The 44199-nt window shown below is 69.8% G+C and carries 36 protein-coding genes, 1 tRNA gene and 1 pseudogene; 14 read left to right on the top strand and 24 right to left on the bottom strand.

Annotated elements, in window-relative coordinates:
• Nucleotides 1-532 (top strand): annotated as a pseudogene (locus tag VJS38_RS04200) (hypothetical protein); the annotation flags it as partial.
• Nucleotides 533-625: 93 nt separating this feature from the next.
• The gene (gene phhA, locus VJS38_RS04195; RefSeq protein ID WP_324086897.1) at nt 626-1492 is read left to right on the top strand and encodes a phenylalanine 4-monooxygenase; all 867 of its coding nucleotides are present in this window, start codon (nt 626-628) and stop codon (nt 1490-1492) included.
• Here phhA and VJS38_RS04190 read toward each other — a convergent pair.
• Both VJS38_RS04190 and VJS38_RS04185 read right to left on the bottom strand, forming a co-directional pair.
• Nucleotides 1486-5691: a translocation/assembly module TamB domain-containing protein gene (locus tag VJS38_RS04190; protein ID WP_324086896.1), complete on the bottom strand. Its 4206-nt coding sequence runs from the start codon at nt 5689-5691 to the stop codon at nt 1486-1488. The two genes, phhA and VJS38_RS04190, sit on opposite strands and share 7 nt — an antisense overlap.
• Nucleotides 5688-7475 carry an autotransporter assembly complex family protein gene (locus VJS38_RS04185; RefSeq protein ID WP_324086895.1) on the bottom strand — a complete coding sequence of 596 codons (1788 nt, stop codon included), beginning with the start codon at nt 7473-7475 and terminating at the stop codon, nt 5688-5690. Before VJS38_RS04185 ends, VJS38_RS04190 begins: the two co-directional genes overlap by 4 nt.
• A 283-nt stretch (nt 7476-7758) precedes the next feature.
• Here VJS38_RS04185 and VJS38_RS04180 point away from each other — a divergent pair, with 283 nt between their 5' ends.
• Nucleotides 7759-8121 carry a hypothetical protein gene (locus tag VJS38_RS04180; protein ID WP_324086894.1) on the top strand — a complete coding sequence of 121 codons (363 nt, stop codon included), beginning with the start codon at nt 7759-7761 and terminating at the stop codon, nt 8119-8121.
• On the opposite strand, the gene VJS38_RS04175 is transcribed toward VJS38_RS04180, so the two are convergent.
• On the bottom strand, nt 8118-10487 hold the full coding sequence (locus VJS38_RS04175; protein WP_324086893.1) for a TonB-dependent receptor: 2370 nt from the start codon (nt 10485-10487) through the stop codon (nt 8118-8120). The two genes, VJS38_RS04180 and VJS38_RS04175, sit on opposite strands and share 4 nt — an antisense overlap.
• Before the next feature lie 321 nt (nt 10488-10808).
• Between VJS38_RS04175 and VJS38_RS04170 the strand changes: the two genes are divergently transcribed.
• The 4 genes from VJS38_RS04170 (at nt 10809) to glf (ending at nt 13924) form a co-directional block, all read left to right on the top strand.
• Nucleotides 10809-11519 carry an AAA family ATPase gene (locus VJS38_RS04170; RefSeq protein WP_324086892.1) on the top strand — a complete coding sequence of 237 codons (711 nt, stop codon included), beginning with the start codon at nt 10809-10811 and terminating at the stop codon, nt 11517-11519.
• Between the two features lie 35 nt (nt 11520-11554).
• The gene (locus tag VJS38_RS04165; protein WP_324086891.1) at nt 11555-11782 is read left to right on the top strand and encodes a hypothetical protein; all 228 of its coding nucleotides are present in this window, start codon (nt 11555-11557) and stop codon (nt 11780-11782) included.
• Between the two features lie 99 nt (nt 11783-11881).
• Complete coding sequence (locus VJS38_RS04160; RefSeq protein ID WP_324086890.1) at nt 11882-12721, top strand: hypothetical protein; 840 nt, start codon at nt 11882-11884, stop codon at nt 12719-12721.
• A 54-nt stretch (nt 12722-12775) separates the two neighbouring features.
• Nucleotides 12776-13924, top strand: coding sequence for a UDP-galactopyranose mutase (gene glf / locus VJS38_RS04155; RefSeq protein ID WP_324086889.1), 1149 nt, complete (start codon nt 12776-12778; stop codon nt 13922-13924).
• Here glf and VJS38_RS04150 read toward each other — a convergent pair.
• From VJS38_RS04150 to VJS38_RS04130, 5 genes are all read right to left on the bottom strand, one after another.
• Nucleotides 13921-14886 carry a hypothetical protein gene (locus VJS38_RS04150; protein WP_324086888.1) on the bottom strand — a complete coding sequence of 322 codons (966 nt, stop codon included), beginning with the start codon at nt 14884-14886 and terminating at the stop codon, nt 13921-13923. The two genes, glf and VJS38_RS04150, sit on opposite strands and share 4 nt — an antisense overlap.
• A 244-nt stretch (nt 14887-15130) precedes the next feature.
• A complete protein-coding gene (locus VJS38_RS04145; RefSeq protein ID WP_324086887.1) occupies nt 15131-16096 on the bottom strand; it encodes an HWE histidine kinase domain-containing protein in 966 nt (321 codons plus the stop codon).
• Between the two features lie 110 nt (nt 16097-16206).
• On the bottom strand, nt 16207-17076 hold the full coding sequence (locus VJS38_RS04140; protein WP_324086886.1) for a sucrase ferredoxin: 870 nt from the start codon (nt 17074-17076) through the stop codon (nt 16207-16209).
• Nucleotides 17073-18338 carry a cupin domain-containing protein gene (locus VJS38_RS04135; protein ID WP_324086885.1) on the bottom strand — a complete coding sequence of 422 codons (1266 nt, stop codon included), beginning with the start codon at nt 18336-18338 and terminating at the stop codon, nt 17073-17075. The genes VJS38_RS04140 and VJS38_RS04135 overlap by 4 nt, the downstream gene beginning before the upstream one ends.
• A complete protein-coding gene (locus VJS38_RS04130; RefSeq protein ID WP_324086884.1) occupies nt 18274-18483 on the bottom strand; it encodes a hypothetical protein in 210 nt (69 codons plus the stop codon). The genes VJS38_RS04135 and VJS38_RS04130 overlap by 65 nt, the downstream gene beginning before the upstream one ends.
• A gap of 310 nt (nt 18484-18793) precedes the next feature.
• On the opposite strand from VJS38_RS04130, the gene VJS38_RS04125 reads away from it, so the two are divergent.
• Nucleotides 18794-19102, top strand: coding sequence for a hypothetical protein (locus VJS38_RS04125; protein ID WP_324086883.1), 309 nt, complete (start codon nt 18794-18796; stop codon nt 19100-19102).
• 101 nt (nt 19103-19203) lie between these two features.
• A complete protein-coding gene (locus VJS38_RS04120) occupies nt 19204-20064 on the top strand; it encodes a DUF4118 domain-containing protein (protein WP_324086882.1) in 861 nt (286 codons plus the stop codon).
• Here VJS38_RS04120 and VJS38_RS04115 read toward each other — a convergent pair.
• The 6 genes from VJS38_RS04115 to VJS38_RS20975 all read right to left on the bottom strand — a co-directional run bounded on the left by VJS38_RS04115 (nt 20051) and on the right by VJS38_RS20975 (nt 28010).
• Nucleotides 20051-20764: a response regulator transcription factor gene (locus tag VJS38_RS04115; RefSeq protein ID WP_324086881.1), complete on the bottom strand. Its 714-nt coding sequence runs from the start codon at nt 20762-20764 to the stop codon at nt 20051-20053. The genes VJS38_RS04120 and VJS38_RS04115 overlap by 14 nt on opposite strands.
• Nucleotides 20757-23453, bottom strand: a complete 2697-nt coding sequence (locus tag VJS38_RS04110) for a sensor histidine kinase KdpD (RefSeq protein WP_324086880.1) — start codon at nt 23451-23453, stop codon at nt 20757-20759. The genes VJS38_RS04115 and VJS38_RS04110 overlap by 8 nt, the downstream gene beginning before the upstream one ends.
• Entirely contained in the window at nt 23450-24043 is a 594-nt protein-coding gene (gene kdpC / locus VJS38_RS04105; protein WP_324086879.1) for a potassium-transporting ATPase subunit KdpC, read from the bottom strand. The genes VJS38_RS04110 and kdpC overlap by 4 nt, the downstream gene beginning before the upstream one ends.
• A gap of 20 nt (nt 24044-24063) precedes the next feature.
• Nucleotides 24064-26130 (bottom strand): potassium-transporting ATPase subunit KdpB, encoded by a 2067-nt coding sequence (kdpB, locus tag VJS38_RS04100; RefSeq protein WP_324086878.1) that lies wholly within the window; start codon nt 26128-26130, stop codon nt 24064-24066.
• A gap of 23 nt (nt 26131-26153) precedes the next feature.
• The gene (kdpA, locus tag VJS38_RS04095; protein ID WP_324086877.1) at nt 26154-27863 is read right to left on the bottom strand and encodes a potassium-transporting ATPase subunit KdpA; all 1710 of its coding nucleotides are present in this window, start codon (nt 27861-27863) and stop codon (nt 26154-26156) included.
• Nucleotides 27864-27929: 66 nt separating this feature from the next.
• Entirely contained in the window at nt 27930-28010 is an 81-nt protein-coding gene (locus tag VJS38_RS20975) for a potassium-transporting ATPase subunit F (RefSeq protein WP_414692408.1), read from the bottom strand.
• Between the two features lie 330 nt (nt 28011-28340).
• Here VJS38_RS20975 and VJS38_RS04090 point away from each other — a divergent pair, with 330 nt between their 5' ends.
• A complete protein-coding gene (locus VJS38_RS04090) occupies nt 28341-29627 on the top strand; it encodes a patatin-like phospholipase family protein (RefSeq protein ID WP_324086876.1) in 1287 nt (428 codons plus the stop codon).
• 37 nt (nt 29628-29664) lie between these two features.
• Here VJS38_RS04090 and VJS38_RS04085 read toward each other — a convergent pair whose 3' ends face one another.
• Complete coding sequence (locus VJS38_RS04085) at nt 29665-30423, bottom strand: hypothetical protein (RefSeq protein WP_324086875.1); 759 nt, start codon at nt 30421-30423, stop codon at nt 29665-29667.
• Between the two features lie 292 nt (nt 30424-30715).
• On the opposite strand from VJS38_RS04085, the gene VJS38_RS04080 reads away from it, so the two are divergent.
• Nucleotides 30716-31234 carry a DUF1993 domain-containing protein gene (locus tag VJS38_RS04080; RefSeq protein ID WP_324086874.1) on the top strand — a complete coding sequence of 173 codons (519 nt, stop codon included), beginning with the start codon at nt 30716-30718 and terminating at the stop codon, nt 31232-31234.
• A 27-nt stretch (nt 31235-31261) separates the two neighbouring features.
• Here the strand turns inward: VJS38_RS04080 and VJS38_RS04075 are convergent, their stop codons facing one another.
• Nucleotides 31262-31747, bottom strand: coding sequence for an Lrp/AsnC ligand binding domain-containing protein (locus VJS38_RS04075; protein WP_414692407.1), 486 nt, complete (start codon nt 31745-31747; stop codon nt 31262-31264).
• A gap of 93 nt (nt 31748-31840) precedes the next feature.
• On the opposite strand from VJS38_RS04075, the gene putA reads away from it, so the two are divergent.
• A complete protein-coding gene (gene putA, locus VJS38_RS04070; RefSeq protein WP_324086873.1) occupies nt 31841-34933 on the top strand; it encodes a bifunctional proline dehydrogenase/L-glutamate gamma-semialdehyde dehydrogenase PutA in 3093 nt (1030 codons plus the stop codon).
• A 24-nt stretch (nt 34934-34957) separates the two neighbouring features.
• Here putA and VJS38_RS04065 read toward each other — a convergent pair whose 3' ends face one another.
• The 3 genes from VJS38_RS04065 to VJS38_RS04055 all read right to left on the bottom strand — a co-directional run bounded on the left by VJS38_RS04065 (nt 34958) and on the right by VJS38_RS04055 (nt 36046).
• A complete protein-coding gene (locus tag VJS38_RS04065; protein ID WP_324086872.1) occupies nt 34958-35356 on the bottom strand; it encodes a DUF1801 domain-containing protein in 399 nt (132 codons plus the stop codon).
• Between the two features lie 78 nt (nt 35357-35434).
• A complete protein-coding gene (locus VJS38_RS04060; protein WP_324086871.1) occupies nt 35435-35635 on the bottom strand; it encodes a hypothetical protein in 201 nt (66 codons plus the stop codon).
• A gap of 120 nt (nt 35636-35755) precedes the next feature.
• Nucleotides 35756-36046, bottom strand: a complete 291-nt coding sequence (locus tag VJS38_RS04055; RefSeq protein WP_324086870.1) for a hypothetical protein — start codon at nt 36044-36046, stop codon at nt 35756-35758.
• A 275-nt stretch (nt 36047-36321) separates the two neighbouring features.
• Here VJS38_RS04055 and VJS38_RS04050 point away from each other — a divergent pair, with 275 nt between their 5' ends.
• Both VJS38_RS04050 and VJS38_RS04045 read left to right on the top strand, forming a co-directional pair.
• The gene (locus VJS38_RS04050) at nt 36322-37431 is read left to right on the top strand and encodes a glycosyltransferase family 39 protein (protein WP_324086869.1); all 1110 of its coding nucleotides are present in this window, start codon (nt 36322-36324) and stop codon (nt 37429-37431) included.
• On the top strand, nt 37428-38018 hold the full coding sequence (locus tag VJS38_RS04045) for a hypothetical protein (protein WP_324086868.1): 591 nt from the start codon (nt 37428-37430) through the stop codon (nt 38016-38018). The genes VJS38_RS04050 and VJS38_RS04045 overlap by 4 nt, the downstream gene beginning before the upstream one ends.
• On the opposite strand, the gene VJS38_RS04040 is transcribed toward VJS38_RS04045, so the two are convergent.
• The 5 genes from VJS38_RS04040 to queA all read right to left on the bottom strand — a co-directional run.
• Nucleotides 38015-39523, bottom strand: a complete 1509-nt coding sequence (locus VJS38_RS04040) for a glycosyltransferase family 2 protein (protein WP_324086867.1) — start codon at nt 39521-39523, stop codon at nt 38015-38017. The genes VJS38_RS04045 and VJS38_RS04040 overlap by 4 nt on opposite strands.
• Nucleotides 39520-41697, bottom strand: a complete 2178-nt coding sequence (locus VJS38_RS04035; protein WP_324086866.1) for a glycosyltransferase — start codon at nt 41695-41697, stop codon at nt 39520-39522. The genes VJS38_RS04040 and VJS38_RS04035 overlap by 4 nt, the downstream gene beginning before the upstream one ends.
• A gap of 403 nt (nt 41698-42100) precedes the next feature.
• Nucleotides 42101-42175 (bottom strand) — tRNA-Lys (locus VJS38_RS04030).
• A gap of 86 nt (nt 42176-42261) precedes the next feature.
• Entirely contained in the window at nt 42262-43377 is a 1116-nt protein-coding gene (gene tgt / locus VJS38_RS04025) for a tRNA guanosine(34) transglycosylase Tgt (RefSeq protein WP_324086865.1), read from the bottom strand.
• A partial coding sequence (queA, locus tag VJS38_RS04020; protein ID WP_324086864.1) for a tRNA preQ1(34) S-adenosylmethionine ribosyltransferase-isomerase QueA occupies nt 43377-44199 on the bottom strand: 823 nt, incomplete at its 5' end. The genes tgt and queA, both read right to left, overlap by 1 nt.

Below are 44199 nucleotides of genomic sequence, written 5' to 3'. Positions count from 1 at the left end.
CGCCGCGACGCCCGCCGCCGACATGACCGCGCCGTCCATCGCCGCCCCGGCTCCGGGGCTTGCGGAGCAGGCGACGCCGCCGGCGAACGAACCTGCCGCCGCCGTGGAGGCCGTACCTGCCGGTGAGCCGGCGGCTGAACCTGCGCCCGTCGCCGTCCGGCCCGCCCAGCCCGCGGCAGCGCCCCCCAAGCCGCTCGCCCGCGCGAGTGTCCCACCCAAGGCTGCGCCGGCCCCCCGGACGCTCGCCAAGGGGCGGTCGTCCGCCCAGGCCGCCGCCGACCGCGCAGCTACGGACAGGGTCTCCGCCCTCGCCTCCCTCGACCAGGAGGTCAACAAGGCCTACGCCGAGGCGCTCAACGCCGGGGCCCCGGTCGGCCCGCTGTCGGTGGCGCAGGAAAGCTGGATCATCCGGCGCGACCGCGTGCGGCGCGAGGATCCCGACATGGCCGAAGACCTCGCCCGCGCGCGTATCGCCGAGTTGCGCGGCATCGCCGCCAGCAACGCCGCTGCAGAGCCGCAGGGAACCCGCTAGGCCGCCCCCGCGGCGCAAGAAAACGCCTCGGCAGATGGCAAAGCGTGGAAAATCCGCACGGAAATTCCCCGCGAACGGGGCCATTCTGAGTGCATGAGCGCAGACGGCTTTACCGGCGGGCCGCCGCCGGGCGCGCGACCCGACTGGACGATCGACCAGAACTGGAACGCCTATTCGGGCGCTGAGCACGAGGTCTGGCTCACCCTCTACCGACGCCAGGTCGAGCTCCTGCCCGGCCGCGCCTGCGACCCGTTCCTGAAAGGGCTGGAAGCGCTCGACCTGCATCGCGGCGGCATCCCGGACTTCGCGCGCATCAACCAGGAGCTGGCGCGGCTGACCGGCTGGACGGTGGTGGCCGTGCCGGGCCTCGTGCCCGACGAGGTGTTCTTCCAGCACCTGGCGAACCGGCGCTTTCCCGCCGGGCGCTTCATCCGCAGGCCGGATGAGCTCGACTACCTGCAGGAGCCCGACGTCTTCCACGACGTCTTCGGCCACGTGCCGATGCTGACCGACCCGGTGTTCGCCGACTACATGCAGGCCTATGGCGAGGGAGGCCTGCGGGCCCAGGGGCTGGGCCGGCTCGCCAACCTCGCCCGGCTCTACTGGTACACGGTCGAGTTCGGCCTGCTGGAGACGCCGCAAGGCCTCAGGATCTACGGCGCGGGCATCGTCTCCAGCCACGCCGAGAGCCGCTTCGCGCTGGACGATCCCTCGCCCAACCGCCTGGCGTTCGACCTGGCGCGGGTGATGCGCACGCCCTACCGGATCGACGACTTCCAGCAGGTCTATTTCGTCATTCCGTCGCTGGAGGCATTGCTGGCCGCGAGTCTGCAGGACTTCGCCGCGCTCTACGCCCGGCTGGCCGGCGCGAAGGACATCCCGATCGCCGCGATCATTCCCGAGGACCGGGTGCTGACCCGCGGGACCCAGGCCTATGCGAAAGCTCGGGCCGATCAGTAGTCCCGCCGCCAGCGGATGGCCAGCTTGGCGCCGTTCTGCCCGCCGAAGCGCGACAGGATCGAGAGCTGGCGCTTCACCCGCCACTCCACCTGGGCCGAAGGTCCTTCGCGGCCGCCGCCGCTGACCTCCAGATAGATCTTCTCGGTGATGTACTTGCCGCCGGAGACGGTCACGCCGCCGCTCGCCGAATCGCCGCCGCCCAGCGACAGGCGGTCGAGGCCGGCGAAGGCGCGCAGGTTGCCGATTACGTCCAGGCCGCCGCCGCTGGCCAGCGCCGACACCGCGGCGGCGAGTTGGGCCGCCTCCAACGGCGACAGCTGCGAGGCGGAGGTGCCAAAGAGCACCTGGGAGAGCACCTCGTCGCTCGGCAGGCTGGGCGTCGAGGTGAAGGTCAGCTCCGGCTTGGCCGCCGTTCCCGTGATCTTGACGACGGCGGTGAGCGTCGGGTCGTCGCGTGTAGCGGCGAGGTTGAGGCGGATGTCGCGCGGTTTGGTGGAGAGATAGACCACGCTTTCGTCGTCGAACTCGAACCGCTTGCCGGCGAAATCGTAGTCGCCGCGGACCACCCGCGCCGTACCCGAGAGCGTCGGGGCCGCGGTCGTCCCGCCGACATGGGCGTCGAGCGACAGCTCCACGTTGAGACCCTTCCCCCGCAGGAAGACGCGGCCCGGCGCGCGCAGGCTGACGTCCAGCGCCCAGCCCCCGGTCCCGTCGGCGGCAGCCGCAGTGGTGGTGGCCCGCTCGGCGGCGACCAGCTCGGGCGGGCGGTTCTTCTCTACGACGTCCATGGTGACCACGCTGGTTCCGCCCGGCAGCCGCGGCGCAATCGTCGCCTTGTCGATGGTCAGGGCGCCGGAGAGCTTCACCTTGCCGTCCGCGCCGCGGTTGATCGTCGCCTGGCCGCTGGCCGAGGCCACGCCCTGTTCGTTGTCGATCAGCCTGAAGCCGTGCAGGTTCAGGCGGAAGCTGGAAACGCCCTGGCGCTCGAGGCTGATCTTCCCCGAGCCGGACACCGATCCGCCCTGGCCGTCCTCGCCGGTCGCCTGGGTCACGTCCACGCCGGTGCGGGCGAAGTTCGCCTGGATCGTCATGTTGCGCAGCGACAGGCCCGTGGCCCCGTCGTCAAAGCGCCCGCCGGCGACCGAGATCTGGCCCGACGCCTGCGGGTCGGCGAGCGTCCCGCCGATCGTGCCTTGCGTCTCCACCTGGCCGCCGAGGCTGCGCTCGCCGCCGATCAGCAGGTCCCACAGCGGCCGCACCTCGCCGCTCGCGAAGAACTTGCCGCTCATCGGCTGTTGCCGGGCGATCGCCACGCGGAACGGGGCGGCGGAGGTCTCGGTCGGCAGGACCACGCTGGCGTTGGCCTTCAGGCCCTGGCCATTGGTGGCGGTGGCGTCGATGGTCAGGCTGGAGCCCGCGAGGCGGCCGCGCACCACGCTGTCGACGCCGCTGGCGAGCGGCGCGCCTCGGCCGCGGGCCCCGCTGAGCCGCGCGTCCAGTCCGCCTTCGAGATGGCCGCCTTGGCCCTGCACCGCCAGCGTCGCGTCGACCTTTCCCGCCAGATCCTCGTCGACCAGGTTGAGGCCCACGCCGGTCATCTGGGCGTGGATGTCCGCCATCGCCTTGGTGAGGCGTCCGTCGACGCTGATCCGGCCGCCGTCGCTGGAGGCGAGGCGCAGGCGGGCGCTGCGCTCGGCGTCGCTGAAGCGGAAGGTCGCGGTCTCGGTGGTGCTCAGGTCGCGCCCCCCCAGCCGGCCCGCGCCGTCGAAAGTCGCCGCGTAGCCGGGCTGCAGCTGGGAGAAGACGCCACGGCCGTTCGCCAAGAATGGTCCGGCGCTCGCCACCCCCTTTGCGGCCAGGGTGTAAGGCAGGCGCGCAAGCGGCCCGTCGGCGACGAGCTTGGCCGAGGTCAAGGTGGTGGTCGAACCGGGCGTGCGCGCGTCCTGCGCCGTCAGGTTGAGCTGCACCCGCGAGCCGCCCGCGCTGTCGCTGATCCGCACCACCGCGGCTACATGACCGGCCTCGAGGAAGGCGCCCTTGCTGACCGCAAGGGTCAGGTTGGCCGCGGAGGGGCCGGTCCGGCGCAGGCCCACCGAGCCGTCGGCCTTGATCCCGCCGGCGTCGACCGACAGGTCGGAGAGGTCCACCCCGCCTTCCGGGAAGCGGAAGTCGGCCCGCGCCCGCGCCGGGCCGTAGGCGCTGGCCGCCGTGGCCGAGATCATCCCGCTCGAACCGTCCGCCTGGCGCAGGAAGCTCAAGGTGACGTGCGCGGCCTTCAGCGGCAGGTTCGGCACGTCGATTTCCGCAAAGTCGGCGATCAGATCGGCGCGCGGCGCGGCCAGCGTGCCGCTAAGCGCCCCATTACCCCTGGCCGCACCCGCGATCTCGACCGGCCCCGCGCGGAACGGACCCTGGGCGCTCCAGTCCAGCTTGAAAGCGAGCTTGCCGTCCTCGTTCATCACCCCGGCGCTGGCGGCGTTGATCGCCGCCCCCTTGAGGCTGGCCTTGGTCAGCGACAGGCGCCGCCCCTGCAGCGCGCCCTGGGCGGAAAGCTGGGGCTTTTGCCCCAGCAGCCGGTCGAGCTCCGGATAGCCGGTGGCGAGCTTGTCGCCCATTGCGTCGAGCTTGAGGTTCCAGGGCTCGCGCGCCCGCGCCTGCGCCGCCGACCAGTCGATGCGGGTCGTCCCGCTCGCGCCGGCATGGGCGGCCGAAAGGTTCGTCACGTCCGCCTGCCCCTTGAACGTCAGACCGCCCAGGAAGCCGCGGCCGCCGCTCGCCTGCACCCGAAGGCCCGAGCCGGCCACCTCCAGCTTGCGCAGCAAGATCCGCCCGTCCTTCAGCCGCCCGCCTTCGAGATTGGCGCGCGGAGCGGTCCCCATCAGGGCTGCGACCCAGCCCGCGCCGCGCCCGCCCCGCGCGGCCAGCTGCACCTTCACGCCGATCTCGTTCGGATCGTAGCTCAGTTCCAGCGGGCCCGAGACCTGGTCGAGGCCGTAGCCGGCCATCGCCAGCTGGGAGACCGTGGCCGGGCCGGCGAACCGCCACTTTGCGCCCGTCTGCGTCAGCATGCCGGTGAGCCGGGCCGCGCCCATCTGCGGTCCGCCGGTGATCTTCGACAAAGCCGGGCTCGACGCCGCCAGGCTGACCCCCTTCGGCGCGAGCTTGCGGGCGCCGAGGTCGCCGCGCCCCTGGGCCTGCAGCGAGAGGTTGGCCGCGCTTGCCTGGAGCGCCAAGTCATAGAAACCCTTGTCGGCCTTGCGGCCGGAGACGTTGAAGCGGACCTCCGGCCCCAAGCGCTCGGCGAAGCCCGCCGTCAGGCTGGAGGCGGTGAGCATGGCCCGGCCGCTCGCCTGCCCCCCGTCCGGCGACCAGGCGCCTGACGCCTCCAGCGGCCGCGTCGCGCCGGAGATGGCGAGCGCGGTGAAGCGGCCCGCCGAGGTGCGGCCGCCTGCCTGGACCCGCAGCAGGAAAGGCTGGTTGGCGGGCAGGCCGGCGGCGCCCGCGATCGCCCCGCCGCGCGCCTCGACCACGTCGGCGAGCACCAGAAGCGGCCGGCGCTTGCGAAGGTCGAACTGCAGGTTCAGGTGGTCGCCGGCCCGCAGTACGCTGGCCGCCCGCACGGTGCCGCGCATCCCGCCGCTGCGGCGCAGGTTGAGAAACAGCGACAGGTCGTAGACGCCGCGCTGGACGCTGAAGGCCGGCAGCATCTCGACCTGGCCGTGCGCCGCGTCGATGTTGACCGCGACCGGCATGGGCTCTTCCGGGCCCGTCGAGGGGGTGCGGTGCGGCCGGCGGATCAGCTGCAGGTTCTGCACCTCGATCTCGCTGGCGTGGAAGCGGCGGATGAGGAGCTCGCCGTAACGCCATCGCATATGGACGTTTTTCGCGTCGAGCCAGACGCCCTGGTCGTCGCGCACGGTCAGCCGCCGGATACGGAAGTCGCGCCAGACGTCGCCGGTGAGCCCCTCGATCTTCAGCCGGCCGAAGCTGCCCAGCTTCAACCCGTCGGTGCGCGCCTCGATGAACTGACGCGCCTGGGGCAGCAGCACGCCGAAGCGCATCGTGAGGATCAGCGCCGCCAGGATCGCCATCAGCCCCATGCAGGCCGCGACGATCGCCTTGGGCAGGCGCGAGGCCTTCGCCGCCTGGGCGGCCTCGGCCGCTTCCGGGGCGGCGGGCGTGTCGGACTCCTCGCTCAAAAGTTCTGTCCGATGCTCACGTAGATCTGCAGCGGCGAGGCGCCGTTGCGATTGGCGACAGGAGTCGCCAGGTCCACGCGCACGGGGCCGAACGGAAGGGCGTAGCGCAAGCCCAGGCCCGCGCCGACGCTGAGGTTGGAGAAGTCGGGCGCCTTGTGGATCGCCACCGAGCCGGCGTCGACGAAGGCGACGACGCCCCAGGGCCCGAACAGCCGCTGGCGGACCTCGGCGGAGGCCTCGACCAGCGCCAGGCCGCCCTCCGGCGTATCGTTGTCGGAGAGCTTCGGGCCGACGCCCTGGTAGGAGAAGCCGCGCACCGAGCCGCCGCCGCCGGCGTAGAAGCGCTGCGAGGCGGGAATGTCCTCGACGGATCCGCCGCTCAAAATGCTGCCGACGCGCAGGCGCCCAGCCAGCACGGTCCGCGGCGAGGCCGACCGCTGGAATGGCAGATAGGCCGTCATGATCGTCTGCACCCGCACATAGGGCAGCACGTTCGAGCCAGCGAGCACGGAGGGATCGGCGCCCAGGGTCAACCGCCAGCCGCGCTTGGGATCCAGCGCGTCGTCGGAGCGGTCGAGGTAGGCGCTGCCATGCAGGGCGAAGGTGGCGATGTTGCGGCCCAGCGGGGCGAGCGTGCCGATCTTCAGCTCGTTGGTGCGGCTGTAGTCCGCCGAGGCGCCGAGCGAGACGAACGAGGTCTTGCCGTAGCGCCGCTGGACGTCGGCGCGGGCGGTGACGCCGGTCTGGTCGTAGGCCGGGGTGTTGGAGTCGTAGGCCTCGGCGTCGAGGGTGAGGGTCTGGGCCGGGCGGCGCCAGTGCGGCAGAGCCTCGGTGACGCCGAGCCGGCTGTCGATGTTGGACACGCGCGCGAAGTACGTCAGCGTGTCGGCCCGGTGGAAGATGTTGTAGTGGATCCAGCGCAGGTCGAGGCCGAAGCCCTCGACGCTGGCGTAGCTGGCGCCCAGTTCGATCGAGCGCGGCTTGCGTTCCGCGAGGCTGACCACCACCGGCCGCAGCCCCTGCGGCGTGGTCTTGTCCTCGGGCGCGAGCGCCACGGTCACCTGGTTGTAGACGCCGGGGTCGACAAGGCGGCGCTCCAGTTCGGCGACCAGCTCCGGATCGTAGGTCTCGCCGGTCTTCCAGGGCGCCAGACCCTGCACCCACCGCGGATTGGTGCGCCCCGAGCTGGTGAGCTCGATCCCGTCCAGGCGGACCCTGGCGCCGGTGGCGATGCGGTAGGTCGGCTGCACGGAGGCGTCGGCATGGTCGACGACCACCCGCCTAGGCTCGGCCTTGGCGTCGGCGAACCCCTTCTGCTGCAGGGCCGAGACGATGCGGCCTTCGGCGCCCACCACGTCGGCGGCGCGGCCGGGCGCGCCGGGCTTGAGGCGCATGGCCTTCTCGGCGGCGGCTTCATCCGCGGCGGGGGGCGCGGTTCCCACCCATTCGATGGCCGGGGCGGCCAGGGTGAACCGCGGCCCCGGCGTGACGTGGATGTGCGGGGCCGGCGCGTCGCCCTCGCCCACCTGGGGCTCGACGTCGTAGCCGTAATAGCCCTCCGAGCGCAGCACGGCGATCGCCGCCTCGGCGGCGTCGCGCGCTCGCCGATGGGCCTCGAAGCGGTTGTCGACCGCCTTGTCGGCCTCGCCGATCTCTCGGACGATCTCGGCGCGCAGCGCGGGCTCCAGGTCGCCGTCGACCACGGCCCGCGGCTGGGCGGCGAGCGCCAGCGCCGGGACGCAGACGGCCGCTGAGGCGGCGACGGCCAAGACCGGTCGACCCAAGATCCAGAATCCTTCAGCGGCCCCGTTTCGGTGTAGCCGGGCCGCCCGGACGTGTCGACGGTGGGCGCTGCGGCGGGAAAGCGCTCTTGCGACGACGCTCTGGCCCAACGTCCGGAATGGGGCCGCAATCGGCGCGCCGATGGGCCGTCGTAGCCCGCCGCAGCATAGCGGAATCTAGGCGCGGGCCGACGCCGGCGCAAACCCTTGGGAACGCTGCGTACTTGCAGCCGGGACCCGTCGGGATCATGGTCTCGCAAGCTCGCAAATTCATCCGGAGACGGACATGGCGAACAAGAAGATTCCGAAGACGCTCGCGGGCGTGAAGATGCCCAAGCCCCTGCGTCGGGGCCTGCGCGACCTGGCCGCGAGCCAGAACGGGCGCCAGGCGCTGCGCGATGCGCTGGAAGCGGCCTGCGCCGCCCTGTGCGCCGCCCAGGCCGCGCCCCCCGCCAAGCCGGCCAAGGGCGCCAAGGCGCCCCAGCCTGCGTCCCCGTCCGAGGACGAGGCCCGGGCGGCGACGGCGGCGGCGCTGGAAGACGCCGCCCGCGCGTTCACCGACACCCTGAAAGGCAAGGCGCCGGCGCAGGCCGCGGCGCCAGCGGCGAAGCCGCCGCCGGCGGAGCCGCCGTCAGCCGCGACCCATTAGAAGTCCTTCCGGAGCGTCACGAACCACTGCCGCGGCGCGCCGATCAGCAGGGTCTGGCTGTCGCCGGAGTTGGTGAAGCCGTTCGAGCCGACGGTCGCGACGTAGTCCTTGTCGAAGAGGTTGGTCACGTTGACCTGGATCTCCAGGCCCTTGCGCCAGTCCTCGCCCTCGAAACGGTAGCCCGCGGTCAGGTCGGCCACCCAGTAGGACGGCACGCTCTGGTCGTTGGTGTAGGTGTAGTAGCGCTTGCCGGTGTAGTGGCCGGCCATCGAGCCGAAGAAGCCGCCGTGGTGGTAGGAGAGCTCGAGGTTGGCGATCGACTTCGGCGTGTCGACCACGGTCTTGCCGGCGGTGCGGGCGATCAGGACGCCGGAGCCGTCATGGACGTCGTCGTCGTACTTGGAGTCGTTGTAGGCGTAGGAGGCGAAGGCCGTCCAATCCTGGGTGATCGCCCAGGCGCCGGCGAGTTCGACGCCCTTGGTCGTCACGCTGCCGACGTTGGAAAGCACCGCCGGGTTGCCCGCCACGCCTGACCCGACCGAGGTCGCCAGCAGCCGGTTGTCGAATTTGACGTGGTAGGCGGCGATCTGCCCCTGGAAGGCGTCGATGCGGAAGCGGTAGCCGAGTTCGAAGGTCTTCGAGGTCTCGGGCTTCAGCTTGTCCTTGATGGCGTCGAAGCCGGCCTGGGTGGTCGAGAACGGCCCCGAGGTCGCCGCCGACTGAAAGGCGCGCATGTTCTCGGCGTAGTCGCCGAACACCTCGCCGGCGCCCGGAATGTTCCAGTTGAAGCCCACCTGCGGCAGGAAGCCGTCCTTGGCGTCGATGCCGCCGCCGCGCGCGACGCTGGTGTCGTAGCCGTTCACGAACCGGGCGTCGTTGGTGACCTTCAGCGACTTGGCGCCGAAGTTGACCTTCAGGTCCTCGGTGATCTTCCAGCTGTCCTCGATGAACAGCATCGTGGTCTTGGTCTTGAAGGCGTAGTCCCAGCGGGTCTTGTAGGGGTTGGACTGGAAGTCCAGCGCGTCACGGTTGGGCGCCGCCAGGTCCAGGGCGTAGTAGCGGCGGGCCTGATCGAAGTCGTTGTCCTCGTACCAGCCGCCGGCCTGGATCGTGTGGTCGCCAAGCTTCAGCTCGGCCGCGCCGAAGACGCCGATCCGGTCCATGCCGTACTCGGTGGTGCGGAACGACATCGGCGAGTTGGCGGTGGTCGCCCCGGCCACGCCGTAGTTCGGGCTGGGGTTGAGCGGGGCGAACCAGCTGCCCTGGCCCTTGTTGTGGTGGCCGTAGACGGTGGCCGAGAAGTTCAGGTTCTCGGTGATCGGGGTCTTGCCGTTGACGTACCAGAGGTTGTCATCCCGCAGGCCCGCGGCGTCATAGTAGGCGTCGTCGTCGCAGCGCACCGGCGAGGGGTAGGCGCTGGCGTTGCCGTTGTCTCCAGGGTCGGAGACGCAGAAGGACGGGTCGCCCGAGTGGCCGTTGGCCTTGTAATACTCCAGGGCAGTCGTGGCGATCTGGGTCGCCTCGGCGTAGTTGTTGGAGATGTTGTCCCAATTGTCGCCGAGACGATTGATCATCTCCTTCGACATGTCCTGGTAGTCGTTCTCACGACGTCTGGACCAGTTGTAGTAGGTGGTGACGGTCGCCTCGCCGAGCGGCTGGACGTACTTGACGTTGATCTGCTGCTGCTTCTGCTCGCCCCAGCCCTTCCACTTGTCGGTCTTCTGGTTGGCGTAGCTGACATAACCCTTGCCGCCCGTCGGCAGCACGCCGGTGTCGAGGCGGATGAAGCCCCGGTACATGCTGTCCGAGCCGCCGGTGCCCTGGACGTTGACGTTGAAAGCCTCGGACGGGTCGCGGGTGAAGAACTCCACCGTGCCGCCCAGGTTCGAGCTGGAGGCGGTCGACAGCGAACCCGCGCCCTGCGCCAATTGCACCTGGCCGAGGTTCTCGGAGATCGCCGCGCGGCTGATGTGCAGGCCGTTCAGGTTGCCGTAGGTCATGTCGCCCAGCGGCACGCCGTCGAGGGTGAAGCCCAGCTGGTTCTGGTTGAAGCCGCGGATCGAGATGCGGGTCGACCACTCGTAGGCGCCGAAGGCGTCGGCGGACTGGAAGTTCACGCCCGGCAGCTTCTCGACCATCTTGATCGGGCTGGTGCCCGGCGCGACGTTCATGATCTGCTGAGCGGTGATCGTCTGCACTTCGCGGGTCTGGCCGTGGCCGAAGACCACCAGCTCGGCCGCCGTGGCGGCTTCCGCCGCCGGGGTCTCCGTGGCCGCCGCGGCGCCGGCGTCTTCCGCCGCAGCCGTATTCGCGAAGGCGCAAAGGATCGCGCAGGCGGCCGCGCCGCCGAGCCAACCAGTTCTCATATCATCCCCCAGGGTGTCATCCGGCGCGGGCGTTGATCCGTCCTGCGCTGGGCTGGGGGTCGGTAGCCGCTCAACGTGACACCGCGGCCAACCTTAAGTGTCAGATGTGCGACACTTCCACTCGACCGGATGCAGATGATGCTGATCCCGGCGCCGATCACGGCCCAGCTCATAAGAGCTTGACCGAACGGGGCCCTTAACCCTGAGGATGACCGGGACGTCGTGTCGCAACCCGTCCGCCCCCGCAGCAACGGCTCGGGACACGAAAGCGCCTGACTTGCCGGCTCAATCAGGCGGGGCCACAGGGAGCGGACCAAGCGCATGCCGAACATCGCCTTCGTCAGTCCAAAGGGCGGCGCCGGAAAGACCACCGCGGCCCTGGCGCTCGCGCTCGGCCTGGCCGACCGCGGCCAGCGCGTGGCGATGATCGACTCCGACCCGAACAAGCCGCTCGTGCACTGGGCCGAGCTGCCGAACCGACGCGACAAGATCACCGTCCATCCCGCGCCCACCGTGCAGGACATCCGCGACGCCGCCCGCGAGGCGCAGCGCTATTCGCCGGAGTGGACCATCGTCGACACCGAGGGCTCCGAGCGCGGGGCCATGGTCTTCGCCGCCCTGCGTTTCGACCTGGTGCTGACGCCGGTGGCGGGCTCGCAGCTCGACCTGCGCGAGGCGATCAAGGCCTCGGAGATGGTCGCCGCGTTCGGCCGCCGCGCCGGCAAGGCGCTGGCGCACCGCGCACTGCTCACCCGCGTGCCCGCCGCCCTGAAGCCGAAGATGCTGAAGAGCGTGGTGGCCCAGCTGCGCCAGGCCGACGTGCGGATCCTGCCGACGCCGCTTCTGGAGAAGGAGGCTTTCCGCGCCCTCTTCAGCCTCGGCGCCGGCTTCGAGACCCTGGAGATGAACGGCGTGTTCGGCGCCGCCGCCGCCCGCCAGAACACCGCCAGCTACACAGCCGACGTGATCGAGCTGGTCCAGGCCGAGGCGCCCCGGCCTGCCGCCTTCGCTGAGGAGGCTCGCTACTCGTAGGGGAACCGCAGACGGCCGCCGCCGCTTTTCCAGCCATGGCCGATGAGAACCTGCACGACCAGCTGAGCGTCCACGTCGAGGGCGAGGACGTCCTGCTGCAGATGCCGGGCGGCGCCGCCCGCAGGCTGGTCCCGGACATGGCCGATGAGCTGGCGCAACAGCTGATCGAGGCCGCCGACCGGGCGCGGGGCGGGACAGGCGCGCCGCGCCCGAGACCGCCCTTCCCGCCCTCGGAGCTGGTCAGCCCGCACGGCGCCGGCTGAGCGCGTTTCCAACCGCCGGATCGCCGAGTCTGGCGCGGCAGGCTTGCAAGGCTGCGCCCGCCCCCACATGCTCTGCGATCAGGGCAACGGCGCGGGCGCATGAACCAATCTCCTTACTGCATATGGATCGTCAGCCCGCCGGGATACCTGCACAGCCGCTGCTTTGAAGAGGTCGCGTTGGCCCTCGGCGAGGCCTTCGCCGCGCTCGGTTATCAGGCGCCGATCGTGACCCAACCGGAACAGATCCACGGCACGCCCATCGTCCTGGGCGCCGACCTGCTCGGCCCCGTTGCGCCGCCGCCAGGCTCGATTCTGTTCAACCTGGAACAGGTCAGCCAGGGTTCCCAATGGATGGCCAATGGCTATGTCGACCTGCTGCGCCGGCATCAAGTCTGGGACTACAGCTCGCGGAATATCGACGCCCTGGCCGCGCAGGGGGTCACGGCGACCTTGTGCGAGATCGGCTATGCGAGCGGTCTAAGCCGCATTCCGGCCGCGCCGGAGCCGGACATCGACGCCCTGTTCGTCGGCTCGATGAGCCCGCGCCGACTGGCCGTTCTGCAAGAGGTGGCCAACCACGGCGCCAAGGTCATCGTCGCCAACAACGCCTATGGCGAGGAGCGCGACGCGCTCTTCGCGCGGGCCAAGCTCGTCCTCAACATCCACTACCACGAAGGCAGGGTCCTGGAGATCGTGCGGGTGTCCTACCTGCTGGCCAACCGCATACCGGTCGTCTCCGAGAGCGGTCACGATAAGGAGATCGAGGCGGACCTGAGCGAGGCGATCGCCTTTGCGCCTCATCAGGAACTGGCGGCGACCTGCCTTGGCCTGCTCGCAGACCCGGCCCGTCGCCTCGCGCTCGGCCAGAAGGGCTTCGAAGTGTTCTCGAATCGCGACCAGGCTACGATGTTGCGGGCCGCCCTGGCGTCGCTCGAGTAAAGCGCATTAAGGGCGCGGCGCTGAAGAACTGGGCGCTTCGGGGTGGAGGCCGGTGTGAAGACGTATGACTGGATTGTCGTCGGGGCCGGCTTCACCGGCGCTACCGTCGCCGAACGGCTGGCGTCGCAGCTTGATCAACGGGTTCTTGTCATTGACCGGCGTCCGCATGCGGCGGGCAACGCCTACGACGAAGATGAAGGCGGCGGTCTGCTCGTCCACAAGTACGGGCCACACCTGTTTCACACCAACAGTCTGAAGGTGTGGAATTATCTGTCCCGCTTCACTGAATGGCGGCCATATTTCCATCGGGTGCTCGGGCATGTGGACGGCAATTTCGTGCCGATCCCGTTCAACCTCGACTCCATCGCGGCGTGCTTTCCCTTCAACTTCGGCCAGCGGCTGTGCGAGGCGCTGATCGCCGAGTACGGGTTCGGCGCGCGGCCGCCGATTCTGAAGTTGCGCAAGTCCACGAATTCGGACGTTCGACTGCTCGCCGACTATATTTATGAAAAGGTCTTCAAGAACTACACGTCCAAGCAGTGGGACCTCGAACCCGATGCGTTAGATCCTTCGGTGACCGCCCGCGTTCCGGTCGAAATCAGCCGCGACGGCCGATACTTTCATGATCGCTGGCAAGCCATGCCGAAGGACGGCTACACGGCGATGATCGGCCGGATGCTCGACCACAAAAACATCGACCTCGTGTTGAGCACGGACTTCCGCGACGTCGAGCCGAGCCGATACCGCCGGGTGGTCTTCACCGGTCCGATCGACGAGTTCTTCGACTACTCGAACGGGGCGCTTCCCTACCGCACCATCCGCTTCGAATTTGTCGACCAGGCGGCTGGGGCCTCCCAACCTGCCCCGACGGTGAATTATCCGAACGAATTCAGCTTCACGCGCATCACCGATCAGGGACTTGTCGCGGGCGCGACGCAGGGCGGCGGCAAGCTCATCTACGAGTTTCCGGAGGCGCATGCGCCGGGCCGCACCGAGCCTTACTATCCGATCCCGACTGCGCAATCGGCGGTCATGCTGCAACCCTACCAGCGGCTTGCGGCCGACCTCGCCGGGCAGGTCTGGTTCGCCGGCCGGCTTGGCGATTACGCGTACTACAACATGGACCAGGCCTGCGCCCGGGCGCTGGCCCTGTTCGAAAAGCAGCTCGCCTCCGCGGCGCAGGGCCGCGCGATCGCCGTTTAGATCATCCGCTTGACGCCCCAGAGGCGCATGACCTGATCGTGGAAGCTGGCTTTTTCCCAGGCGATCAACGCGCGGTAGTGGGCTTGTTCCGCCCAATGCCGTTGCGGATCGGCGACGACGGCGTCCAAGCGCCGGGCAAGCTCGCCAGAGGCAATGTCCTCGGGCGTGAATTTGAAGAAGTCCGCGATCGGGAAGTCGTCATAGAACGCGCCGGCGCCTTGCCGATGCACGAACACGATGCCGCCGCAGGCCGCCGCTTCCCGCGGCATTCGGTCCTTCCCTGGAAAATGGCCGAAGTCCACGTAGAGAAGCCGCTCGGCGAAAATGTCCCGCAGCTCGGCTTTTGAGAACCCCTTCAGCCCGAGCCCATTGAACCTCGGGTGCGCGGCGAAGAATTCCTCCGCGAGGGTTGCGCCTTTCTGGAGGTTGAACGAGGCGGCCGCCCCCGGCGGGGGCGTGGCGACTTCCGGGCTGTGGAACAGCGCGGTGGTGTAGTCGCCCAGGTCATAGAGGTTGCGGGCGCCGTTATGGCGCAGCCATTCGCGCGCATAGACGCTCTGGTGCAGGTGGATGAGGTCGTCGCGCTGGAAGACCTCGGCGCGGCCCGCCGGTTCGCCCAGCGCCGGATTGAACGCAATGGCGTTATCGATGGAGAGCCACCAGACGGCGACGCCGCAGTTCTGGAACATCGCATGCTGTGCGGCGAAGACTTCCGGCAGGATGACGAGGGTCTGCGGATCGAGCGGGATCTCGGGCGCGACCTGAGGGCGATAGTCGCGATAGATTTCCATGGTGTTCGGATGCGTCGGCGTTGCGCACAGCACCCGGTCCGGGGCGATCTGCACCGCGTTCGACGCGCCGAGATAGGCCAGCTTGGCGTCCACCCCCAGGCAGTTGAGCGAGTAGGCCAGCTGGTGGATGGCCTCGGGCCCGCCCGTCACGGCCACGGGCGTCACGATCACGACGCGACGAAATCGAGAGAGCGGCGCCATCGTTCAGGCCCGGTGCGCCGCCGGGCGACGACCCAGGCGCGCGGAGGCGCCGTTGTCGGCGCCGATGTCGTAAATCACCCCGTCGCTCACCATGCCCGGCTACTCATCTCTGTTTTGCGTCCGGAGGTTAGCCGAATCGCCCGAGGCTGCTCTCGTGCGGAGCATGGCCCACCCTGGGTACAAGGAACAGGGGCGGAGACGGCCGAGCTTGCCTCTAACCCACGCGCGCGGCGATCTCCGCGCGCAGCCCCTCCCGCGCGAACTCCAGCCGGGCCGAGCCGCCCAGGGCCTCGCCAAGGTTGCGCTCGATGAGCTGGGAGCCGAAACCGCGGCTCGGCGGGGCCACCACCTCCGGTCCGCCGCTCTCGCGCCAGGTCAGACGCAGCTCGGGATCGGCCTCGCCCTCCAGCCGCCACTCGACCGCCACGCGCCCGCTTGGCGCGGAAAGCGCCCCGTATTTCACCGCATTAGTCGCCAGCTCGTGCAGCGCCAGCGCCACCGCGGTCGCCGCCTGCGGCCGCAGCATGACCGTCGGCCCCTCGACCCTGATGCGCGGCTCGCCCGGTACGTAACCGAACGGCCTGAGGATGCGGATCAGGACGCCCTTCAGCTCCGCCGTCTCTCCGCTGGCCTCGAGCAGGGCGCCATGGGCGTCCGAGAGAGCGCCGAGCCGGGCCTCGAAGTCCCGTCGCGCGTCTTCCAGCGGCCGGGCGGGCGTGAAGGTGCGGCGGCTGATCGCCTGGACCAAGGTCAGGGTGTTGCGCATGCGGTGGGCGAACTCGCGGGCGATGATCCGCTCGTGCTCGGCGGCCGCCTTCGCCCGCGCGACGAGGCGGAACAGCGCCGAGACCATGCCCAGAATGATCAGGCCGACGACCGAGGTGCCGATCAGCCCGCCGAGCTCGTATTGCGCCAGGACGAACGAATGCGGCGGCCCCAGGAAGAGGTACCAGGCGCCGACCAGATCCACGATCAGGCAGGTCACGCCCGACCAGGTCCCGCCGATCAACGCCGAAAGCAGGATCATCGGAAACAGCGGCAGGAACGGCTCGCTCGGCCCCAGCACGGAGGCCAGCGCATAGCGCAGCATCAGGGACGCCAGGCCGGCGAGCACGCCCACCACCAGCCGCTGCGCGCACCGCACCAGCGGCTTTGCGGCGACCCTGGGTTGTTGAGGCATGCGACGTTTCCCGCTCGGCCCGTCACGTCATTAACGCTACTGCGGCGGCGGCGTCCCTGACGTTTCGTTGAACGCGCTACTGGAACGGGATCCGGCGCTGAAGGCCGGCGTCATCGTCCGGGCGCACCCAGCCGCTCCGCGTGATCGAAGACCGTCCGCGTGCCGTGCGAGGGCTTGGCCGCCGAGAGCGCGGCGCAGCTGCCGTAGAACTCGACCTCGGCCGCCTTCAGGCGGACGTGGAAGCGCTGTCCGCGCACGCTCGCCTCCAGGTCGCACGGCCCTTTCGGCGTGATGGCGACCGGCGCGATGGCGTCGTTGAGCAGGCCCTGGCGCGCCAGGCCCGCCCGCACCAGCTGGACCACCTGCGGATCGTAGACCCTTCCGCGATAGCGCGCGGGATCGATCCGGCCTCCCGTCTCCGCGGTGCAGAGCGCCGCCAGGTCGAGATCGCCCAGATGGGCGTACATGCTGCCGGAGGGAAAGAAGATCCCCGTGGCGGCGAACCGGTCGCCGCCGAGGTGCGAGCTCTCGATCGCCTCGAACGGCGAAATCCCCTCTTCCACCAGCTTGCGGGCGGACTGGTAGGCGGCGAAGCCGAACTTGGCGCAGCAGCGGTCGCGGGTGCCGTGGGTGCAGATGGCCAGCGTCGGCCGGCCGGTCCGATCGACGCGCCAGCGCCGCGCGAACAGCGCCACCAGCGAGCTCAGGCCCGGCGCGGGCAGGTCGTCCTGGGCGTGGACGATCACGGGCAGCTCCTCGGTCGCATCGCCCGGCTGCGGGTTGTAGAGCCGCGTCACGACGCCGGCCTTGCGCGCCGCCTGGACCGCCTGCAGCTCCTCGCGCGAGGCCCAGTGCGAGTTCATCTCGCGCTCGTGCCAGAAGCGCTTCGGCACCGGCACGAAGACATAGGCCTGGGCGCGCACCCCGGTGCCGGCGAGGTGCTCATGCCTGGCGATCGAGACGCGGGAACAGAAATTCACGGCGCTGCGTCCGCACGCACGACGAAGACCCCGCGCCGCAGCATCTCGCGCAGGAAGCCCTGCAGCTGGGCCGCCGACGCGCCGGGCGCGGCGCGGCCGAAAGCGTCGATCGACGCCGTCTCTCCGGCCAGCAGACGTCGCAAGAGAGGTTCCAGATCCGGCGCGAGCGTAAACTCGACGCCGCGCCAGCTCAGCACCAGGCCGCGCTCGGATCGCCGAAGCCGCGCGGGCCCAGGCGCGAGGCTGAGCTCGGCGCCGGCCGCGAGCGGCGCCTCTTCCTCGCCGATGTGCGGGAAGGACAGCGCCGGCCGCTGCGGCTGCAGCGCCTCGACGTGGCGGCGGTAGCGGCGCGCCAGGTCCTGCGGATCGCGCGCCGCCAGGCCGGCCACCAGCCGGGCGAGCCGCTCGGCCACCGCCGCGTCGCCGGCCTCGAACGGCAGGTCGGCGCGGCCGATCTCGTCGGCGAAGACCTCGTCGGCCAGCCATTGGAAGAGGTCGCCGCCGGTCTTGCGGGTCAGGCCGATCGTCAGGTGCAGGGTCGGTTCGCCCAGCCCGACCGCGGCGTGCCAGTGGCCCCGCGGCAGATAGAGCACGTCGCCCGGCCCGAGCACGATCTGCTCAGGTTCGCCCTGCGGCGACGGCGCGTCCGCCGCCGGGCCGCGCCGGGTCGGCGCCGGCTTCGTGGGGCCATAGAGCGCCCACTGCTTGCGGCCCTCGACCTGGACGACGAAGACGTCGTGGTCGTCCCAGTGCACGTCGAAGCCCTGGGTGACGCCCCAGCAGGCGTAGAGATTGGCCTGGCTGGCGGCGGTGAGCTCCGCCGAAAGCCCGGCGCACAACCGCTGCAGCGGCGGGCTGATCTCGTTCACCGCATCGACGATCAGGGTCGCGCCGTCGCGCAGGCTGGCGGTGAGCGCCGCGACGTCGAGGTCCTGCAGAACCGCGCCGCGCCGGGTGCGGCGCGCGCGGAATATCCCGTGCGTCACGTCGGCCCCGGCGCGCTCCAGGCGCAGCCGCGGCGGCGCCAGCCGATGCTCGGCCAACGCCGCGTTGAGCTGCGGCCAGCCGAACAGCTCGGCCGCAGCCGCTGGCGCCAGACGCGTCCGATAGACGGCTTGGCCGAGACTGTGCTTCAGGAAGCCGGCGACCTCGGCCGGCCCGATCAGGCCGGCGAGGCCGGGAGATACGGGGTCCGGATCAGCTGTCCGTTCCGTCGTTGTCGCCGTCGGTTCCGTCGCCGTCGGTTCCGTCCGTTCCGTCACCGTCCGCGCCGTCCGTTCCGTCACCGTCGTTCCCATCCGTTCCATCGCCATCGGCCGGGTCGGGGCCCTGCATTTGGAGCCGGTGCTCTACGGGCTCGTCGATGGCGCGCAGCAGATCGCTGTCGGAGTATGCGTCTTGGTTCATTGCCCGTCCTCATCCGCCTGTGGCGCCCGGCTTTCGACGCCCCGGTCCACAGCCAGAACACCGCGCGGAGGAGTTTGATCCCGCAGCGCAGCGGATCGATGCAACTTCAGGAGAGGCAAGCCGAGAGCCCGGCGCCCCCGTCCGTCAACCAATTGGGCGGTTTGAACCTTCCTGCCCGACACTGTGGCCGAAACTCGGCCTTATCACGGCGAGCATCCTCAGATCTTCGTGAGACGCGCCGGGGCCGAGGGAAGAAAAAGCCTCACATTAAATTCAACGGCCGGGTCGATTGACCACAGGCAGCGACACCGTGTCCAACCTGATCATGGAACTGATCGAAAACGCCATCGCACATCTCCCAATGTTCTCGACTGTTCTCGTCGCGTGTCATTCCGAAGTCTACCGAGACGAGCTCGTCCGGACATTGGTTGATCGAGGGATCTGCATCCTGGGTCCCGTCTATACTGCCGGCCACGCCCTGGCCCTGGCGGCCCGCGCCGACGTCGACCTGGCGATCGTCGAGGCCCCGCCCGCCGAGCCCAGCGGCGGTCACGCCCTGGTCAAGCGGCTGAAGGAGACCTGGGGCATCCCCTCGCTGGTGCTGCGGCCGCCGTCGTAGGGCGCGGCGCGCCTGCGACCAGGGACCTCCGATTCCATATCGATCGTTTATGCCGCAAAGCCTTAGGCTGCGGGCGGTCGAGACGGCGGAAGGAGCGGGTCATGTCGGATGTCCTTGCGGGCGACGGCGCAGCTTTGGCCCAACGCCCGCAACAGTCGGCCGGTACGCGCGCGGCGCGCGGCCTGCCCGCCGTGAGTCAGTACGCGGTGTCGCTGCTGCTGGTGGGCGCGGCCACCGTCCTGGCGTTCGTGGTCAAGAACCTGATCGCCGCGCCGAACCTGACGCTGATCTTCGTCCTGCCGGTGGTGATCGCCGGCGTCGCCTTCGGCTGGGGCCCCTCATTGGCTGCGGTGATCCTCGGCGTGCTGGCCTTCGACTTCTTCTTCACCGTCCCCTATTACTCGCTCCGCATCGCGACCCCCTCGGACATTTGGGCGGCGGGCCTGCTGCTGGTGGTCGCCGCGATCACCACGACGGCGGCGGCGCAGTCACGGCGGCGAGCGGTCGAGGCCGCGCTTGCGGCGGAGCGGGCCGAGGCGCTGCAGAAGCTGGCCCAGGTGGTCATCGCCGCCAGGCCGCAGCCGGAAGTCCTGCAGGCCGCCGCCGAGACGCTGCACCGGATCTTCGCGGCGCCGGTGGTGATCTTCCTGCGCGGGGCCGGACCCCTTCGCCAGGCGGCGAGCGCCGGCGGCCCGCAGGTGACGCCGCAGGACGAAGCCGCCGCCGCGGCCGCACTCTCCGACCGGCTGCACGTGCGCGCCGAGACCTATCCGTTCGACCAGTCGGCGTTCGAGTACTGGCCGGTCTCCACGGCCTCCGACACGGGCTGCGTGATCGGCGTCGGCTTCAAGCGCGCCACGGTCGAACGGCCCGAACGGCCCGAGCGCTTCGTCGACGTGGTCTCGGCCTATCTGGCGGTCGCCCTGGAGTCCGGCGCACGCCGCGGCGCTAGGCTCCACTAGGCCGCAGGGCCTCGTCGGCCATGAAGCGGTAGCCGATGCCGGGCTGCGTCAGGATCAGTTTCGGCGCGGCCGGATCAGCCTCGATCTTCTGCCGAAGCTGGCCGATGAACACCCGCAGATACTGCATGTCGTGAGCATGCGCCGGGCCCCAGATCGAGACCAGCAGCTCCTTGTGGGTCAGCACCTTGCCGTCGGCCTCGGCGAGCTTGGCCAGGAGATCGTACTCCTTGGGCGACAGGCGCAGCGCCTCGCCGGCGCGGGTCACCAGCCGGCGCGGCAGGTCGATCACCAGGTCGCCGGCGTGCACCACCGGCGGCGGCTCCTCCTGCTGGCGCTGCTGGCGGCGCATCACCACCCGCAGGCGCGCCAAGAGTTCGCCGACCCGGAACGGCTTTTCGACATAGTCGTCGGCGCCGGCGTCCAGCGCCTCGATCTTCTCGATCTCGCGGTCGCGGGCCGAGAGGATGACCACCGGCCCTTCGTAGAAGTCGCGCGCCCGCTTGAGCACCTCCTGGCCGTCGAGATCGGGCAGGCCGAGGTCCAGCACCACCGCCTCCGGCGGCTTGCGGGCGATCTCCGCCAGCGCCTCGCGGCCGCTGTCGGCGCGCACGGGCTCATAGCCGGCGGCGTTCAGCGCCGGGCCGAGAAAGCGGTGGATCTGCGGCTCGTCGTCGACGACGAGGATGCGGGGCTTATGCATGCGCGGCCAAGGGCTTCGACTCGAGCGCCCCCTCTTTGCGCAAGCTGATCAGGATTCGCGTGCCGCGGCCTTCGTGGATCGGGCTGGCGGCGGCGATCCGGCCGCCCATGGCCTCGACGAACCCTTTCGAGATGGCGAGCCCGAGGCCCGAGCCCTTGCCGCGGTCGGTCGACTCCTCCATGCGGCGAAATTTCTCGAAGACCCGCTCCAGCTCCGCGGTGGGAATCCCCCGCCCCTCGTCCTCGATGCTCAGCACCACGTTGTTGCGGTCCTCGTAGGCGGCGAGCTCGATCGTCGAATCGTCGGGGCTGTAGGCGATGGCGTTCTCGAGGATGTTGACCAGCGCCTGTTCCAGCAGCGCCTGGTCGGCCTTGACCAGCGCCAGCTCCGGCGGGAAATCGCGCGTCACCTTGCGGTGGCCCAGCCTTCGCGACACCCGGTCCAGGGCCGAGCCGAGCACGTCGCGGACGTCGAGCCAGTCGGCGCGGATGTTCAGGCCGCCGCCCTCCAGCCGCGTCATGTCCAGCAGGTTGCCGACATAGCGGTTCAACCGCTCGGCCTCCTCGCGGATGCTGGCCAGGAGGTCGAGGCTGACCGGCTTTTCCAGCGCGTCGCCGTATTCGATCAGGGTGGTGGCCGAGCCCAGCACGGTCGCGAGCGGCGTGCGCAGGTCGTGGCTCACCGAGTTCAGCAGCGCCGAGCGCAGCTTGTCGGAGCGGCGCAGCGCCTCGGCCTCGGCGGCGTCGGCGGCGAACTCGGCGCGCTCGAGGGCCACGGCCCCCTGGTCGAGCAGGGAGGCCACGAACCGCGCGCCCTCCTCGGTCTGCAGGGCCTTCGGTTCCACCGCCGCCACCCCCGAACGCGCCCGCACGCCCTGTAGCGGCCGATAGGTCCAGGTGGCGCTGGGCAGGGTGCCGGTCTCCGCCCCGGCCGGCTCGCCGTACTGCCAGGCCCAGCGCGCGGCGGCGACGTCGGCCGGGCCGAACACCGGCATGCCGGGCGAGCCCGCCACCGGAATCACGTCGTCGCCGCCGGGCAGGAAAACCACCGCCCCGCCGCCGGTGGCCGCGGCCATGTGCTCGGCCAGCACTTCGGCGGCCGCATAGCGGTCCGCCGCGGACGACAGCCGCCGCCCCGCCGCCAGCAGGGCCGAGACCGCTGAGGCGCGCCGGGAAGTCGCCAGGCTCTGGTCGCGGACCCGCCCGGTGAGCCAGCCGGTCGTCATGGCGACCGCGAAGAACACCAGGAAGGTCAGCACGTCGGTCGTGTGGCCGATGCGGATCGACAGCCGCGGCTCGAGGAAGAAGAAGTTGTAGACGAAGGCCGCCAGCGCCGCGGCCGTCACCGCCGGCCATAGCCCGAAGGCCAGGCCGCTGACGAGCACGCTGACCAGGAAGATCATGGCGAGGTTGGCGCCATGCGAGAACTGGTCGACCAGGCTCGCGAAGCCGCCGGCGATGGCCACGAAGCCGATCGAGACGAGGTGGCCACGCCAGGCCAGGAGCGAGGTCGGCGGCGTGAGCTTGTGCGCAGGCTCTGGCTCGGGATGGGTCTCGGCGGTGATGATGTGCAGGGCCGCGCCCGTAATGCGCTCGGCGAGCGCCGGGATCAGCGCCCGGCCCATCAGCGCCCGCAACCGCGAGGCGTTGGACTTGCCGACGACGATCTGGGTGACGTTGTTCTGCAGGGCGTAGTCGAGCACCGTGCCGATCACATCATCGCCCGTCAGAACCACGCTGGTTCCGCCCAGCTGCTCGGCCAGCTTGAAGGCGGCGGCGAGCCGCGCGGCGCCCGCATCGTCCGGCGAACGATGGTTCGGCCGTTCGACGAAGGCGACCGTCCAGGGCGCGTCCATCATCATGTCCGAGAGCCTGCGTCCGGCCCGCACGAGGCTCTGGGCGACCGCGTCCGGCCCCACCAGCACCAGGATCCGCTCGCCGGCCGCCCACGGCCCCTCGACCCCGCGCTGCTTCATGGCCGCGACCAGCTGGTCGTCGACGGTCTGGGCCATGCGGCGCAGCGCCAGTTCGCGCAGCGCCGTCAGGTTCTCCGGCTTGAAGAAGTTGGTCGCCGCCATGCGGGCGGTGTCGGGCAGGTAGACCTTGCCCTCGGAGAGCCGCTGGCGAAGCTCGTCCGGCGTGATGTCGACGAACTCGATATCGTCGGCCCGGGAGAGCGCGGAGTCGGGCACCGTCTCGCGCTGGCGCACGCCGGTGATCTTCCAGACCACGTCCACCAGGCTCTCGAGGTGCTGGACGTTGAGGGTGGTCCAGACGTTGACGCCGGCGTTCAGCAGTTCCTCGACGTCCTGCCACCGCTTGGGATGGCGCGAGCCCGGGACGTTGGAGTGGGCGTACTCGTCGACCAGCAGCAGGGCCGGCTTGCGGGCGAGCGCTGCGTCGATGTCGAACTCGAGGAGGGTGCGGCCCTTGTAGTCGATCGGCTTGCGGGCCAGCACCTCCAGCTCGGCGACCAGGGCCTCGGTCTCCCGCCGGCCGTGGGTCTCGACGACGCCGACCAGCACCTCGCCGCCCTCCGCGCGGCGGCGGCCCGCCTGGTGGAGCATCTCGTAGGTCTTGCCGACGCCCGGCGCCATGCCGAGGAAGATCTTGAGCCGGCCGCGCCCGGCCTTCGCCGCTTCCTTCAGGAGGGCGTCGGGATCGGGGCGGCGCGGCTCGTCGGCGTTCATGAAGCCTTCGCGCTCCCCTTCGGCAAGGCCGCGTCAAGCGCGCGATTGGTCATCAGCACATTGACGTGCGGTTGGCCCAGGAAGCCCAGCGCGGGCCTCTGCACATGGGCGTCGATCAGCTTGCGCACCTCCTCGACCGGCGCGCCGCGGGCCTTGGCGATCCGCTCGACCTGCAGGTTGGCGTAGGCCGGCGAGATGTCCGGGTCGAGCCCCGAGGCCGAGGTGGTGATCGCGTCGTCGGGGATCTCGGCCTGGCCGGTCGAGGCGCGCATGGCCTGGGCGTCGCCCTTGACCCGCTTGGCGAGGTCGGCGCTCAGCGGGCCGTAGTTCGAGCCCGACGAGTTCGAGGCGTCGTAGCCGCCCGCGCCGGCCGCGGACGGCCTCGGATGCAGGTACTCGTCCTTGGCGAACCCCTGGCCGATCAGGGCCGAGCCGATCACCTGGCCGTGGTCGCCGCGCAGCAGGCTGCCCTCCGCCTGCCAGGGAAAGGCGACCTTGGCGAGCCCGGTGATCGCCAGCGGATAGGCCACGCCCAGGAGGGCCGTGAACAGCACGGTCGAGACGATGGCGGGGCGAATTTCGGAAAGCATGGTCTTGCTCCGGCCTTACCTTAAGCCAAACCGATGGCGGTGATGGTCAGATCGACGATCTTGATGCCGATGAACGGCGCCACGACCCCGCCCAGGCCGTAGATCAAGAGGTTCCGCTGCAGCAGCTTCGCGGCGCCGATCGGACGGTACTTCACGCCCCTCAGCGCCAGCGGCACCAGCGCGATGATGATCAGGGCGTTGAAGATCACCGCCGACAGGATCGCGCTGCGCGGATTGGCGAGGTGCATGACGTTGAGCGCGCCGAGCGCCGGCAGCGAGACGACGAAGATCGCCGGAATGATGGCGAAGTACTTGGCCACGTCGTTGGCGATCGAGAAGGTCGTCAGCGCGCCGCGGGTGATCAGCATCTGCTTCCCGACCTCGACGATCTCGATGACCTTGGTGGGATCGCTGTCGAGGTCGACCATGTTGCCGGCCTCGCGGGCGGCCTGGGTCCCGGTCTGCATCGCCACGCCGACGTCGGCCTGGGCCAGCGCCGGCGCATCGTTCGACCCGTCGCCGCACATGGCGACCAGGCGGCCCTTGGCCTGCTCCGCGCGGATCAGGCGCAGCTTGTCCTCCGGCGTGGCCTCGGCCAGGAAGTCGTCGACCCCGGCCTCCGAGGCGATGGCCGCGGCGGTCACCGGGTTGTCGCCGGTGATCATCACCGTGCGCAGGCCCATCCGGCGCAGGTCGGCGAAACGCTCCTTCACGCCCGCCTTGACCACGTCCTTCAGATGGATGACGCCGACCAGGACGCCGTTCTCGGCCACCGCCAGCGGCGTGCCGCCGGCGCGCGCGATGCGGTCGACGACGGCGGCCACCTCCGCCGGCGTATGCGAGGCCGAGAGGCCGACGAGCTTCAGCACCGCGTCCACCGCCCCCTTGCGCCAGCTGTCCTTGCCGGCGTCGAGGCCGGAGATGCGGGTCTGGGCGCTGAACGGCACCGGCGTGGAGCCCTTCGGCGGCTCTCCCGCCAGGCCCTGGCCCAGCGCCAGGTCGACGATCGAGCGGCCCTCGGGCGTCTCGTCGGCCAGCGAGGCCATCATCGCCGCCCGCAGCGCGGCCTCCGGCCGGACGCCCGGCGCCGGGATCACCTCGGTGGCCATGCGGTTGCCGTGGGTGATGGTGCCGGTCTTGTCGAGCAGCAGGGTGTCGACGTCGCCCGAGGCCTCGACCGCCCGGCCTGAGGTCGCCAGCACGTTGTGCTTCAGGAGCCGGTCCATGCCGGCGATGCCGATCGCCGAAAGCAGGCCGCCGATGGTGGTCGGGATCAGGCAGATGAACAGCGCGCCCAGCACCAGCGGGTCGAGCTTGACGCCCGAGTACTGGCCAAGGCCCAGCAGGGTCGCCACCGCGATCAGGAAGATCAGGGTCAGGCCCGCCAGCAGCACGGTCAGCGCCAGCTCGTTCGGCGTCTTGCGCCGCTCGGCGCCTTCGACCATGGCGATCATGCGGTCGAGGAAGGTGTTCCCCGGATCGGCGGTGATCCGCACCTTGATCCAGTCGGAGACCACCGTCGTGCCCCCAGTCACCGCGGAGCGGTCGCCGCCGGACTCGCGGATGACGGGTGCGGACTCCCCGGTGATGGCGGCCTCGTTGACCGAGGCCACGCCCTCGATGATGTCGCCGTCCGAGGGAATCATGTCGCCGGCCTCGACCAGCACGACGTCGCCGGCCTTCAGCTTGTGCGCCGAGGTCGCGGCCCACGTCCCCTCGACAGGGTCCTTCAGCAGCTTGGCCTTCACGTCGACCCGCTGGGCGCGCAGGGCGTCGGCGGCGGCCTTGCCCCGGCCCTCGGCGATGCTCTCGGCGAAGTTGGCGAACAGCACGGTGAACCACAGCCAGAGCGCGACCTGCAGCGCCCACCAGGGATTGGCCTGGGTGACGAAGGCGTTGATCGTCGAGACGGTGGCGAGCGCCGCCACGACCTCAGTCGCCAGGATCACTGGGTTGCGCGCCAGCTTGCGCGGGTCCAGCTTGACGAAGGAGTCCTTGATCGCCCGATTGAGCACGCTCGAGGAGAGCGTCGTGCCGGCGATGGTGGACCTGCGCTTTTCGCCCAGATGGGCGGTTGCGACGGACATGGTTTCTCGAAGCTCCGACGAGGTCAGCGGCCGGCGATCGCGTTCAGCACCTGGAAGTGCTCGACGATCGGGCCGAGGGCTTGGGCGGGGAAGAACTGCAGGCCGCCCATGATCAGGATCACGCCGACGAGGAGGCCGATGAACAGGGGCCCATGGGTCGGCAGCGTGCCGGCGCTGGCCTCCAGCTTCGGCTTGGCGGCGATCGAGCCGGCCATGGCCAGCACCGGCACGACGTAGCCGAAGCGGCCGAGCAGCATCGCGATCCCCAGGGTGGAGTTCCAGTACGGGGTATTGGCCGAGAGGCCCGCGAAGGCCGAGCCGTTGTTCCCGGCCGCGGAGGAATAGGCGTAGAGGATCTCCGACAGGCCGTGCGGACCGGCGTTGGCCAGCCCCTTCAGCGCCGCCGGAAGCACCGCGGCCACGGCGGCGAAACTTAGGATCGCCAAGGGCAGGATCAGCACCGCCAGCATGGCGAACTTGATCTCCCGCGCCTCGATCTTCTTGCCGAGGTACTCCGGCGTGCGCCCGACCATCAGGCCGGCCACGAAGACCGCGATCAGCGCCATCACGACCATGCCGTAGAGGCCGGAGCCCACGCCGCCCGGCAGGATCTCGCCGAGCTGGATCATGAACATCGCCACCCCGCCACCGAGCGGCATCAGGCTGTCGTGCATGGCGTTGACGCCGCCGTCCGAGGCGCCGGTGGTGGCCGCGGCCCAGACCGCGGTCGAGGGCGCGCCGAAGCGGACCTCCTTGCCCTCCATGTTGACCGCCGTGGCGGCGTGGACCGCGTGCATGGCGGGGGGGACTTGCGTCTCCGTGGCGTAGATCGCCGAGGCGGCGCCGAACACGAAGAGGGCCATCACCACGACCAGGGCGCGGGCGTCCTTGCGGGCGAAGGCCAGGATGCCGAAGGCCACCACGCAGGCGTAGCCCAGCGCGTTCATCGCCACGATCTCGATCAGGTTGGTCCAGGCGTTCGGGTTCTCGAACGGATGGGCGGAGTTGACGTTGAAGATCCCGCCGCCGTTGGTGCCGATCTGCTTGATCGCTTCCTGGCTGGCGGTCGGATAGAGGCTGATGGTCTGCTTGGCGCCTTCCAGGGTGTGGGCGACGGCGTTGGCGCTGAGCGTCTGCGGCTCCCCCAGGGCCACGAAGGCGATGGCGACGACGATCGCCAGCGGCAGCAGCAGGTAGAGGCTGATCCGGGTCAGATCGACCCAGAAGTTGCCCAGCCCCTCCCCGCGGTTCAGCGCGAAGGCCCGCGCCACCGCCGCGGCCATGGCGATGCCGGCCGCCGCCGAGAGGAAGTTGTGCGAGGTCAGCCCCGCCATCTGCGCGAAGGTCGAGAGCGTCGTCTCCGGCACATAGGACTGCCAGTTGGTGTTGGTGACGAAGCTGATCGCGGTGTTGAAAGCCAGGTCCGGCGAGGTCCCCTTGAAGCCCTGCGGGTTCAAAGGCAGCAGGTCCTGGAAGCGCAGGATCAGATAGAGAACCACGAAGCTGGCGATCGAGAAGGCCAGCATCGAGAAGGCGTAGGCCATCCAGCCCTGTTCCTTCTTCGGGTCGATTCCGAAGGCCTTGTAGAGGCCCCCCTCCACCGGCCGCAGGACAGGATCGAGCCAGGTCCGCTCGCCCCGCCAGATCCGCGCCATGTAATGGCCGAGCGGCCAGGCCAGGACCACCGAGAGGCCGATGGTGAAGATGATCTCAGTCCAGCCTCGCGCGTCCATGGCGAGGTCTCCTTCTCGATATGCAGCGGGTCGGGCCGGCGCCCAATGGCGCTCAAAACTTGGCGCTCAGAACTTCTCGGGTCGCAGCAGGGCCGCGACCATGTAGACGGCGATGGCCACGCCGCCGGCGCCGTAGAGCAGGAGCATCAGCACGGTCAGGCCCGCCTGAGCAGGACGGCGTAACCCGCGAAGAGCAGGAGCACGACGGCTCCGGCCGCCAGGTAGATCAGATCGGACACGGCTTTCTCCCGCATAAGGGATCGAAACGGTCACGCTGAGTACTTGGGAAGGCCGTAAGCGCTCCATTCGGAACCGCCTCGCCGGACATCAAGGAGTTATAAAAACGGGCTCGGCCGCAGTCCTGTTCTTGAACGCCCGAGGGGTTCGATCCGCGGCGACCTCCGGTGCGCACCTGATTCCGCATCTCAGGGCCAGCGCTAGCTTACGAACCTGTCATGCGCGCAGGGAGGGAGCCCCATGTCCGCCGCAGCGCCGGTCCGCGCCTTGGTCCGCAGGCTCGCGGCAGGCCTGCGCCTCGGGCTCGCCGCCTTGGCCTCGACCTGGCTCGTCGCGGGCTGCACGACGCCGGTGCGGCAGCCGGCCGTCCCCGCGGCGCTGGCGGTGCAGGCCCAGCCTGGCAGTTACGCGATCCGATACCGGGTGGCCCGCGACAGCAGCGACTTCGCCGAGGCGGCGCGGGAATCCCTGAGACGGGAACTGGCGTGGCGCGCCAGCCAGGGCCAGACCGGTCCGCTTCCACCGGCGTACTTCCTGGCGATCTCCGGCGGCGGCGACGACGGCGCCTTCACCGCGGGCCTGCTGAACGGCTGGACCGCACGCGGCGACCGTCCCGAGTTCAAGGTCGTGACCGGCGTCAGCACCGGGGCGTTGATCGCCCCGTTCGCCTTTCTCGGCCCGAAGTACGACGACGTCCTGAAGTCGGTCTACACGGACGTCTCGCAGAAGGACATCTTCAAGCGCCGGAACATAATCTCGGCCTTCTTCGGCGACGCGATGTCGGACACCACGCCGCTCTACAAGATGATCAGCCGCCACGTCGATCGCGCCCTGCTCGACAAGATCGCCGCCGAGGGGGCCAGGGGGCGGGTCCTGCTGGTCGGGACCACCCTGCTCGATACGCCAGAGCCGGTGATCTGGAACATGACGGCGATCGCCGCCAGCCAGGACCCCGGCGCACTCGAGCTGTTCCGCAAGGTCCTGGTCGCCTCCGCGGCGATCCCCGGCGCGTTCCCGCCAGTGATGATCGACGTCGAGCTCAACGGCGTCCACTATCAGGAGATGCACGTGGACGGCGGCGCCATGGCGCAGGTCTTCGCCTATCCGCCGACCCTCAACGTGCTTGACGTGGCCCGCCGCGAGGGCGTCGAGCGCAAACGGGTCCTCTACATCATCCGCAACGCCCGGCTGGACGCCGAATGGGCCAATGTCCAGCGCCGCACCCTCTCGATCGCCGGCCGCGCGATCTCCTCGCTGATGATGACCCAGGGGATCGGCGACCTTTATCGGATCTACGCCACCACCCAGCGCGACGGGGTCGACTACAACCTGGCCTTCGTCCCCTCGAGCTTCGACACGCCGCACAAGGAGCAGTTCGACACGACCTACATGCGCGCCCTCTACAAGGTCGGCTACGACCTGGGGCGGGCGGGGTATCCGTGGCAGAAGACGCCGCCGGGGTTCGCCGCGCCGCCGATCGGCGCCAAGCAGGTCGCCGCTCCGCCGCAGCAACCGAGCTTGCCGTAGCCGCAGCGCCGGAAGTCGGCCTCCTTCGCAGGCGCCCTCACCGCGGCGCAGGAGCGTCGAACGTCGCCGGCCGCCAGGTGTCCATCGTCTTGCGCAGGCTTTCCATCGCGCCCTGGCCTTCGCGGACCAATCCCGCGCTCGGCCGATTGACGTCGATGATCAGCACCAGCACGAGGCTGAGCAGCGCCACCAGGAACCCCGCGACATGCCGGCTCCGGGGCCCCTGCAGCACGTAGCCCAGCACCGCCGCGGTGGTGAGCGTATAGAGGAGCAGCACGGCGAGCACCGCGGACGGCACCCTGGCCACGCGGGCCACGACGCGGGCCGAGCCGATGTCGATCATCGAATTGATCGAGTCCAGGTAGGTGCTCGAGAAGTCGTACTGCTTGATAGTCGGGAACGACTGCTTCACCGCGATCCAGATCTGAGTGACGAGCGCGTCGTTCGTGCGCAACAGGTCGCGAACCTTGCCCGGGGGCGCCTTGGCCAGCGCGATCCTGGTGTCGGTGTAGCGCACCAACAGCCCACTCATCCGCGCGCGATGCGGTTCTTCAAGCAGCTGCGCGCGCAGATAGGCGGTGCCGATCGCATTCGCCTCCTCGAGGACGAGGCGCCGGCGCGACTCGAAGCGGTCGATGGCGAGCGAGAAGGTGAAGCCCAGCAGCAGCGCCAGGAGGCCCAGCGAGGCCGAGAGAACGAGGTCCTCCTGCGCGTCCTTCTCCTCCCCGGCCTTGGCGGAGCCCTCAGCAGTCCATCGGGCGCGCGCGGCGCGTCCGATCGCGGCGGCGAGCATCATCAGGCCGAAGAAGCTCAGCCAGAGGAGCGGGAAAGCGGCGGGGCCGAGCGCATTCAATATCCGGTCCATGATCTTCCACGGCGGCTGGTACGGCTTCAGCGCCGCCTTGCCGTCGGCGCGCCGATCGGATCATTTGAAAACCACGCCTGACCCGCATCCATCGGGTGTTGCCCTAGACGCCCCCCACTCGACCCCTGACCGCCGAATTCTCAACTCTCTCGACCTTCCGCCGGCCGCCGGCGAGGCCATATCCCGCCTGGCGCGAGCTGCGCCGCAAGCCATGGAGGGCCCAATGAGCTTTACGATCTACGACGCGTCCGCGCCGGTGTTCACCGCCGCCCTGACCAACATGCAGGGCTGGCTCGACAAGGCGCTGGCCGAGGGCAAGTCCGAGGCGGCGCTGATGGAGGCGCGGCTCGCCCCCGACATGCGGCCCTTCCCGGCCCAGTTCCAGATGGCGTCGGACAGCGCCAAGAGCGCCGTCGCCCGGCTGACGGGGATCGAGGCCCCGTCGATGCCCGACACCGAGGCCAGCTTCGCCGAGCTGAAGGCGCGCTGCCAGCGCACCATCGACTTCATCCAGAGCGCGCCCCAATCGGCCTTCGAGGCGGCCGAAACCCGCACGGTGGAGCTGAAGTTCCCCAACGGCTCGGGCTACCGGTTCGAGGGCGGCGGCTATCTGACCGGCTTCGCCCTGCCGAACTTCTTCTTCCATGTCACCACCGCCTACGCCCTGCTGCGCGCGAACGGCGTGGCTGTCGGCAAGCCCGACTTCCTGGCGCACCTGGGGCCGCCGAACATCACCGCCTGAGGCTGCTGGTCGAGCCGACGCGTCCGTTCAAAGCGCCAGCGGCGCGTCGGCCTTGATCTCCTCCAGCACCGCATATGTGCGCGTCTCCCGCACGCCGGGCATGCGCACCAGGACCTCGCCGAGGAAGGCGCGATAGGCCTCCATGTCGCGGACCCGCGCCTTGATCAGGTAGTCGAAGCCGCCGGCGACCATGAAGCACTCCAGCACGTCGGGGGACCGCCGGGCCGCGGCGGCGAACTCGTCGAAGACGTCCGCGGTCGTCCGGTCGAGCACCACCTCGACGAAGATCAGGAGCGAGCGGCCGATCTTCGCCGGGTCCAGCCGGGCGGCGAAGCCGGTGACGACGCCCTGGTCGCGCAGCCGCCGCAGCCGGTCCGAACAGGCCGACGGCGAGAGGTTGCAGCGCTGGGCCAGTTCCTGGTTGCTGATGCGGCCGTCGGCCTGCAGCGCCCGCAGCAGGCGGCGGTCGGTATCGTCCAGGCGCACGATCTCCGGCATTTTCACTCCAGCCATAGGATTATCCGGTCCAGGCACCATATTTCCGGCGAACATCCGCCGGCAATCAGGATACGTCGAATAGATACCGGCTGGCGGGGATTGAGGCCCATGCGTTTCGACGATCTCGATGCAGTGAAGTTCCAGGACGAGCGCCAGGCGGTCGCCGCCGCCCTCGCCGCCCAGCCCCTCGGCGCCGAGACGCGCTGGGCGGTGCAGACCGAGGCCGAGGCCCTGGTGCTGGCCGCCCGGCGCAGGCAGAAGCGCCAGGGCGTGGTGGAGAGCTTCCTGCAGGAATTCAGCCTCTCGACGCCGGAGGGCCTGGCGCTGATGTGCCTGGCCGAGGCCCTGCTGCGGACTCCCGACGAGCACACCCGTGACCGGCTGATCGCCGAGAAGATCGCCTCGGCCGACTGGGCGAGCCACGCCGGCCGCTCGGACTCCATGCTGGTCAACGCCTCGACCTGGAGCCTGATGCTGACCGGCCGGCTGATCGATCCCGACGAGCAGGCCGCGCGCGACCTGCCGGGCTTCGTGCGCCGGCTCGCCGGCAGACTGGGCGAGCCGGTGATCCGCCGGGCGGTCGGGGCCGCGGTGCGCATCATGGGCGAGCAGTTCGTGCTGGGCGCCACGATCGAGCGCGCCCTCGCGCGCGCCGCGGACGAGGGCTACGTGTGCTCCTTCGACATGCTGGGCGAAGGCGCCCGCACCGCCGCCGACGCCGAGCGCTACGAGGCCGCCTACGCCGCCGCCATCGACGTCGTCGGCCGCCACACGAAGGGCGAGGGCCCGGAGGCCGGCCACGGCGTCTCGGTCAAGCTGTCGGCGCTCTCGCCCCGCTACGAGGCGCGCCAGGCGGACCGCGTCTGGACGGAACTCTATCCCCGGCTGCTGCGCCTGGCGACGCAGGCGGCGGCGGCCGACATCAACCTGACCCTCGACGCCGAGGAGGCCGACCGCCTGGTCCTCTCGCTCGAGTTGCTGGACCGGCTGGCGCGCGAGCCCGCGCTCGGCGCCTGGCGGGGCCTGGGCCTGGCCGTGCAGGCCTACCAGACCCGTGCGCCGAACACGATCGCGGCGGTGGCGGCCATCGCCCGCGAAAGCGGCCGCCGGCTGATGGTGCGGCTGGTCAAGGGCGCCTATTGGGACAGCGAGATCAAGCGCGCCCAGGTCGCCGGCATGCCCGGCTATCCGGTGTTCACCACCAAGGCCGCGACCGATCTCTGCTACCTGGTCTGCGCCCGCGCCCTGATCGCCGCCGCGCCCGACCTCTATCCGCAGTTCGCCACCCACAACGCCCACACGCTCGCCGCCGTCCGCGAGCTCGCGGGCCAGGCGGGCCTTGCCGTGGAGTTCCAGCGGCTGCACGGCATGGGCGAGCCGCTCTATGCGGCCGCGCGGGCGCGCTACGGGGCTTTCCCTTTGCGGGTCTACGCCCCCGTCGGCAGTTACGAGGACCTCCTGCCCTACCTGGTCCGCCGGCTCCTGGAGAACGGGGCCAACACCTCCTTCGTCCACGCCCTGCTGGACGAGCGCACGCCGGTCGAGAAGGTGGTGAACGACCCCGTCGACGCCGTCCGTGCGGCCGGCGCCGGGCCCCACCCGCGCATTCCCCGTCCGATGGACCTCTACGGGCGGTCGCGGCGCAACAGCACCGGCCTCGACCTGTCGATTGCCGGCGTGCGTTCGGACCTGGCGGCGGCGTGCGAGGCACTGGAGACCATCCAGGCCGGTCCGATCGTCAGCGGCCGGCCGACCCCCGGTCAATCTCCGCAGGAGCGCCGCTCCCCGGCCGGCCGCACACGGCGCATCGGGATCGCCGGCGAGGCCGGCCCGGACGATATCGCCCGCGCCTTCGCCGCCGCCCGCGCCGCCCAGCCCCGCTGGGACGCCCTGGGCGGCGAAGGACGCGCCACGGTCCTGCGCGCCATGGCCGACGGGCTGGAGGCCGCCCGCGAGCGGCTGATCGCCCTATGCGTCCGGGAGGCCGGCAAGACGCTCGCCGACGGTATCGCCGAGGTGCGCGAGGCGGCCGACTTCTGCCGCTATTACGCAAGCCTCGCCGAGCGCCAGTTCGCCCGGCCGGAAACGCTCAAGGGGCCGGTCGGCGAGGCCAACCAGCTCGCCCTGCACGGCCGCGGCGTCTTCGTCTGCATCAGCCCGTGGAACTTCCCGTTGGCGATCTTCACCGGCCAGGTCGCCGCGGCGCTGGCGGCCGGCAACGCGGTCCTCGCCAAGCCCGCCGAACAGACCCCATTGATCGCCGCCGAGGCGGTCCGGCTGTTCCTCGCGGCGGGCCTCGATCCGGATCTGCTGCACCTGCTGCCCGGCGACGGGCCGACCGTCGGCCAGGCGCTGATCGCCCATTCCGACTGCGCCGGCGTGGCCTTCACCGGCGGCACGGAGACGGCCTGGGCGATCAACCGCGCCCTTGCCGCCCGGCCCGGGCCGATCGTCCCCTTCATCGCCGAGACCGGCGGGCTGAACGCCATGTTCGTCGACACCACGGCGCTGCGCGAACAGGTGATCGACGACGTGCTCGCCTCGGCCTTCGGCTCGGCCGGCCAGCGCTGCTCGGCGCTGCGCCTGCTGTTCGTGCCGCACGAGACGGCCGAAGCGCTGATCGAGGGGATCGGCGGCGCCATGGACGCCCTGGTCGTCGGCGATCCGGCCGATCCGCGCACCGACATCGGCCCGGTCATCGACGCGGAGGCGCGTACGGCGCTCGACGCCCACCTCGCCCGCCTTGAGGCCGAGGCGAAGGTGCTCCGACGGTTGCCGGCGCCCGAGGACGGCTCGTTCTTCGGCCCGGTCCTGGCGGAGATCCCCGACCCCGGCTTCCTGCGGCGCGAGGTGTTCGGCCCGATCCTGCACCTGGTCCGCTACGACCCGGCCGAGCTGGAGAAGGCGGCCGCCCCCTTGCGGGCCGCGGGCTATGGCCTGACGCTCGGCGTCCACAGCCGGCTGCTCAGCTTCGCCGAGCAGGTGCGGCGCGCGGTCCCGGCCGGCAACGCCTATGTCAACCGCTCGATGATCGGCGCGGTGGTCGGCGTCCAGCCGTTCGGCGGCGAGGGCCTCTCCGGCACCGGCCCCAAGGCCGGCGGACCGCACGCCCTCCTCCGCTACGCCGTCGAGCGCGCCGTCAGTATCAACACCGCGGCGCAAGGCGGCGACCCGGCGCTGATGAACCTCAGCGCCGATTAGGATCCCGCAGGAGGGGCTCCTGGACTACCGGGCCTTCTTGGTCCGGTTCAGGTCCACGGCCGCCCGCACCAGCGCCTTGAAGGCCTCGACATCGAGCGATGCGCCCTGCGGGATGTCGATGGCGCGCCGGGTGTTTCCCTCCAGGCTGGAGTTGAACAGGCCCGCAGGATCCGGCAACGAAGCCCCCTTGGCGAAGGTCAGCTTCACGACGCTCTTGTAGGTCTCGCCCGTGCAGATGATCCCGCGGTCGGACCACACCGGGACGCCGCGCCACTTCCACTCCTCGACGACGTCGGGGTCGGCTTCCTTGATGAGGGCGCGGACGTGGGCCAGCGTCTCGCCTCGCCAATCGCCCAGCTCCGCGATCCTTCCGTCGATCAGCCGCGACGGGGACTCGCCCTCGGGCGTTGCGTTCTTCTGCATGGTCCGGCTCCCCTTCCGACGGCGCTGCGTCGACCCTATCCCCTCGATCGCGCCGAAGGTAGAGCGGGGCCGGGAGGGCTAGATCCGGTTCAGCATCTCGGCCACGACCGCGCTCATGGCGCACCATCTGCGCCATTCGCCGTCGGTCATGAGGTAGACCAGCATTTCCTTGCGACGTTCCGTTGGGGCGTCTTCCTCCGGATTGCGCGCCCAAACCCGGTTCTCCAGGCGCGTCAACTCCGCAAGCATGGCGCGCAAGACACGACGAGAGTTGTCCATGCTTCACCGCTCGAGCTGAGGGTATGCAATTGCGCATAACCACGTTCTTCCGGATCGGCAACCAGGTAGAATTCTAATAGATCGTAACGCCGCACCGCCCCGAGGACTAAGCACCGCCGCTCAGGTCGAGCGCATCAGCCGTCTGCGGTTCTTGCGCACCTTGCGGCGATAGTGCGCCATGGTCCGGGAGGCGATCCGCGGCGCCGTGAAGCCCAGGGCGCCGGTCATGGCCAGGGCTTGCCAGGCCGCGGCCGCATCGACCTTCTCGCTCACCATGCGCTTGGCCTCTGCGTCGGCGGCTGCGCCTCCGACCGCCAGCTTGGCCATCCGCAAGCCCACGACCTGAGCTGTCTCCATGCCCAGCACGGCGGCGTCGAATCCCAGCTTCACCCACGGATTCCGTCGGGCCATTGCTCAGCCTCCGGCGTCTCGATCAGGCCCTTGAGGTCGGGCTGCGCCCGCCGTTGTGCAAGCCCCCCTGGCGGTCGTAACGGCTTGACTTGAAATCGCCGCCACCTGAGATCGGCGCGTGACCAGCCGCGTGCTCGCCACCGTCGCCCCAGGACCGGATCTCCAGCTCGATGACATGCCTTGCCTCGACGGCGCTGGCCGCAGAGCCGCACCATCCGCTGGTCGCGTTCTTCCGGCGCTACAAAGCGGTCCTGTTCGCCTTCGCCGCGAGCCGATTGGCGCTCCTGGCCGTCGGGCTGATGACGCAGATCTTTATCGAACCTGTTTCAACCCACGTAAGTCCGTTGCATTTCGGCGGTTCAACCGCGTTGCGGATGTGGGGCCAGTGGGACAGCGGCTGGTACGTTTCGCTGGCGAACGAAGGCTACTCCGCCCACCCAGGTCCTGACGGTCAGGTCAACTGGGTCTTCTTCCCCGCCTTCCCGATGCTCGCCGCCTTTGTCGCGCATCTCGCCCACCTGCCGGTGTTTACGGTCATGGTGGGGCTTTCGAACCTGAGCTTCCTGGGCGCGCTCATTTTGGCCCACCGGCTCGCACGGGAGACTTTCGATACGCGCACCGCGGATGTCGCCGTGACGCTGCTCTGCGCCGTGCCCGGGAGCTACATATTCTCCTCCGCCTACACTGAATCGCTCTTCCTCCTCGCGCTGACGGCGTGCCTCGTCTTGCTGCGCGAGAGGAGATGGCTGGCGGCGGGCGCATGCGCCGGGCTCGCAACCCTGACCCGCAATCTCGGCATCGGCCTGATCCTGCCTTTCCTGCTGACTGCGGTTCCCGAGCTCTGGGCCCTGCTACGGCGTGCGCGGAGGAAAGGCGACGCTTCAAGCCACAGGCGCCTTATCGGCGAGACCTTTCGCATCGCCGGCGGTCTTGCGGCGCCGCTCCTGGCGCTCGCCGGCTTCTGTGCGTTCCTCTACCTTCGCACTGGGGACCCGATCGCTTTCGTCACCGCGCAGAAGGCCTGGGGCCGGAGCCTTGAGTTTCCGCTCCTGCGGCCGTTGACGCCGCTCGTCACAAGGTCGCTTCCGGACGGCGACGTCATCAATTTCGTCGCGGCCTGGCTGTCGCTGGCGATGGTCGCGACCCTCGCCGCGTTGCGTCAATGGTCGTGGTTCATCCTGGCCCTGTTTCTCACCCTGCCGCCCATGGCCAGCGGCCTGGCCTCCTATGCCCGCTACTGCCTGGTGGTCGTTCCCATCTTTATCGCCGCCGCGCGCCTGCTGGCGCCCCGCCCCGCGGCGACGGCGGCGACGCTGATCATGTTCGCCACCCTCAACGGCTTCCTGATGGTCGCCTGGACGCTCTGCATGTGGGTCACCGTATGACGGCGAAGCGGATTGTCGGCGGCGTCGGGATTGCGCTTCTCGTGCTGCTGACCGGATTCATGGTGCTGCAGCTTGTCCGAAAGGCCGACGCCGCCGACGCGGCCCGAAAGAGTATCGCCGCCGCCCAGACGGCGGGAAGCGACCTCCCGGTCGCGGCGACCTGGCGGCTCTCGCTCTACTTCGACCGGGGCCAGACCTATCTCTCCGGCCTGGGCCCAGGCTGGTCGGCGCCCGAGCCCGGCGCCGGCGTCTGGTCGTCGGCGAAGCTGGCCGTGCTGAAATTGCCGCCCCTGCCGCCGGGCGCCGCGGACGTCGCCTTGCAGCTCGAGGTGTTCGTCGCACCTACACACCCGGTCCAAAGGATCCGTGTGCGAACGGGAGCGCAGACGCTCGGCGAATGGCGGCTCGACAAGGGCGAGCTGACGACGCTCCACCTGGCGCTCCCGGAAGGCGCGCGGCCTGCCGACGGCCTCGAACTGCAGATCGACCTGCCCGACGCCGACGCCCCCATCCACCACGTCAAAGGCTCGACCGAGACGCGCCAGCTCGCGATCAAGCTGCATCGAGTGCTGGTGACGGGCAGCTAGCTAGCGGCGCTGGCTGGAAAACTGCCTGGCTCGGGAGCGTTGAGGGCAGCCGTATAGAGCGGCTCCGGACACGGCTGGTCGCGGCTGAGCGCGGGGTGATAGGCAGGATCATTGTCCAGGAAATCGCGCCAGCGGTTGAGGAACAGCGCCACCTCCTCGGCGGCCGGCAAGGTGTCGCGACGCGAAGCCTTTTCTCGATGCATGAGTTCCGCGAACGGCGTGTAGACGATCCGATATCCCAACAGCCGCATGCGCAGGCAAAGGTCGATGTCGTTGAACTCGAGCGTGAGGCGTTCGTCGAACCCGTTGACCTCGCTCATGACTGAGCGCCGCGTCGCAAACACGGCGCCCGTCACGCTGGACCATTCCCTCTGGATCAAGGCCCAATCCTGGTAGGTGGGCAGGTCGGCCGGCGATCCGAACCAGGCGTGCGCCGCCGTGCCGAAGAGACCGCCCACCACCCCGGCGTGCTGGAGCGTGCCGTCTGGAAACACGAGGCGAGCGCCGACGCCGCCCACGTCCCGATCCAGCGCGAAAGTCATCAGGGCCTTCAGCCAGCCCGGTGAGCGGACCTTCACGTCATCGTTCATGAGCACCAGGTGCTCGGTCGTGGCGAGGCGCCAAAGCTGGTTCATCTTCGCCGCGAAATTGAACGGCTGATCCGCGGGCCTGGGCGTCGGAACCCGGGTCACCGCAAAGGGCCACCGTTCCCCCGCGAAGATCTGGCCGTGCGGACTGTCGTCGCCGATCAGGACCGAAAGCTTGTCCATCGGCCAGTCCGTCGCCGCGAGGCTGTCGAGCAACTGAACGACAAATGGCTGCGCGCTACCTGCGGCCGCTTGGCACGTCGGCACGACCAGAGTGACAGGCGGAAATGTCTCGAACGAACGACGCAGCTGGAGCGAGGTCGGCGTCAGGCCCTCGGCGATCTCCAGCGGCCGAGAACCGATCCAGGCCTGGAGCGCGGCGCGCCGGGCCGCCAGAGAGGTCTCCTGCCGCTTGCCCGGCCGGGCCATGAGGAGCTGTGGAATCCGCTCGACCCCGAGACCAATCTTCTGCGCCCGCAAGAGCAGGTCGTAGAGGCAGGCGTCGCCCATCTCGATGCGCAGGCCGCCCAGCTTGTGCAGCGCTGATCCCCTGACGATGAGCGGCGTGGCGATGTAGTCTTGCGCCACCAGTTGGGCGAGGTCGAAAGAGGGCTTCAGGCGGTACTGGCGCGACGGGGGCTCGCCGAAGGCCAGGTCATCGCCGTAGAACACGTCCACATCGTGCCGCTCCAGCGTTTGCGCCTCCACATGGGCGCGGAAACGATGAGGCGCGAGCGCGTCGCGCGCGACGAAGACAACCCATGAGTCGCGGTCGTTCTGAGCCAGTTCAAGACCATCCAGCCGATCCGGCACGCGCCCGTCCGGTTCGAGAAAGAACGGCTGAAACCGCTTGCTCCAGCGCAACTCGGAGAAGCCGGTGAATGCAGGCGTCTCGATAACAGACTGGGATTGGCTCATGCTGCTGGGATACCTTCCGGCGCTACCGATAGCGCCCTATCCAGCGCCTCGACCATGCGGCCTGCGACGGCGTCAGCGGAAAGGCGCTCTTCGATACGCGCCCGCGCGCAATGGCCGATATGGCGGTCACCCGCTTCGACCTGCGCGGCGCATGTCGAGAGGGCTGCGGCGAAGTCCGTTACACTGACATCGGCCCAATAGCCGCCGCGCGGATAGACGTTCGTATCCTGGTCATTCTGGATAATTTTGACGGGAACGGGGAAGCCGCAACTCGCATCGAGGAAGTCGCGCACCCCGGCGAAATCCGAGGCCACGACATGCTTGCCCATGGCCATCGCCTCGGCGACCGTAAGCCCAAACCCTTCGGACCGATGCGGCGAGGCATAGATGTCGGCGGCTTCAAAAAGAGCCGCCAAGGCCTCCTGGTCGAGTTGCCGCTCGATCAGCAGGACGCCGGCGGTTTCGGCGGCCAGCCGCACCAGCGCGGCCCCCTCCTGCCGATCCATCAAATTCTTCGTCTTGAGCACCAGGCGCCATCCACGCGCCGCCAGGCCCGTCGCCGCGAACGCGCGGATCAGCGCCTGCGGATTTTTCCGCACGATGAAGCTCGCCGCGTCAAACGAGTAGAGAATGAAGCGCGCGTCGGCTTCAAGTCCCAGATCGTTCAGCACCGCCGCTCGGTCGCTCGCGCCCACCGGCGGCGTCGGGACGACATGTGGGACAACGGACACCGGCTTGCCGGTGTTGGCCGACAGGACTTCGGCGCAGTAGGCGCTCGGCGTCCAGATCTCGTCCACCATCTCGACCGCGGGCAGCCAGCTCTCCGGCACGTGTCCCATCTCCCAGACCCAGCAGCCGATCCGCACACGCGCATTGTCGATGACGGCTTGCAGCGCGGGCGTGAGCACCCCCCAGGCATCCGGGTTCAGATGAATGATCACCGCGTCCGCCGCGCCTTCGAAATCACGAGCGGTCATGATGGGAGCGACCAGCTTGTGAACGTGGAACGGCGCTTCGATCGGGTGGACGTTCAGTCGAACGCCGGTTCGCCACAGCGCGGAAATGTTGCCGCGACTGGCTTGCGAAAGCCCCGAGGCGAAGTTCCACGGCCCAATGAAGGCGATTTTCCAGGGCCTGCTCGGCCGCGTGACGTAGCCTGGAGCAATGAGCTCGGGCGGCGGCGTTCCGTGCGGTCGCGGCGACGGGCGGGTCGCCGCGTCTGGCGCTGGGCGCGAGACGGCGCCGCCGCGCGAGTGGAGCGGACTTTCCGCCAGCGGCTCCATTTGCAGGCTCGACGAAAGGATCGCCTCGGTCAGCTTCGCCTCGAAATCGGCGCGGGCCTCCCGCTCGTCCCTGTCGCTGCTCCTGAGGGCGCCGAAGAAGTTGTGGATCGTGGGCGTCACGAGCGACTTGCCCGTGAAGACGAGGAAGTCGCTGTCGAGCCGCCGTCTGTTTGGCGCGGGAACCATGACGCCCAGCACGTCGGCGGTGCTGGTCCGCAGGCGCCGGAGAAGCGGCTTGAACGCCGAGCGCGCGGAAGCCTCGGCGACGTCGCCGTTCAGCAGGAGGAGCATCCTGCCGGAGAACAGCAGCGGTTCGGCGCGCAGCAGATGCGTCCAGGCGGCGTAGCGGCGCCCCCGGGCCTCACGCACATAGCCGCCGGCCAAGCGCTGGAGGAGCTCGGGGTCGGGCATGAAGGGCTCGTCGGCCTCCACGACCATGACCACGCGGACATCCAACTCAGCCAGCGCCTCGATCAATGCGCGCGCGTCGGCCGACAGACGTCCCCCCACGGCGGAGAAGGTGATCACCGCGACGACCTCGCCGTGCGCCGGCTCCAGCGCCTTGAGGGTCTCCAGCCGGGCCAGTTCAATGGGCTCGCCGGCCTGGGGAACGAAGAACGGCTGAGTTTGCGCTCCGACCGACCGCCCCTTCAATAGGAAGTGCGCCAGCGGGTCCAAGGCACGGTCATGTTCCTCGATGACGTTCGCGGCATACCAGGCAGCGTCGAAATTCGGCGCCGGATCTGCAAGCTGAGCAGCGCCCACCCCGATGTAGTGATCAAGCGGAGTAAGCGCATTGGCGGCGTCGGGGTGATTATCCAGATACCAGCGCGTCGCGAAGTGCGAATTAGGCGCCCGTTCTTCCTTCGCGCCGAACAGTACATAGTGCACAAGCGGGTGCAGGGCGGATCGGCCGACGTCCGGGTATCGCCGCAGATACCAACCCGCATCGAACCAGGGGCTTGGCCGTCGGTCCGCAGGGCCCGAGAGGCAGTGCCTGAGCGGGTCCGCAGCGGGCTCGAGCTCGTAGGTGACGCGATACCAGTCCGGATCGAACAGCTTGGAAGCGGTCAGGACCCTGCGCCCGCGCACAAGCTGCCACTCAAGTTTGCGGCGCGAAAGCCACCCACGAAGGCGACTTCCAAGCCGCGGTCCCAAGGCCATCATGCGTTGCCCATACCAGTAAGGCCTCGGGCCTCGATAGGGCCTTCACCGCAGAGCCTCAAGCGGCCGCCCAGCCCGCGGCCATGCCGAGCGTCAACCGGCGCAGCAAGCTTCTGAAAACCTGGATCATTGGTAGGCCGGCTGGGATTCGAACCCAGGACCATTCGATTAAAAGTCGAATGCTCTACCACTGAGCTACCGGCCCGCATCGCCGGCGGGACAGCCTGGGCGAAGCGGCGCGGACCTTAGGCGCCGCGCCTCCTCGGCGCAAGGGCGGTGCAGGCTTAACCGCTATCCGGTCTGCTGGCGGGCGCGGAAATCGGCGCGGAAGGCGTCCATCCGTCCCTCGGCGATGGCGGCGCGCACCTCGGACATCAGCCGCTGGAAGAAGCCGATGTTGTGCCAGGAGAGCAGCACCTTCGCCAGGATCTCATCGGCGCGCACCAGGTGGTGCAGGTAGGCCTTGGAATAGTCGCGGCTGGCGGGGACGTCGCTTTCCGGATCGAGCGGGCTCTCGTCCTCGGCGAAGCGGGCGTTCTTGAGATTGACCGGTCCCGCCCAGGTCCAGGCCTGGCCGTGCCGGCCCGAACGGGTCGGCAGCACGCAGTCGAACATGTCGACGCCGCGCCAGACGGCCTCGACGATGTCGATCGGCTTGCCCACGCCCATCAGGTAGCGCGGCCGCTCCATCGGCAGCATGGCGGGCGCGAAGTCCAGCACCTCGCACATCGCCGCGTGCCCCTCGCCGACCGCCAGCCCGCCCAGGGCGTAGCCGTCGAATCCGGTCTCGATCAGCCGCTCGGCGGATTCGCGCCTCAGCGCCTCGGAGAGGCCGCCCTGCTGGATGCCGAACAGGGCCTGGGCCTCGCGGTCGCCGAAACGGGCCTTGCAGCGCGCGCCCCAGCGGGCCGAGCGGCGCATCGCCTCGGCGGCGCGGCCCTCTTCGGCCGGCAGGGCGACCAGCTCGTCCAGCTGCATGACGATGTCCGAGGCCAGCAGATCCGCCTGGATCTCCATCGACCGCTCGGGCGTCAGCTTGTGGCGCGAGCCGTCGATGTGGCTCTGGAAGGTGACCGCGTCTTCGGTGACCTTGGCGATCTTCGACAGCGACATGACCTGGAAGCCGCCGCTATCGGTCAGGATCGGCTTCTCCCAGCGCATGAACCGGTGCAGCCCGCCCAGCCTCGCCACTCGCTCCGCGGAGGGGCGCAGCATCAGATGGTAGGTGTTGCCCAGCAGTATGTCGGCGCCGGTCGCGGCCACCTGGTCGACGGTCAGCGCCTTGACCGTGCCGGCGGTGCCGACCGGCATGAAGGCCGGGGTGCGGATCTCGCCGCGCGGAGTGGAGAGCAGGCCCGTGCGGGCCCGGCCGTCGGTCGCGGCGATGGAGAAGGGAAAGGCCGCCATCAGGGCTCGGCCCGCCACAAGAGGCTGGCGTCGCCATAGGAGTAGAAGCGGTAGCCCGTGTCGATCGCGTGCGCATAGGCGGCGCGCATGGTCTGAGGCCCTGCAAAGGCCGAGACGAGCATGAACAGCGTCGACTTCGGCAGGTGGAAGTTGGTCATCAGGCCGTCGGCGGCGCGGAACCGGTAGCCAGGGGTGATGAAGATCGCCGTCTCGTCCATGAACGGCCGAATCACGCCGTCCGCGCCGGTCGCGGACTCCAGCAGCCGGAGCGAGGTCGTGCCGACGCAGACGATCCGCCCGCCGGCGGCGCGCGCGGCGTTCAGCCGCTCGGCTGTGGCCTGATCGACCTCGCCCCATTCGGCGTGCATGCGGTGCTCGGAAAGGTCCTCGGTCTTCACCGGCAGGAAGGTGCCTGCGCCGACGTGCAAGGTCACGAAGGCCGTCCCGATCCCAGCCGCGGCCAGCCGGTCGAACAGCTCGGGGGTGAAGTGCAGGCCGGCGGTGGGGGCGGCCACCGAGCCGTCCTCGTCGGCGTAGACGGTCTGGTAGTCGGCGCGGTCCTGCTCGTCCTCGCCACGCTTGGCGGCGATGTAGGGCGGCAGCGGCATGGCGCCCCGCTCGGCGACGGCGGCGTCGAGATCCGGACCGGAAAGGTCGAAGGCCAGCGTCACCTCCCCGCCCTCGCCTTTCGCCTTCACCACTGCGTCGAGGCCGGCCAGCAGACAGGCGCGGTCGCAGGTCTCGCCGAAGGCGACACAGTCGCCCACGGCCAGCTTCTTGCCCGGCCGCATGAAGGCGGTCCAGACGTGCGGCGAAAGCCTG

Origin of the sequence: Phenylobacterium sp. (assembly GCF_035276905.1) — a bacterium.
Taxonomy (GTDB): domain Bacteria; phylum Pseudomonadota; class Alphaproteobacteria; order Caulobacterales; family Caulobacteraceae; genus Phenylobacterium.
Note: the sequence above shows the minus strand (reverse complement) of the source record. Positions and strands in the feature narration are given on the sequence as shown.

Excerpts from the sequence above, each read along its gene's own strand:
- VJS38_RS04065 (WP_324086872.1), bottom strand. The coding sequence starts at position 35,356 with ATGCAGAAGAACGCAACGCCCGAGGGCGAGTCCCCGTCGCGGCTGATC.
- VJS38_RS20975 (WP_414692408.1), bottom strand. The coding sequence starts at position 28,010 with ATGCTCCTGCTCTACGGCGCCGGCGGCGTGGCCATCGCCGTCTACATG.
- VJS38_RS04120 (WP_324086882.1), top strand. The coding sequence starts at position 19,204 with ATGTCGGATGTCCTTGCGGGCGACGGCGCAGCTTTGGCCCAACGCCCG.
- VJS38_RS04090 (WP_324086876.1), top strand. The coding sequence starts at position 28,341 with ATGTCCGCCGCAGCGCCGGTCCGCGCCTTGGTCCGCAGGCTCGCGGCA.
- VJS38_RS04145 (WP_324086887.1), bottom strand. The coding sequence starts at position 16,096 with ATGCCTCAACAACCCAGGGTCGCCGCAAAGCCGCTGGTGCGGTGCGCG.
- VJS38_RS04175 (WP_324086893.1), bottom strand. The coding sequence starts at position 10,487 with ATGAGAACTGGTTGGCTCGGCGGCGCGGCCGCCTGCGCGATCCTTTGC.
- VJS38_RS04075 (WP_414692407.1), bottom strand. The coding sequence starts at position 31,747 with ATGGCTGGAGTGAAAATGCCGGAGATCGTGCGCCTGGACGATACCGAC.
- VJS38_RS04085 (WP_324086875.1), bottom strand. The coding sequence starts at position 30,423 with ATGATGCTCGCCGCCGCGATCGGACGCGCCGCGCGCGCCCGATGGACT.
- tgt (WP_324086865.1), bottom strand. The coding sequence starts at position 43,377 with ATGGCGGCCTTTCCCTTCTCCATCGCCGCGACCGACGGCCGGGCCCGC.
- kdpB (WP_324086878.1), bottom strand. The coding sequence starts at position 26,130 with ATGTCCGTCGCAACCGCCCATCTGGGCGAAAAGCGCAGGTCCACCATC.
- kdpC (WP_324086879.1), bottom strand. The coding sequence starts at position 24,043 with ATGCTTTCCGAAATTCGCCCCGCCATCGTCTCGACCGTGCTGTTCACG.
- VJS38_RS04180 (WP_324086894.1), top strand. The coding sequence starts at position 7,759 with ATGGCGAACAAGAAGATTCCGAAGACGCTCGCGGGCGTGAAGATGCCC.
- VJS38_RS04110 (WP_324086880.1), bottom strand. The coding sequence starts at position 23,453 with ATGAACGCCGACGAGCCGCGCCGCCCCGATCCCGACGCCCTCCTGAAG.
- kdpA (WP_324086877.1), bottom strand. The coding sequence starts at position 27,863 with ATGGACGCGCGAGGCTGGACTGAGATCATCTTCACCATCGGCCTCTCG.
- VJS38_RS04045 (WP_324086868.1), top strand. The coding sequence starts at position 37,428 with ATGACGGCGAAGCGGATTGTCGGCGGCGTCGGGATTGCGCTTCTCGTG.
- VJS38_RS04130 (WP_324086884.1), bottom strand. The coding sequence starts at position 18,483 with ATGAACCAAGACGCATACTCCGACAGCGATCTGCTGCGCGCCATCGAC.
- VJS38_RS04170 (WP_324086892.1), top strand. The coding sequence starts at position 10,809 with ATGCCGAACATCGCCTTCGTCAGTCCAAAGGGCGGCGCCGGAAAGACC.
- putA (WP_324086873.1), top strand. The coding sequence starts at position 31,841 with ATGCGTTTCGACGATCTCGATGCAGTGAAGTTCCAGGACGAGCGCCAG.
- VJS38_RS04115 (WP_324086881.1), bottom strand. The coding sequence starts at position 20,764 with ATGCATAAGCCCCGCATCCTCGTCGTCGACGACGAGCCGCAGATCCAC.
- VJS38_RS04060 (WP_324086871.1), bottom strand. The coding sequence starts at position 35,635 with ATGGACAACTCTCGTCGTGTCTTGCGCGCCATGCTTGCGGAGTTGACG.
- VJS38_RS04165 (WP_324086891.1), top strand. The coding sequence starts at position 11,555 with ATGGCCGATGAGAACCTGCACGACCAGCTGAGCGTCCACGTCGAGGGC.
- VJS38_RS04040 (WP_324086867.1), bottom strand. The coding sequence starts at position 39,523 with ATGAGCCAATCCCAGTCTGTTATCGAGACGCCTGCATTCACCGGCTTC.
- VJS38_RS04055 (WP_324086870.1), bottom strand. The coding sequence starts at position 36,046 with ATGGCCCGACGGAATCCGTGGGTGAAGCTGGGATTCGACGCCGCCGTG.
- VJS38_RS04160 (WP_324086890.1), top strand. The coding sequence starts at position 11,882 with ATGAACCAATCTCCTTACTGCATATGGATCGTCAGCCCGCCGGGATAC.
- phhA (WP_324086897.1), top strand. The coding sequence starts at position 626 with ATGAGCGCAGACGGCTTTACCGGCGGGCCGCCGCCGGGCGCGCGACCC.
- VJS38_RS04080 (WP_324086874.1), top strand. The coding sequence starts at position 30,716 with ATGAGCTTTACGATCTACGACGCGTCCGCGCCGGTGTTCACCGCCGCC.